This is a genomic window from uncultured Psychrobacter sp. (assembly GCF_947500265.1).
Classification (GTDB): domain Bacteria; phylum Pseudomonadota; class Gammaproteobacteria; order Pseudomonadales; family Moraxellaceae; genus Psychrobacter.
On sequence record NZ_CANMRN010000005.1, the window covers coordinates 1 to 57,671 of the forward strand.

34 protein-coding genes and 1 pseudogene (1 of these 35 running past the window's edge) are annotated in these 57,671 nt (G+C 44.3%); 18 read left to right on the forward strand and 17 right to left on the reverse strand.

From position 1 onward, the window contains the following. A pseudogene (locus tag Q0788_RS08535) lies at nucleotides 1-553 on the forward strand (DNA polymerase III subunit gamma/tau); the annotation flags it as partial. A 232-nt stretch (nucleotides 554-785) separates the two neighbouring features. Next, on the forward strand, nucleotides 786-1,685 hold the full coding sequence (locus Q0788_RS08540; protein WP_057760292.1) for a LysR family transcriptional regulator: 900 nt from the start codon (nucleotides 786-788) through the stop codon (nucleotides 1,683-1,685). Nucleotides 1,686-1,805: 120 nt separating this feature from the next. On the opposite strand, the gene Q0788_RS08545 is transcribed toward Q0788_RS08540, so the two are convergent. Then, a complete protein-coding gene (locus Q0788_RS08545) occupies nucleotides 1,806-2,987 on the reverse strand; it encodes an aspartate aminotransferase family protein (protein WP_298809621.1) in 1,182 nt (393 codons plus the stop codon). A gap of 40 nt (nucleotides 2,988-3,027) precedes the next feature. Further along, a complete protein-coding gene (locus Q0788_RS08550; RefSeq protein WP_057760289.1) occupies nucleotides 3,028-3,219 on the reverse strand; it encodes a DNA gyrase inhibitor YacG in 192 nt (63 codons plus the stop codon). Between the two features lie 189 nt (nucleotides 3,220-3,408). Between Q0788_RS08550 and Q0788_RS08555 the strand changes: the two genes are divergently transcribed. Further along, nucleotides 3,409-4,083, forward strand: a complete 675-nt coding sequence (locus tag Q0788_RS08555; protein ID WP_298809625.1) for a DUF938 domain-containing protein — start codon at nucleotides 3,409-3,411, stop codon at nucleotides 4,081-4,083. Between the two features lie 136 nt (nucleotides 4,084-4,219). On the opposite strand, the gene Q0788_RS08560 is transcribed toward Q0788_RS08555, so the two are convergent. Both Q0788_RS08560 and purD read right to left on the reverse strand, forming a co-directional pair. Then, nucleotides 4,220-5,614 carry an AarF/ABC1/UbiB kinase family protein gene (locus tag Q0788_RS08560; protein ID WP_298809628.1) on the reverse strand — a complete coding sequence of 465 codons (1,395 nt, stop codon included), beginning with the start codon at nucleotides 5,612-5,614 and terminating at the stop codon, nucleotides 4,220-4,222. 410 nt (nucleotides 5,615-6,024) lie between these two features. After that, on the reverse strand, nucleotides 6,025-7,341 hold the full coding sequence (gene purD, locus Q0788_RS08565) for a phosphoribosylamine--glycine ligase (protein ID WP_298810073.1): 1,317 nt from the start codon (nucleotides 7,339-7,341) through the stop codon (nucleotides 6,025-6,027). Between the two features lie 458 nt (nucleotides 7,342-7,799). On the opposite strand from purD, the gene Q0788_RS08570 reads away from it, so the two are divergent. Then, nucleotides 7,800-12,647, forward strand: a complete 4,848-nt coding sequence (locus Q0788_RS08570) for an NAD-glutamate dehydrogenase (protein ID WP_298809630.1) — start codon at nucleotides 7,800-7,802, stop codon at nucleotides 12,645-12,647. A 113-nt stretch (nucleotides 12,648-12,760) separates the two neighbouring features. Here the strand turns inward: Q0788_RS08570 and Q0788_RS08575 are convergent, their stop codons facing one another. The 6 genes from Q0788_RS08575 to Q0788_RS08600 form a co-directional block, all read right to left on the reverse strand. Continuing rightward, nucleotides 12,761-16,651 carry an AAA family ATPase gene (locus Q0788_RS08575; RefSeq protein WP_298809632.1) on the reverse strand — a complete coding sequence of 1,297 codons (3,891 nt, stop codon included), beginning with the start codon at nucleotides 16,649-16,651 and terminating at the stop codon, nucleotides 12,761-12,763. An 83-nt stretch (nucleotides 16,652-16,734) separates the two neighbouring features. After that, nucleotides 16,735-18,351, reverse strand: a complete 1,617-nt coding sequence (locus Q0788_RS08580) for an exonuclease SbcCD subunit D C-terminal domain-containing protein (RefSeq protein ID WP_298809634.1) — start codon at nucleotides 18,349-18,351, stop codon at nucleotides 16,735-16,737. A gap of 152 nt (nucleotides 18,352-18,503) precedes the next feature. After that, nucleotides 18,504-20,144: a siroheme synthase CysG gene (gene cysG, locus Q0788_RS08585; RefSeq protein ID WP_298809637.1), complete on the reverse strand. Its 1,641-nt coding sequence runs from the start codon at nucleotides 20,142-20,144 to the stop codon at nucleotides 18,504-18,506. Nucleotides 20,145-20,538: 394 nt separating this feature from the next. Then, nucleotides 20,539-21,177, reverse strand: a complete 639-nt coding sequence (locus Q0788_RS08590) for a phosphoadenosine phosphosulfate reductase family protein (protein ID WP_114700031.1) — start codon at nucleotides 21,175-21,177, stop codon at nucleotides 20,539-20,541. An 84-nt stretch (nucleotides 21,178-21,261) separates the two neighbouring features. Next, the gene (locus Q0788_RS08595) at nucleotides 21,262-21,882 is read right to left on the reverse strand and encodes a DUF934 domain-containing protein (protein WP_114700030.1); all 621 of its coding nucleotides are present in this window, start codon (nucleotides 21,880-21,882) and stop codon (nucleotides 21,262-21,264) included. Beyond that, nucleotides 21,875-23,566, reverse strand: a complete 1,692-nt coding sequence (locus tag Q0788_RS08600) for a nitrite/sulfite reductase (protein WP_298809647.1) — start codon at nucleotides 23,564-23,566, stop codon at nucleotides 21,875-21,877. The genes Q0788_RS08595 and Q0788_RS08600 overlap by 8 nt, the downstream gene beginning before the upstream one ends. A gap of 343 nt (nucleotides 23,567-23,909) precedes the next feature. Here Q0788_RS08600 and sat point away from each other — a divergent pair, with 343 nt between their 5' ends. Further along, the gene (sat, locus tag Q0788_RS08605) at nucleotides 23,910-25,172 is read left to right on the forward strand and encodes a sulfate adenylyltransferase (RefSeq protein ID WP_298809650.1); all 1,263 of its coding nucleotides are present in this window, start codon (nucleotides 23,910-23,912) and stop codon (nucleotides 25,170-25,172) included. Between the two features lie 135 nt (nucleotides 25,173-25,307). Here sat and Q0788_RS08610 read toward each other — a convergent pair whose 3' ends face one another. Further along, nucleotides 25,308-25,802, reverse strand: a complete 495-nt coding sequence (locus Q0788_RS08610; protein ID WP_298809653.1) for a hypothetical protein — start codon at nucleotides 25,800-25,802, stop codon at nucleotides 25,308-25,310. 425 nt (nucleotides 25,803-26,227) lie between these two features. Between Q0788_RS08610 and Q0788_RS08615 the strand changes: the two genes are divergently transcribed. From Q0788_RS08615 to Q0788_RS08635, 5 genes are all read left to right on the forward strand, one after another. Beyond that, nucleotides 26,228-27,355 carry a sulfate ABC transporter substrate-binding protein gene (locus Q0788_RS08615; protein WP_298809655.1) on the forward strand — a complete coding sequence of 376 codons (1,128 nt, stop codon included), beginning with the start codon at nucleotides 26,228-26,230 and terminating at the stop codon, nucleotides 27,353-27,355. Between the two features lie 268 nt (nucleotides 27,356-27,623). Next, nucleotides 27,624-28,715, forward strand: a complete 1,092-nt coding sequence (locus tag Q0788_RS08620; protein ID WP_298809657.1) for a sulfate ABC transporter substrate-binding protein — start codon at nucleotides 27,624-27,626, stop codon at nucleotides 28,713-28,715. 223 nt (nucleotides 28,716-28,938) lie between these two features. Then, nucleotides 28,939-29,823 (forward strand): sulfate ABC transporter permease subunit CysT, encoded by an 885-nt coding sequence (gene cysT / locus Q0788_RS08625; protein ID WP_057760265.1) that lies wholly within the window; start codon nucleotides 28,939-28,941, stop codon nucleotides 29,821-29,823. Nucleotide 29,824: 1 nt separating this feature from the next. Further along, on the forward strand, nucleotides 29,825-30,775 hold the full coding sequence (gene cysW, locus Q0788_RS08630) for a sulfate ABC transporter permease subunit CysW (protein ID WP_298809659.1): 951 nt from the start codon (nucleotides 29,825-29,827) through the stop codon (nucleotides 30,773-30,775). Between the two features lie 96 nt (nucleotides 30,776-30,871). After that, on the forward strand, nucleotides 30,872-31,594 hold the full coding sequence (locus tag Q0788_RS08635; RefSeq protein WP_367179720.1) for a sulfate/molybdate ABC transporter ATP-binding protein: 723 nt from the start codon (nucleotides 30,872-30,874) through the stop codon (nucleotides 31,592-31,594). A gap of 158 nt (nucleotides 31,595-31,752) precedes the next feature. Here Q0788_RS08635 and Q0788_RS08640 read toward each other — a convergent pair whose 3' ends face one another. After that, on the reverse strand, nucleotides 31,753-32,082 hold the full coding sequence (locus Q0788_RS08640) for a helix-turn-helix transcriptional regulator (RefSeq protein ID WP_057760261.1): 330 nt from the start codon (nucleotides 32,080-32,082) through the stop codon (nucleotides 31,753-31,755). A 388-nt stretch (nucleotides 32,083-32,470) separates the two neighbouring features. On the opposite strand from Q0788_RS08640, the gene Q0788_RS08645 reads away from it, so the two are divergent. From Q0788_RS08645 to bfr (Q0788_RS08655), 3 genes are all read left to right on the forward strand, one after another. Continuing rightward, nucleotides 32,471-32,662: a (2Fe-2S)-binding protein gene (locus Q0788_RS08645; RefSeq protein ID WP_101205900.1), complete on the forward strand. Its 192-nt coding sequence runs from the start codon at nucleotides 32,471-32,473 to the stop codon at nucleotides 32,660-32,662. A 360-nt stretch (nucleotides 32,663-33,022) separates the two neighbouring features. Then, the gene (bfr, locus tag Q0788_RS08650) at nucleotides 33,023-33,511 is read left to right on the forward strand and encodes a bacterioferritin (RefSeq protein ID WP_057760257.1); all 489 of its coding nucleotides are present in this window, start codon (nucleotides 33,023-33,025) and stop codon (nucleotides 33,509-33,511) included. A gap of 68 nt (nucleotides 33,512-33,579) precedes the next feature. After that, nucleotides 33,580-34,059 carry a bacterioferritin gene (gene bfr / locus Q0788_RS08655; RefSeq protein ID WP_057760255.1) on the forward strand — a complete coding sequence of 160 codons (480 nt, stop codon included), beginning with the start codon at nucleotides 33,580-33,582 and terminating at the stop codon, nucleotides 34,057-34,059. Nucleotides 34,060-34,240: 181 nt separating this feature from the next. Here bfr (Q0788_RS08655) and Q0788_RS08660 read toward each other — a convergent pair whose 3' ends face one another. After that, the gene (locus tag Q0788_RS08660; protein WP_298809661.1) at nucleotides 34,241-35,617 is read right to left on the reverse strand and encodes a DHA2 family efflux MFS transporter permease subunit; all 1,377 of its coding nucleotides are present in this window, start codon (nucleotides 35,615-35,617) and stop codon (nucleotides 34,241-34,243) included. A 342-nt stretch (nucleotides 35,618-35,959) separates the two neighbouring features. Between Q0788_RS08660 and yghU the strand changes: the two genes are divergently transcribed. The 5 genes from yghU (at nucleotide 35,960) to uvrA (ending at nucleotide 44,943) form a co-directional block, all read left to right on the forward strand. Continuing rightward, nucleotides 35,960-36,781: a glutathione-dependent disulfide-bond oxidoreductase gene (gene yghU / locus Q0788_RS08665; protein ID WP_298809662.1), complete on the forward strand. Its 822-nt coding sequence runs from the start codon at nucleotides 35,960-35,962 to the stop codon at nucleotides 36,779-36,781. A 261-nt stretch (nucleotides 36,782-37,042) separates the two neighbouring features. Next, nucleotides 37,043-38,335 (forward strand): DUF1176 domain-containing protein, encoded by a 1,293-nt coding sequence (locus Q0788_RS08670; RefSeq protein ID WP_298809664.1) that lies wholly within the window; start codon nucleotides 37,043-37,045, stop codon nucleotides 38,333-38,335. 600 nt (nucleotides 38,336-38,935) lie between these two features. Further along, nucleotides 38,936-40,606: a DEAD/DEAH box helicase gene (locus tag Q0788_RS08675; protein WP_179799169.1), complete on the forward strand. Its 1,671-nt coding sequence runs from the start codon at nucleotides 38,936-38,938 to the stop codon at nucleotides 40,604-40,606. Between the two features lie 277 nt (nucleotides 40,607-40,883). Then, nucleotides 40,884-42,128, forward strand: a complete 1,245-nt coding sequence (locus Q0788_RS08680; RefSeq protein ID WP_298809668.1) for a DUF819 family protein — start codon at nucleotides 40,884-40,886, stop codon at nucleotides 42,126-42,128. Between the two features lie 247 nt (nucleotides 42,129-42,375). Next, nucleotides 42,376-44,943, forward strand: a complete 2,568-nt coding sequence (gene uvrA, locus Q0788_RS08685; RefSeq protein WP_298809673.1) for an excinuclease ABC subunit UvrA — start codon at nucleotides 42,376-42,378, stop codon at nucleotides 44,941-44,943. A gap of 98 nt (nucleotides 44,944-45,041) precedes the next feature. Here uvrA and Q0788_RS08690 read toward each other — a convergent pair whose 3' ends face one another. From Q0788_RS08690 to Q0788_RS08705, 4 genes are all read right to left on the reverse strand, one after another. Further along, nucleotides 45,042-46,481, reverse strand: coding sequence for a reverse transcriptase family protein (locus tag Q0788_RS08690; RefSeq protein ID WP_298809675.1), 1,440 nt, complete (start codon nucleotides 46,479-46,481; stop codon nucleotides 45,042-45,044). Between the two features lie 3 nt (nucleotides 46,482-46,484). Further along, nucleotides 46,485-48,728 (reverse strand): hypothetical protein, encoded by a 2,244-nt coding sequence (locus tag Q0788_RS08695; RefSeq protein ID WP_298809678.1) that lies wholly within the window; start codon nucleotides 48,726-48,728, stop codon nucleotides 46,485-46,487. Continuing rightward, nucleotides 48,725-56,491, reverse strand: a complete 7,767-nt coding sequence (locus Q0788_RS08700; protein WP_298809680.1) for a HEAT repeat domain-containing protein — start codon at nucleotides 56,489-56,491, stop codon at nucleotides 48,725-48,727. Before Q0788_RS08700 ends, Q0788_RS08695 begins: the two co-directional genes overlap by 4 nt. 68 nt (nucleotides 56,492-56,559) lie before the next feature. After that, nucleotides 56,560-57,671 carry the end of a BRCT domain-containing protein gene (locus tag Q0788_RS08705; protein ID WP_298809682.1) on the reverse strand. 2,320 nt of this gene lie beyond the right edge of the window, so the window shows 1,112 of its 3,432 coding nt (coding positions 2,321-3,432); the start codon falls outside the window, past its right edge; the stop codon is at nucleotides 56,560-56,562.

The window sequence follows — 57,671 nt, forward strand, 5'->3', positions numbered from 1 at the left end:
GCCTGAACCTGTTGTTGAGCCTGAACCTGTTGTTGAGCCTGAACCTGTTGTTGAGCCTGAACCTGTTGTTGAGCCTGGCGCAAATGATTCTCAATTAACAGCCCACTCTGATGAAGATCCACGTACGTTGCTGCGTTGTCCACCTCAAGAGCTGACAGGTGAGTGGAACCCAGAAAAGTGGGACTACTGGTTACAAGCTGCTCGTGAAAGCGAGGTATTAGCACAAGATGAGCTAGCACTAGCACGACAAGGTACAATGACTGGTCAATGCAATGGCAAAGCCACGTTTTTGACCAGTGTTGATAGTAAGCATTTGCAGGTCACTTTTCAGCAATTAGCAGCTAAGCTACAACAGCAATTTACACAAGCTGACATTGACTTGAAAATTGATAGTAGTATCATGCAGACCGAAGATAAAACCCCAGAGCGCCGACAGAAAAAACGTTTAGAGCAAGCGAAAACCGTTGCTGAAACGAAATTGCTAAAAACCCCAGTAATGCAGTATTTAACTGAACGCGGTGAGGGGAAAATGGGTAAAGTACAGCTGTATTAAGATTTGGAGCAGTGTTTGCTCAAAATATCTAAAAGTATATTTATATATTGAACGTAGTTTTATATTAAATATCAAGGTGATAGCAATATATCACCTTGATATTTTTGTTTTTATTACGGGTCAAAATATATTTATCAAACAAGAGAGAACCATTTGATAACGATAAGATGAATGCAAAGTCGTTATAATGGTTAAGTTATATTAAAAACTGAAATGACGTTTAGGTGAGAATATGTTGGATAATTTACGCGGTATGGCTGTGTTCGCCAGTGTGGTCGGACATGGCTCTTTTAGTGGCTCAGCACGTGAGCTAGGTATTACAACCAGTGCAGTCAGTCAGCAAATTCGTTCGCTAGAGAACGAGCTTGGGGTGGTGTTGCTACATCGCTCAACTCGTAAGCTAAGCTTAACAGAAGCTGGCGAGAGCTTTTATGAAGCGGCAAAAGATGTTGTCAGTGCAGCGGAGCAAGGGCGTATCAAAGTTAATCAATTGCGTGATGAGCTAGCAGGTAGCTTGCGTGTATCGACGACTCCTGAGCTTGGTGTTAATCACATACTGCCGGCACTCTCTACGTGGATGGCGGCACATGATGATTTAAGTGTCACTTATCTAGCTGACAATCATTATATTGATATGATTGACGAGCGTATTGATATTGCTATTCGCATGAGTCCATCGATTAATGATTCTAGTCTGAGCAGTCATCCATTGACTGATGTGCGCCAATTACTGGTTGCTTCACCTCAGTATCTACGTCAGCACAGTAAGCTAAATACGCCTAAAGACTTGGCTGAGCATCAGTTGATCTGTATTGAGATCATGAAAGATGCCAATCAGATCGATATGATTCAGACTGAAACTGGTAAAAAAACGCGTGTCAAAATGAACTCACGTATCTATACCAACAACGTATTTATGGCAACGACGTTGGCTAAAGAAGGTCACGGTTTGGTTAGAATGCTAGAGATGGACGTCAAAAAAGAGCTTGAAAGTGGAGAGCTGGTAGAAGTATTGACTGGCTATCAACTACCAAGCTTTGTGCTATATGCGGTCACTTTAAATCGAGACCAACAGCCAGCTAAAATCACTCGTTGCCTAGAAGTACTGAAAAAATACTTCCATGCAAATTAAGTGTTGTTCTCACTACGCACGAAACGTTTTTAGTTAGCAATAAGCAGTTAGCAAAAAGCCTATAGATAATGAATCATCTATAGGCTTTTTTATTGTCTATTATTAACGTTGAAGCATATTTTAAAATGATGGCTTTAGTAGATTGATTAAACGCTCAGCGACTTGTGTGCTTTCATCACGGTTCATGTTAAGTGGTGGCAGCAAACGCACAACATGACCACCCGTCACATTGATGATCAGCTTTTGCTCATCACGGGCACGATCCACCAGTTGGCTACAGTCCATGTCTTCAGGTAGCGCGATACCAATCATCATACCTGCACCGCGACTGCTAATGCCATGTTGACCAAATGTATCAACGATACTTTCTCTGATGAATAAACCCTCAGTCACTGCGTTTTCCATGATATTACTATTTGCTAATACGTCATACACGCTATGTACCACACGGCTGGCCAATGGCGTGCCACCATAAGTAGAGCCATGGCTACCAGCACCAAACAAACCATTGGCACGGTCACGTACCATGCACGCACCGACTGGGAAACCATTACCTAGACCTTTGGCTGTCGTCAATACATCAGGACGAGCGTTGCTGTGTTGATAAGCAAAGTATTTACCCGTACGGCCATTACCTGTTTGCACTTCATCTAGCATAAATAGCCAGTTATGAGCGTCACATTCTGCTTGCAGCTCTTCAAGATAGGTGAAGCCATTGGCTGCAGTATTCAGGCCGCCTTCACCTTGGATAGGCTCTACAAAAATAGCGCAGATATCATCATGTTCTTGAGCAGCTTGTTTGACAGCAGCTATATCGCCAAATGGTACACGAATAAAGTCTTCATCTAGCGTATAAAATCCTTCGCGCGCTTTTGGATTTGCAGTAGCTGACAAAGATAATAACGTACGACCATGGAACGATTGCTCCATTACGATAACTTTTGGACGTTTAAAACCTTGCTTGTAGGCGTATAAACGTGCCAGTTTTAATGCAGCTTCATTGGCTTCGGCGCCGCTATTGGCAAAAAACACACTGTCCATTTGGGCTGCGGTACATAGTATCTCTCCAGCACGCTCTTGCCAATCAATGCCGAACAAGTTGCTCGTATGAATTAACGTACCTGCTTGCTGCTGAATCGCGTCAGTGACTTGTGGATGACAGTGTCCTAAGCCGCATACCGCGATACCAGTTAAGGCATCTAAGTAAGGCGTGTCATCTTTGGTATAGAGCCAACTGCCTGCACCGCGTGTAAAGCTGATTGGTTGACGATTATAAGTGGGCATCAGGTAAGTAGCAGACATATAAAGCATCCTTGGTATAATAATTGAGTAAAAGTGTGGGTTATAGCTCGTCAGAAAAAGGCGTGGTTTCTGCAGGTAAGGTGTAGTCTTCGTTTGCCCAAGCACCTAAGTCGATCAGCTTGCAGCGACTACTACAAAACGGCTTATATTTATTGTCTTGCCAGGCCGTCTGGGTACCGCAACGTGGGCAAGGGTAGGTCTTTGGGGGCGTATTTGCAGTAGAGTCAGTCATAAGAAAAGAGCAATGTCCTAAATGTTATTAGTATTGGTTGCATACGACACAAGCATAAAACGCATCCGTCATTTAAATTACGACGAAACGAGGCGTACTTGCTGTCGCTGTATTACTATTCAATTGGATTGACTATATAATAGCATGGGGCCGAATAATGACAAAAGACAAATGCTTTAAGGATAGTAGATGACCGATAATATTGATCTCACGCATCAGCAAGAGCGTGCCTTTCAACCACAAAAACTGTCAGCACCGCGTGACTTTATTATTCCAAATATCATCAATGACAATAAAAATGAAAAACCGTTGATGCTAGAGATTGGGGCAGGGAAGGGTAAGCATGCACTTAGCTTTGCCGCACAAAATCCTGACAAGCATCTGATAGCCATTGAACGCACGCGTAATAAATTTGAAGCATTCTCAAAATTAGCTACTCTACACAATTTATCAAACCTAGATGCGATTCATGCGGATGCGATTGCATGGACAGTGCATGCCATTAAACCAAACAGCTTGGCTAAAATCTTCATTCTTTATCCCAATCCTGAACAGCACAATCCAAATCAGCAATGGCTGAACATGCCTTTTTTTGAGTTTCTCTTATCACGCTTGCAGGTGGGCGGAGAAGTGATATTAGTCACTAATATTGAATCCTATATGGACAATGCAGAACACCAAGCAACCAAAGTATGGTGTCTACCATCAACACGTTCTCGAGTACCAGCGACTAGCCAGCGGACTCATTTCGAAGTGAAATACCTTGCCCGACAAGAAGTGTGTTGGGAGCTAAGTATTCGTAAGCCGAAGTGGTATAAAACAAGATTTGATGATTGGCAGGTAAATGCTATGAACGAAAAATAATAGCCTAAGTAAAAATATAAAGCTTATATCAATGATATACAATAAATGTAGTAGAATTAAGTACAAAATAGCCTAAGCAAATAAAGTTAAAACAATAAAAAGCCGTCACTAAAGAACGGCTCAAAATTTGCACAGCTTATAAATAAGGTTTTACGAGGCTGTTAGAGTTAGTATGCGCATCTAAAACAGTTAAAAAGGTATATGCACCAATAAACTTGCGGCTAATAAACATGAATTCTTTTGGTGGCAGATTAAATTCAAAGGACTGCATTGCACGTGTGGCCGTAGTAGATAAGCGTGAATGTAGCTTACTGTTGGCCCAAATATAGCGATCCTGCTCATCTAAACATTCGCTAGGGATATTGGTGTTTTTCTCAGGGTCACTAAAAGGCTCGGTAGCAAGCAAAAATAACGAAGCAATATCTGAACGTACTTTATTACTCATGCTATCGAAAAAGTCGTATCCTTTCATAGCAATGCTCATTGCTTGCTGATCATGGCGATATCCTGCGCGTAGTAAACCACGGGCAATCGTTAATAAGTTACCATCAAACTGACGAATCGCCCCAAAATCTAGCAAAACCAATCTATCGATATCTTCTTCGTTTTCGCTCACACGCACTAAGTAATTACCAAAGTTGGGATCGGTCTGCATCTCACCCCATACAAAAATCTCTTGCATCATGATTTCAATGGCCGCTTGACCAATGGCATTTCGGCGTTCATGAGGTAGTAATTGCAATGCTTCCGAGACCACAGTGATACCTGGCTCGTATGACATACATAGCAGGCGTTTTTTAGAATAAGTGCGATTAATCTTAGGCACGATATAGCGCGGATCATTAATTAAACGCTCATAAAAACGCTCTGTCGTAGCCGCTTCCGCTTCATAATCGACTTCGTGATGGAGTAGGTCACGTATTTCCTCAAACCAAGCATCGAGTGCGCGTGTTTGAGGAACGATATTACTTACTTTTAACAATCGTTTGAACAAGGCAAGATCAGAGTTGATAGCATCTGCCACACCTGGATACTGAATTTTTAACACAACTTGTTCGCCAGTGGCGAGCACGGTCGCACGGTGAACTTGAGCAAGAGAAGCGGTTCCGATGGGAACAGGATCAATGTCTAGCTCGTTTAGTTTGTTGCCCAGTAACTGGCGTAATGTTTGCTCAATCGTCGGCCAAGTCAATGTCGCCGTGTCATCATTAAGGGTTTGCAAAGCGCGTGTGATCTCTGGCGGCAGTATATGCTCACCATAAATCGCTAGCATTTGACCAATCTTAACGACTGAACCCTTTAGTTTACCAAGCTCTGATGCCAGATAGTTTGCCTGAGTTTCCATAAACGCCTGATTGCGTGCAGTACGTGCTTCTTTATTTAAGAACATACCAGACACGCTATTACCCGCCCAACGACGACCAATATTCAAAGAAGTTTTTGCAATCGACATACGACGATCAAACCCTGAGGTTTTTAGGCTATCGATTGATTGCTTGTTGCTAAAAGGTTTAGACGTATCATTTGCCATAAGTATAATCATTCATCCAATTGGTATTGATTTGCGGGTTCGAAACCTACAATACAAGGGAGACGTGATGCACAGGTACAAAATTGTATCATATAAAGCGCGTTGGTTTTATGAGCCTGAGCTGGCCATTGATAGTTACTTTGTAAGCCAATATCTAGCGGTAACTATTGATAAACAGGTGCTTACTAGTTTGAGTATGATTAATAAATAGCTAGGATTTTCTAGCAAGTTCACTGGTTATTAAAACTTAACACTAAAAAATAAGACCTAGCATCATGCTAGGTCAAATAATGATAGGGAGCTATAAAATACAGAAATATTATTAATCAAACATATTGAGCAAAACCTTCGCATTCTCTAAAATATTGACTAAGACGTTACCCAATATGTTTCTTGGGATGCCTTAGCTGCTAAGCATTTTCGCGAGTGATGGCATGATGACCAATATCACGGCGGTACTGCGAACCATCGAAGCTAATAGCAGCGGTAACTGCTAATGCGGCTTGCTGAGCATCAGAAATACTATCTGCTAACGCAGTCACACATAAGACGCGCCCGCCGTTTGTGACGACTTCTTTATCATTATCGTTAGAAAATGCCGTACCAGCATGGAAAACTTTAACAGCATTGTCATTATTAGGATCTAGTTCTGGCAAGCCAGCAATCACATCGCCTTTAGACGAAGTTTCAGGGTAGCCTTTTGATGCGACAACGATACCTAGAGCAGGGCGCGCATCCCATTTGGCTTCACTAGGTAATTGACCTGCCAAACCTTGTGCGACCAAATCGACCATTGATGACTGCAAACGCATTAAGATAGGCTGCGTTTCTGGATCACCAAAACGGCAGTTAAATTCGATGACATACGGATCGCCTGCCTTATCAATCATAAGACCAGCGTATAAGAAGCCAGTATAAGGATGGCCTGCGTTTTTCATGGCATCGACTACTGGTTGTATCACTTGCTGCATGACTTTGTTATGAACATCGCCGGTAACAACTGGAGCAGGGGAGTAGGCACCCATACCACCAGTGTTTGGACCGGTATCACCTTCAAAAGCACGTTTGTGATCTTGGCTGGTTGCCATTGGCAAGATGTTATCACCATCAATCATACAGATAAAGCTGGCTTCTTCACCCTGTAAGAACTGCTCGATAACCACACGGCTACCAGCATCACCGAACTTATTATCCGCTAGCATATCGTCGATAGCTTCATGTGCTTGTTCGATCGTTTCAGCAACGATCACGCCTTTACCTGCAGCAAGGCCGTCTGCTTTGATAACGATAGGCGCGCCTTGCTCATCGACATAGGCTTTTGCAGCGACTGCGTCGGTAAAACCTTGATAAGCAGCGGTTGGGATATTGTTTTGCACCATGAACTCTTTAGCAAAAGTTTTTGAGCCTTCTAACTGTGCACAGTATGCTGTTGGGCCCCATGCTTTGATACCTGCTTCACGACAAGCATCAACAATACCCGTGACCAAAGGCGCTTCTGGACCAACAATTACCATGTCGATATCATTATTTTGACAAAACGCGATAACAGTACTATGCTCGCCTGCGTCAGCGTCGGTAGACTCTAGCGTAACGTTTTGGCATTTAGGCTCAAGGGCGGTGCCAGCATTGCCAGGAGCGATGTAGACATTTTTTACATTGTCATCTTTTGCACATTGCCATGCCAATGCGTGTTCGCGACCACCTGAGCCAACCACCAAAATATTCATCATACCTTTTGCCCTTAGCATTAAAGTTAATAGTGAGCGAGTCGTACGCTCTTAAATATGTTGGCATATTCTAACAAAAAAACGACTTCAATTACCATGAGTATCCGCCTGCAAGCACCGAATCATTCATATCGACGTCCAAAACCGCATTGTCTCATTAGTAAAGGTTATCGACACACCGCTGATTCATGAAATGATGTTGTACACTTTAGCTCGCGCCTTATGTGCGTTACACTTCACTATATTGGTAGTATTAAATTCTGATGGCTACATATTAATAAAAAATAAGAGCAAAAAAGGAGAAAATTTCTAACTGTTATAAAAATAAAATAAGTCGCGTGAATGGAAATACTGCACCGTTGCACCAATGATGAATATGCAGTAACAGTAGTCAATCTAAATCGATAAACTTAAATAAATAAATGTTAAACCAAATCTATAAAAAAAGGACGCAGGAAATGCCAAACTCCCTCAGTATCGCAAAAGAGCGCATTAGCCAGATAAGCGATATTGCTACCAGTTATGTACAAAAAGACAAATCGCTATTTGATCATTTTATTCATAGCTATTATCAGCCGCTGCATCAAGAAACTGCAGAGGCGATTAGTAATGCTGACTTGGCGGGCATGGCGCTACATCACTTTACACTACTCAAAGCTTACGACGGCAGCAAGCCGCAGCTGACAGTATTAAACCCAGCGGCAGAAGAGCAGCACTTTCACAGCTCGCACACTGTCATTCAAATCGCAGCTTATGATAGACCATTCTTAGTTGATACGATTTTGATGAGCCTAGAAGCTGAAGGTATTGACGTTCATCGTACTTACAACATTATTATCAGTGTTGAGCGTGATGACAATGGTACTATTACGCATATCGAAGGCGCACATGAAAGTGCCACTTCACATATGTCATTGATTCATTGTGAAATTGCTTACCAAGACAACGAAGACTTGGAAGCACTGCAACAAATGCTGATGTCAAAAATTGACACGCTTGATACGGTCGTTGGCGACTGGAAACAGATGCGTGCGCAGTTGAATGATATCAAAACTGAGCTTTCGAATAAGCCGCTACCAGAAGTATTCTATTCACAACAAGAAATCCAAGCATTTTTAGATTGGATCTTAGACGATCACTTTATATTCTTAGGATATCGTGAATACCGCTTAGAAGGTGGTCAGTCTATCGAAGTGACTTCTGAGCCGACCGATTTGGATTTATTTGCGATTGGTAACAGTGGTCTGGGTCTATTACGTGGTTCTGAAAAAGACAAGCTATCAGAAAGCTTCAGCCAATTGCCTAGAGGTTTAAAGCAACTGTTGACTGAGCCGCGCGTGTTGATGCTGTCTAAATCAAGCCGTGTATCACCTGTGCATCGTTCAGTATATATGGACTTTTTGGGCATTCATAAGTTCGATGATAACGGCAACCTAATTGGTGAATACCGCTTTATCGGTTTGCTTACATCACAAGCCTATCAGCTGACTGTACAGCAAATACCGCTATTGCGCGAAAAAGCCAATAAGATCATGGCGATGGCAGACTTGCCACGTGACGGTCATGCTCATCACAAGATGATGCATGTGATTAACACCTTACCACGTGATGATTTGTTCCAAGCCAGCGTCGAAGAGCTATACCCAATCGTTTCGGGCATTACTCAACTACAAGACAAGAAAAGTTTACGTCTATTTAGCCGTATCGATCATTATCAGCGTTTTGTTTCGTGCTTGGTCTATATCCCGCGTGATAAGTTCAATACCGAGCTACGTATTAAAGTACAAAATGTCCTAAAAGACGCCTATAACGGTATGTCTTCAGGGTTTACTACTGAATTCAATGAATCTGCGCATGCTCGTGTGCATGTCCACGTACGTACCGTGCCTGGCCAAGTAAACGACGTCAATATCGCCACACTTGAAGCCAAATTATCAGCACTCATGCAATCATGGGATGATAATTATCAAAAAATGCTCCTCGATAATGTAGGCGAGCAACAAGCCAATGCTTTAAATCGTCGTTTCTTAAACTATATTCCTGCTGCCTACCAAGAGCGTTTTGATGCTCGTACCGCAGTCGAAGACACGAAGCGTCTGGCGGGACTGACCGCAGAGCAACCGATGCTTTGGCATTTATATCAGTCGACAGGCGATGCACGTAATCAGCTTCACCTAAAACTATACGGTCGCGAACAACCGGTTATCTTATCAAAAGTATTACCAATACTTGAAAACTTTGGTGTGTCAGTTATCTCAGCACAGACTTATGAGTTTGACTTGCCAGAGCAGCCTATCTGGATGCAAGAGTATGAACTGACCCTAGAGCATGTCGATACGGTCAATATGCAAGTCGTACGTGGTCAGTTCGAAGACAGCCTAAAACAAATCTGGGCAGGTCGCGTTGAAAGCGATTCATTTAATGAGTTGGTACTAACGACCAAGCTCGATACTTATGATGTCGTCGTATTGCGTGCATTATCTCGCTATATGCTGCAAGCACGTGCGCCATTCTCTAGTGCTTATATTCAGCAAACTGTGGTCAAAAATAGCGATATCAGTGTCGCGTTAGGTAGTTTGTTTGATGCACGTATGAATCCTAAGTATAGCCTCGATACGCGTCAAGAAAAGGCTGCTACCATTCAAGAGCAAATCACAGCGGCGTTAGCAGATGTAGATAGCCTGGATGAAGATCGTATCTTGCGCTGGTATTTAGATTTGATCAATGCAATGGTGCGTACCAACTTCTATCAAGTCGATAGTGATGGTCAACGCAAAGATCGTCTGTCATTTAAGTTCTTGGCAGCAGACATTCCAAACTTGCCTAAACCAAAGCCAATGTTTGAGATATTTGTGTATTCACCACGCGTCGAAGCTGTACATTTACGTGGCGGCAAAGTCGCTCGTGGTGGTCTGCGCTGGTCCGATCGTATGGAAGATTTCCGTACCGAAGTACTTGGTCTTGTCAAAGCACAGATGGTCAAAAACGCAGTAATCGTCCCTGTAGGTTCTAAAGGCGGCTTTATTGTCAAAACCAAGAGCATGGCTGATGGTCGTGAGGCATTCCAAGCAGAAGGCATCGCTTGTTATCAGACATTCTTACGCGGCATGCTTGATGTCACAGACAATATTGTAGATGGCAACATCGTCCCGCCAGCCAACACGGTACGTCATGATGAAGACGACCCGTACTTGGTTGTTGCAGCAGACAAAGGTACAGCTACCTTCTCTGACATAGCCAACGCGTTAGCAGCAGAATACAACTTCTGGCTAGATGATGCCTTTGCATCAGGTGGCTCAGTAGGTTATGACCATAAAGCAATGGGCATCACAGCTCGCGGTGGTTGGGAGTCGGTCAAACGTCACTTCCGTATGCGCGGTATGGACATTCAAAACCGTGATGACTTCACCGTTGTCGGTATTGGTGACATGAGTGGGGATGTATTCGGTAATGGCATGCTGCTATCAACGCATACTAAGCTAGTTGCCGCCTTTAACCATTTGCATATCTTTATTGATCCTAATCCAGATACGGCGGCCTCATACGCTGAGCGCGCACGCTTGTTTGAATTACCACGCTCATCATGGGCAGATTATGAAGCATCATTGATCAGTCAAGGCGGCGGTATATTCTCACGTCAAGACAAAACCATCGCTATCAGTCCTGAAATGAAATCGCTCTTCGATATCAGTGAAGACAGCCTTGCACCGAATGATTTGATCAGTGCGTTACTACGTGCACCTGTCGATCTTATTTGGAATGGTGGTATCGGTACTTATGTCAAAAGTGCGAATGAGACGCATGCGGACGTTGGCGATCGTGCAAATGATTCGCTGCGTATCGATGGTAATGAGCTACGCGCAGCCGTCGTTGGTGAAGGTGGTAACTTAGGTCTAACCCAGCAAGGTCGTATCGAGTACGCTCAAACGGGCGGACGTATCTATACAGATGCAATCGACAACTCAGGCGGTGTTAACTGCTCGGATCATGAAGTCAATATCAAAATCCTACTTGGCAAAGTGGTCGAGCAAGGCGATATGACGCTGAAGCAACGTAATGAGCTGCTTGAGAGTATGACTGACACTGTAGCAGAATTGGTACTGCGTCAAAACTACTTGCAACCACAAGCGATCGAGCTGAGCCATATCCGTGCCGCAGCCAATCTGAGCGATCATCAGCGCTTTATTCAGATGCTAGAGAGTGAAGGGCGTCTGGATCGTGCGATTGAGTATCTACCATCAGACGAAGAGATTGCGAAGCGTCAAAAAGCGGATACTGGTCTGACCAATCCTGAGCTAGCAGTGGTCTTGGCTTATGGCAAAATGTGGGTCTATGACAATCTATTATTGTCTGATTTACCAGATGATCCATACTTTATCAATGAGCTACGTAAGTACTTCCCAGATGAGCTTGCGTCACGCTTCTTTGACGAGATGACTGAGCACCGTTTGCATCGCGAGATTATCAGTACTTACTTGACCAACAGTGTGGTAAACCGCTTAGGTATCGAAGCGCTGTTCCGTCTCTTTGAGGAAACCGATCAATCACTAGCTACTATCGTACGTGGTTATGCGATTAGCCGTGATGTATTCAATGTATCGCGCGCTTGGAAAGCCCTTGAAGCCCTAGACAATCAAGTTGAGGCGACGTTACTGCTGAACCTTGAGCTACGTCTACGTGACTCACTTGAGCGCGGTGTGGTCTGGTTCATCAATGCATTTGGTCAAAACCTGCAAGTCGCGGATATGATTAGCCGCTTTAGTGAAAGTGTAGAAAAACTGACTAAGCCAAGTGGCTTTATCGAGCAGCAGTTCGCACAATATCTGCAAGAAGATACCAAACGCTTGATGCAAAAAGAGCTGTCTGATAATGATGCTACGCTATTTGCGATGCTACCGTACCATGTCGATGCGCTCGATGCTGCATTGCTTGCTGAGCAATACGAGCGTCCTGTTGATGAGATTGCAACTTTATACTTTGAAGCTTATCAAGTATTGCAATTAGACTGGATGATGGAAAATATCGCCAGCCTACCACAGCAAGATTATTGGGATCGCCGTGCACGTCATGCGTTAGTGAACGAGCTGTCACGCAGCTTGCGCCTATTGATGGATGCGGTACTCTCAAAACCAGATGCTAAGCAAGCATTTAGTGAATGGAGAGCAAGACACGTCGATCAGCTTGCTGCAGTCACTACAGAGATGAATAAGTTGGATGAGCTGCACAGCAACGATGAAGAAGGTCAAATCGGTCTTTCAACGTTGTCCGTATTGATGAGTGAGCTTAGTGGCCTCGTCACTAAATAGCTAGCAATGACATAATTAATAGCCAACAAAAAACCACCGTCCTTAATGTTCGGTGGTTTTTTATTGTCTAAACGCCGTAGTTAAATGAAAAACAGCCCGCTGACTGGCTTAATTTATGACGCTTTTTCGCCTAGCACTCTTTGACATCCTTGACCACTGATTTGGCTAAATCCGCCAGAGAGTTTTTCAACCTTAATTTGGGTTAATATACGGTCTTTTAGTGCCTGCACATGGGATATCACCCCGATTAATTTACCTTCTTGCTGCAAATTGGTCAGCGTATCAAGCGCAATATCTAAAGATTCTTCATCCAATGTACCAAACCCTTCATCCAAAAATAGCGAATCTACGCGTATATTTTGACTGGCCATCTGTGAGAGACCTAATGCCAAGGCCAGACTAATGATAAACCCTTCACCACCTGAGAGATTTTTGGTGCTGCGAATTTCGCCACCTTGATAATTATCAATCACATTCAGCTCAAGTGGACTGTCGTCATCACGGGTGAGCAGATAGCGATCGCTCATTTTTTGCAATTTCGTATTGGCGTGAGTGACCATGAGGTCAAAGGTTAGTCCTTGAGCAAAGGTGCGGTACTTCTTGCCATCGGACGAGCCAATCAATTTGTGCAGCTGTTGCCACACTTGAAGCTTATCCTTTTGAGTATTGATGGCATCAATCTGTGCCTGTTGGGTATTTTTTTTGTCCTCATTGTCTTTTAGTCGCTGACTGATGGCACCAATCGATTCTATGCGTTTATTAGATGCTTCTTGGGCTTGCGACTGCTGTTGGGTAAGCGTTTCTTTATCATCTGTTGTCAGTGGATTGGCTTGTTTATCCGCCAGTGTTTTTTGTGTTGTATCCAATAAAGACTGCGCTTGCTTTAGCGCATAATCGATATGCTGTTGCTGCTGTTTAAGTGTGTTGCGTTCATCAATTGGCAGGCGCGCCGCCAAAAATTCTGCTTCCGTATCAAAGCTGGAGGTGGCAAGTGCGTTATGAAATGCGGTATGTTGCGTTTCCAAGGTTTGCGTCGCTGCTTCGATACGATTGGCTAAGTTTTCTTGCTGCTTTATGAGCTGTTGCAAATTATACGTCTCTTTATCCAGTTGTCGTTGGGCAACACTGTGCGCCTTTTGTACTCGCTCTAGCGTGTCTCTAAGCGTACGCTCAGCTGCTTCTAGGTCGGCCGCCTCAAAAACCTCTGCGCGTTCGTCTTGAAACTGGGTTAGTGCAGCTATTTGTTTATTCTTCGCTTGCATTAGACTGTTAAGCGAATCGGTATCTTTTTTGAGCTGTGCTTCTTTATTCTCAATATATGCTTTTATGCGTTCAAGGTCGCTCTGTATTGTCTGCTGTTTGTCCTTATCTTCAGCGAAAGCGTCTTTTAGCTGTACGAGGGCGCGGCGCTGCTGACGCAGTTCTTCAAGATAACTATCATAATCTGCATTGCTCAGAATTTTTTGCTGTTTAATGCTAGCCGATAACAACTGTAGGTTCTCGGGCGCACGTTGCAAGGTGCTCAGCGCCTCTGTCGGATAGCTACTGGCAGCATAAGGGTCAATACGCTGCAAAATGGCGGTAATGAGCGTTTGTAGTTCAGCAAAGTTCTCTGTGATTTTATTATCAATACCCGTTATATTACTTTCGGTAATGGTGATTTTGTATCTCTGCTCAGTGATATCATTTGCTAGTACTTGCTGGTCTTGTGACGCCGTCTCTAGCGTCTTACGCAAACGGCTCATATCTTCAAGAAGTCTGTCGTAGAGTGCTAACGAATCTTTGATACGGTCTTTATATGTCGCTAATTTGTTTTTGCTGGCGGTAAGCACTGGCACGATATCGTTATCACTACCCAACGCCAGTAACGGTTGTATCAAGTTGGCAATAGTACTGTCAGCTAAGTTTTCATCATTCATCTGCTGGCTGATGACATACAGCAGTTCTGTTATGGCGGTATCATGCTGCTGTATTTGCGCAGTGAGTTCGGCTTGCTGATTTTTTTTACTCGCAAGCGTACTTTGTTTACTTGCCTGCTCAATCTGCTGGGCAGTGATGCTTTTATTCAGCTCGGTAATTTGTTCATCTAAAACACTAATATACTGCGCTAATTGGGAGTTTTCGTCATCGGGTAAAAGGTGCGGGTGATTTTGAGCGTAAGGGTGCTCAAGCGCGCCGCATAGAGGACAAGGTGTACCGTCTTGTAAATCGGCAATATAGTTCTCTAGCGCCGTAACCTTTTGTTGTAGTTGTAGCTGATTCAATTTGTCTTGGCGCTTTTCTTGCGTATTTTTGAGGCTTGCTTTTTTCGTTGTAATCAACTTTTCATAGCCATTGATTTCACTCTCTAGCTGCTCGATGTGACTCATGATTTGTATCACTTGTGCGTTAAGGTCACGGCGCTGCTGGTCATGAAAGCGCAGCTGATCGAGCTGCTGGCTAGTGCTATCTATCTGCTCTTGTGTCTCACGCATCTGTGTGACCGATTGCGCTTGAATCAGCTCGCTTTGTGCTTTTTTTAGTGCGATTAATTGCTTTTGGGTGGCTTCATTTTTATCACTTTGTGCTTGTTGGCGTTGCTGTTGTACTACCAATGCGGTTTTGTATTCTTCTAATTCATGTGTTTGGCGTATCTTATCTTGCGAAAGCACTGAATTTTGATGTATTACCGCTTTTAGGCGACTGCACTTTTCATCAAAAATGGCAATATCGCCGTCTAAATAGCTTAAATTATCCGTACCGGTAAGTTTTTCGGTCAATTGCGCGCTTTGGTTTTCTTTATCTATAGCAATGCTTTTTTGCGCGGCAATATTTTCAAGCAGTTGCTCAGTGTCTGCCTGCAGTGTGTCATGTCTGACACGTGTATCGTTTAAAGCGAAACGCTGCTGGGTAATCTCGTTGTCGAGATCACGTGCTTTCTGAATTTTCGGCCGTGTGACTTGTATTGCGTTTTCTGCATCTTGGCGCTGTGTTAGTTGCTTCTCTAGCTGTGTGCGAGCGCTTTGTGTGAGTGCTTGCTGCTTAGGTAAGTCATATTCGAGCTGCGCTTTTTCTCGGTTTAATTCGTTAACGTGCTTGCGGGTAGATGATAACTCACCAAACTGACTGTCAATTTCCAACGCTTTATTAGCAGCGATTAAGCGTTTGGCACTAGGGATAAAGTCTTGCTGAGCCTGCTGAGCCTGATCTAGAACATTTTGATAAGTATTCAGCTTTTCTTTTGACTCTGTCACGCTATCTAGCCACTTTATCTTTTCGGACAAATCTTGAATGGTTTGCTGCTGCTCACTTTGGGCACTTTGATACGACTGCAAGACAGCTTTTAACTGATTTTCTTCATCGGTATCTAAAAGCATCAAACCGTCTAAACCGTATTGTAGCTTATTAAGAATTTCTTCCTCGGTACGTTTCTTATCATGAACCTGTGTTGAGATAGTCGCGTAAATATCAGTGCCCGTGATTTTTTCTAAAATATCTGCGCGTTCATCAGCCTTTGCCTTTAGAAATGCTGAAAAGCTACCCTGAGCCAGCAATATAGAGCGAGTAAATTGCTGAAAATCCATCCGAGTCAGTTCAATGATTTTATTTTTGGTATGCTTTAAGGTGCTCTCTAACAGCTCATCCTCTTTTGACGAGCCATCAACGTTTATCTTAGCGATTTCATGAGTCGCATCTTGCAGATTGCCATCTGCTTTGTTATAAGCACGGCGCTGTCCCCAGCGGCAGCGATATTGCTCGCCATTCAAATCAATCACTACTTCAGCGAAACACTCTGCCGTCTGCCGCGTCATCACCTCATTGCTGCTTTTACTGATACTATTAATCCTTGGCGTCTCACCATATAGTGCTAAGCAAATAGCATCCAATATGGTGGTCTTGCCAGCGCCTGTTTGCCCAGTGATAGCAAAGATGCCTTCATTGGTAAAGGCAGTATCAGCAAAATCAATATGCCATTCGCCTTTTAGGGAGTTGAGGTTTTTTAGTCTGAGTTCGATTAGGCGCATGGATAAGTCTTAATATTAGTAATAGCCGCAACTGCGAAAAATTTAGGAAGATAAGGAAGTGTAGTCATGATATGTCACTTATATCATTCCGCCTGTTTGTCTTCATGACGTAAGTTATAAAGTATCTGGCCATAAGCATCGCGCAATGAGTCTTTTTGAGAATCAGCCACATCATTTATCGTCAAGCAGCGCTCAAACACTTCCATCTCATTTAAGTCCTGCAAGCTCTCTGAGGTTTGCTGCTGATTAAGGACTTTGTTGTAAGTACGAGTGTTTTTTATCTTAAGCACTTCGCATGGCAACCCTCCTACCATTGCTTGCACTTGCTCACGCAAATCACTGACAATCTCATCGCCTGTATAGACAATCTCTAGCCAAATAGAGTCCGATTGCGTAAGCGTTATAATGGTTTGTTCAATTGTGGTTAAGTCACCAGATATTTGCGCCAGTTGTTGGAACTTTGGAATGGGCAGGGACACTACTTGCATTTGATTAGCGTCATCGCGATGTAGGATTTTATTGCTAGTCACGGCGTCAGTCGAGGTTGGTTGATTGTTTATATCTTGCTCAACAGAAGTATTTTCTATGGCAGTAGACTGTGCCATTTCTTCATCTTCTAATGGCTCATCAAAGCCAAACAAGTCATCCATGAAAGGCAGTTCTTGAGTCGCCACTTTTTTAGCGGTTTTTTCTGTCAGTTTTTCTACTGATTTTTTAACTTGGGCGACTTCAATGTCAGCAGCTGTATTGATGGCATAAGGAGTAATACTATCAGGTGCGACGTTCAGCTCTGAGTTGCCATTATTAAAATGTTCTGCAGCACCAAACTGTACCAGCAATACTTGCTTTTGCTGTTTAGCTTCCCCAAAACCCATCGCGATAGGTGAGCCTGAATAGCGAATACTCTCACGACCGCCAACACGCTGCGGCACGTGCAAATGCCCAAGTGCCACATAATCAAAGCCATCATTGAACATATCGGCAGAGATTTTACCTAGTGAGCCGACATAGAGCTCGCGTACACCATCATCTTCGGTTGTTTTACCACCAGACGCGAATAGATGTCCTGTGGCAACGATAGGAATATATCGCTGATGCGTTTTGATTAAGTCGGCTTGCTTAGCCTTCGCAATGTCTGCAACATTGTCATAATGCTCGCAAATACCAGCGATAACGTTGGCGTCTTTGCTATCTGCGGACTCGCCAGCGCTACTGCTACGCACATCCCGATCGCGCAGATAGGGCACAGCGGCAATAATACAATGAGGGTTGTTGTCGTCATCACCTAAGACCAATACTTCGTCGTCCAAGTCATCACAAGCAGTACCAATCACATGGACATTCAAAAACTTAAGCACATTGCTTGGCGCGTCTAAAAATGTCGGTGAGTCATGATTACCTGCGACAATAACCACATGCTGACAGCAGGAGCGTGAGACCTTACCCAAAAATTCATAATATAGCGCTTGGGCTTTATTGCTTGGGGTCATGGTATCGAAGATATCACCCGCAACAATTAGTATGTCTACTTTTTGCGCGCTGATGGTGTCTTGTAGCCAATGCAGGAATGACTCAAACTCTTCATAACGAAGACGCCCATACAGACGTCGCCCCAAATGCCAGTCTGAGGTATGCAGTATGGTCAAAGGTTTCATTTGCGTGGTTAAAGAGGAAGACAAGCTAGCATCAGGTATGGGCATAAGTAGACTATAAGTATGGGCAGTAGAAAGTCTTCATTCTAGCAAGAATCGTTGAGATTTGCGCTGTTGCCAAAAGAAAACCCTACCAATAATATACTGGTAGGGTTTTCTTTTTATTTAAGACTAAGCGTTTTGCAGATTAAATGTAAGCGCTAGTCAATAATCAGTTGCTCCAGACCATCTCCTTGCTGCGTTGCAAGATTGGCGACCATCGATAGGGCATGCGCTTGTTGATCTATTGGTTGTTTTACTGCTTCACCTCTCGACCCTTCACGCAACCAATTTTTAGCGATTTCATCGCTGTTTTGACTGTGCTGCTGATTTTGCAAATTATACCAAGCCAAATCATGATGCAAGCTGACCACGTCGCCCATAATTAGGAGGGCAGGCGTTGGCAATTGTGCTTGCTCTTGTTTGGCAACAATCGTTGCAAGCGTACCTGTCAATACCTGCTGATTAGGCATACTCGCATTAGAGACGATAGCAATGGGCGTTTCGCTACTACGACCAGCGTCAACCAAGCCTTCAGTCAAACGTGCCAGCGAGTGCAGACCCATATAAAATACGACTGTCTCATCAGTATTTAAAAAGTTCTCAAAATTACTGTTGGGTGCACCAGCCTTCAAAAATCCCGTCACAAAACGTACTGATTGTGAATGGTCACGGTGAGTCAAAGGGATACCTGCATAGCTAGCAGCGGCATTGGCAGCAGTAATGCCTGGTACGACTTGGTAAGGTACATTATGCGCTCGTAGGCTTTCGATTTCTTCGCCGCCACGTCCAAAGATAAACGGATCACCACCTTTTAAACGCACGACACGGCGACCTTGTTTTGCATGGTTGACGAGTAGCTCATTGATACCCAACTGCGCAACTGTATGATTGCTGCGTTTTTTACCGACAAACACTTTATCAGCATCACGGCGACATAAGTCCAACACCTGCGGTGAGACCAGTGCATCATAAAACACCACATCTGCTTGCTGCATTAGACGCAAGGCTTTGAAGGTCAACAGCTCCGGATCACCAGGGCCTGCGCCCACGATATAGACTTCGCCAACGGCTGGTAAGTTTTTTTCTGACTCATCGGATAGAGTAGCAGCAATCGTGTCTGTCTCTCTAACCGCATTTGCATCGTCGCTTTTCTTACTGATAGCAGCAGCAGTACTGTCCAAATCGGCTTGCAGTTGTGCAGTCGCTTCAGTTTCATTGCCTGCAAACATGAGCTGGCTAACTTGACCTTCAAATGCGCGCTCCCAAAACTGACGACGGCCAGTAAGCGTTGGTATCTTGGCTTTTACCTCACTGCGGAATTCACCTGCCAGCTTGGCCAATTTACCATAGCCTTGCGGAATTAACGTCTCAAGGCGTGCCCGTAATAGACGTGCCAATACTGGCGCTTTACCATTTGATGAGATACCAATCACAATGGGATTGCGATCGATAATCGCTGGAAAGATAAAGTCACATAAATGCGGCGTGTCGACCACATTGACTGGAATGTTTAGCTCAGTTGCGTCTGCATGGACTTGATGATTCAGCGTCTCATCGTCAGTCGCGGCAATGATCACCCGTGCGCCTGACATATAGGTTTTATTATAGTCCTCATAGATAAACTGGTGCTTATCGTCCGTTAGCAAGGCTTGTAGTTCGTGACTGATATCTGGTGCAAGTATAGTGATACAGGCGCCTGCACGACTGAGCAAGTCCGCTTTACGCAGTGCCACTTCGCCGCCGCCCACGATGAGCACTTTACGGTCTTCTAATTTAAAAAATAGCGGGAAGGTGTTCATAATGTCACCATATATTTAATTGTTTATTATAAAAGGTAGAAAAGATATAAGGAATGCCGCCATTATGAGGTATCACAAGCACACTCTCACCTAGTGAATTGGCATTAACATATTCGTTTTTGAGATATTAATTCCTGTTTTCGCTAATAATAGGAATAGCAGTAAATTTTCGATATATAGTCAGAGAACTAGTAAAAGGCTACGGCGTTACTCTCCCTAGAGGTACTATTTGTACAATCTGCAGTCGACTGCCTTGTACCCATTTTAGATTTTTTTGACTTATAGATAGAACAAGCACAAAAAAATCCCGCTTAACGACTCTATTAAGAGCCAAGCGGGATTTTTTATTTATATAGCTAGTGCTCAGAAAGTAGTAGCTACAGTCAGTGCCTTACTATAGCTGAGTATGCAAGCCACACTCACGGCTTTCTTCTACTTTAGTTGGATCAAAGTAGTCATGCTCGTTCGGTAAGTTATGCTCTTCTAGATATACGTCTAAATCAGCATCTGTTTTTTCAAACAATGGCGCTACTTTTAGCACGCCATCTTTTGATAAGCTAAGTACGTCAAGACCTTGGCGGAATTCAGTTTGGTCTTTACGAATAGCGTTGAACCACACATCTGGTTTTAACTCATCTAACGCACGGCGGAACGGCTCAAGTTTAACTTGCTCAGTGAACTCGTCATGCTGTGGGTTATCGATACCTGGGATACCATTCATCGTCGCGTCACGGTGTGCAGCGGTTTGCTTAGGAATATAAGTAACGACATTTAGATTCAAGTCATGGATAAGCTTGTTGGCAAATTGATAAGTAGCATCAGTGTTGTAACCTGAGTCTACCCACAATACCGTGATGTCAGGGCGCTGTTTAGCAACCAAATGCAAAATCGCTGATTCATACGGACGGAAGTTGGTCGTGATGATTGGGTTTTTTGCTTGAGTCAGTGCCCACTCAACGATTTGCTCAGGTGACTTACCTTGTAGGTCTTGGTTGGCTTGGTCAAGGTCTAGGTTTGGGTGTAATTGGCTCATAATACGTTCCTTAATTGTTGTTAATATAAAAGGGTTTATTAAAAATATTGGGTATTACTATAGAATTAATGGTCAGTGCTACAGCTATGCGACTGAAGGCTCTGACGATTGTGCAAACATCGGTAAATCTGAAGCGCTTCGGCCATCATAGCTACTGGCAAGGGCAGTAAATGCTTGCTCAATGCCAAACTTAGAGTCAGCTTCTAAGTCATGCTCGCTCAATACAAAGCTATCAACGCCCGTGCGTAGCATATAAGCAATTTGATCGCGGCCAAACGCGCCAGCAACCCGAATCTCGCCTGTATAACCGATCTGGCGCAGCGTACGTGCAAAGCTAAAGTGACGACCATCAGCGAACTTAGGCACATCAATCACGATAAGCGCGTGCGTTGATAAGAACTCACTAAGTCCTTCTAGTGCATCAGCGTCAGTATCGGCAGTAACCCACAATCCAAGTCGGCTACTGTGCTGTACGATCAGCTCGTAGACTTCTTTGATCAGACCACCAGCCTGTGCGCCTGTCGTATCTAATAGATCAACAAGTGGCACGATGACGTCCGGCTTCTCTTGTTTTTGTAGTAGCTCAAGCAACGTGATGTTAGTCGATACAATGCTTTCTGGCAGTGCATCAGTAGTAAGTACATGCCATGTATCTTGACTGCCGATATCTACGCCATGACTGTCCAAAATATGGTGATTAGCCATAGACCTTCTCCTTAAATGGATCAATACCAACGCGCTCAACCAATTGACCAAAGCTTTCTACATCATTGTCAGTGCTGGCACGTAAGTCCACATAGACATCAACAATCTGCTGTATGGTATTGGCAACCTCAAGAGCAGGCACAGATTTGCCTAAGATTTTGCCAAGTTTGGCGTCGTCGCTAGAGTTGCCACCAAGGCTAATCTGATACCAATGTTCGCCTTTTTTATCGACACCCAAGATACCAATATCGCCTGTATGATGGTGCGCACAAGCATTGATACAGCCAGACATGTTCAGGCGAATCTCACCCAAATCGTATAGATAGTCTAGGTCATCGAACTGTTTTTCGATTTGCTCAGCGATGTTGTGCGTCGTTGCATTAGCAAGCGAGCAGTAATCCCAACCTGGGCAGACAATCATATCTGTTAGGGTGTTGATGTTTGCGCGCGCTAAATGTAATTCTGATAGCTGCTGCCATAACTCATAAAGTTTATTGGTCTGCACATCAGCGAATACTAGATTCTGCTGATAAGTACCACGCAACTCACCAAAGCTATATTTGTCAGAAAGGTCAGCCAGCGCATCCATTTGTGATTCACTAACATCACCAGATGGCACATATTTACCATCGACCAAGCCTGCCTTGAGAGAAATAACCACGGCACGATAGCCAGCTACTTTATGCGCAACGGTATTTTGGTTATACCAATTGGCAAAATCTTTATCAGCGTTTAATTGCTGTTGTAGCTCAGACTGTACTTGTAGTGCGTCGAACGGTGCATAGTCAGGTTCACTAAAGAAGCCAGTTGCCGTTGCAAAATTCTCATCAGTCAAAGTAAGCGGGCCATCTTTGGTATGAGCTTCCCACTCGGCATTGACCAATTTAGCAAAGGCTGGACCACCCATGCTTTCGACCAAAATTTTGATACGTGATCTGTATTTGCTACCTTTATCACGGCGACCGTGCAAGTTGTAGACACGCAAGATGGCGTCTAAATAACTCAGCAAATGCTGACGTGGCAAGAATTTATTGATGACTTTACCAAGGACAGGGATACGTCCAAGACCGCCACCAACCAATACTTCAAAACCGATCTCACCTTCATCATTAGTTTTTACGTGTAGACCGACATCATGTACTTGGGTTGCTGCACGGTCATCATTGGTGCCGATGACAGCAATCTTAAATTTACGCGGCAAAAAAGCAAACTCAGGGTGGAAGGTTGACCACTGACGAATAATTTCACAATAAGGACGTGGATCAGCGATTTCTTCTTTATGGATACCAGCATATGGATCGGTGGTGGTATTACGAATACAGTTACCTGAGGTTTGGATGGCATGCATCTGTACTGAGGCTAGTTCAGCCAAAATATCTGGCACATCTTCTAGCTTTGGCCAGTTCAGCTGGATATTGGTACGCGTCGTGAAGTGGCCATAGCCTTTATCATACTTGCGAGTAATCTCGGCCAATTTGCGCAACTGGTAGCTGGCAAGTAAACCGTAAGGAATGGCGATACGCAACATCGGCGCATAACGCTGGATGTATAGGCCGTTTTGCAACCGTAATGGCAAAAACTGCTCTTCTGGCAGCTCACCTGCCAAAAACCGCTCGGTTTGGTCGCGAAATTGGGCAACTCGTTCCTCTACCAAAGTCTGGTCAGCGTAATTATATTGATACATGACGTAATCTCAGTTTTGTTTTTAATCTTAAAATCAGCGACGAAAATGATTTGCGTGTGTAATAGGTTTTATTGCCGTTCGCAATGTAAATAATTCAGCTATACATGATATAAGCTTGTACCCAGAAACATAAATTCCTTTCAGACATATCCATATCCAAACACAGCATAAATTTTCATAACGAAAGTTAGGTAGCCTATGCGTATCAAATTTAATGCCCAATCGCTAGTACGCTACTTATTATCTATCGACGGCCTTCTTCTTAGTTTTGTACATTTAATCGCTTTTGCATTTTTGCTCATCTCTTCCAACCATTCTTTTTATAAGAGGTTTTAATAACTATATGTCTCAGACTCAAAGCCCAACTCAATCCCAATCCAAATCAAAGCTGGTTCCACCACATGGCAGTGCCGAGCTTAAACCACTGTTGTTAGAAGACGAAGCACGTGAGCAAGCATTAGAACTTGCCAGCACATTACCAACCATCACTTTAAGCTCACGTGAGCGCGGTGATTTAATCATGTTCGGTATCGGCGGCTTTACTCCGTTAAATGGCTTTATGAATCAAGCGGACTGGCAGGGCGTAGTTGATAATATGCGTCTGCAAAGCGGCGAAAACGCGGGTTTGTTTTGGCCAATTCCTATCACTTTGTCTGCGCCAAAAGAAACTGCAGATAATTTGAGCCAAGGCGACAAAGTAGCCTTGGTTGCTCAAGATGGCGAAGTCATGGGTATCTTGACGGTAGAAGAAACTTATACCATCGATAAAGAACATGAGTGTCAACAAGTATTTACGACCACGGATTCGGAGCATCCAGGCGTACAGCAAGTATTGAACCAAGAAGCCGTCAATATTGCCGGTAGTGTTGAAGTACTTAGCGAAGGTGAGTTCCCAACGTTATATCCAGAAATCTACAAAACGCCAGCAGAAACGCGCGCAATTTTAGATGCTAAAGGCTGGAAAACAGTAGCGGCATTCCAAACGCGCAACCCAATGCACCGTTCACATGAGTATTTGGCCAAGATTGCGATTGAGATCTGTGATGGTGTATTGATTCATTCATTATTAGGCGCATTGAAACCTGGCGACATACCAGCAGAAGTTCGTCAAGAAGCCATCAAAACGCTAATTGATAACTACTTTAGACAAGATACTGTTATCCAAGCAGGCTATCCGTTGGATATGCGTTATGCTGGCCCACGTGAGGCATTGTTACATGCGCTATTCCGTCAAAACTACGGCTGTAGTCATCTGATTGTTGGTCGTGACCATGCGGGTGTCGGCGATTACTATGGTGCGTTTGATGCGCAAACTATTTTTGAACATGTTGGTAAAGACGACCTTATCACCCAACCGCTCAAAATTGGCTGGACGTTCTGGTGTAACGCTTGTAACGCGATGGCATCAGACAAAACTTGCCCGCATGACGCCTCTGAGCACGTTAAAGTGTCAGGTACTAAGCTGCGTAAAGCGCTATCAGAAGACGAAGATGTACCAGATAACTTTAGCCGTCCAGAAGTACTACAAATTTTGCGTGACTACTATGCCGGCATTGCAAAAGAAGAGCGTGCTGAAGTTAAATTAACGGGTGCATCTGCGGTATAAGGGCAGATCATCAGTATAAATAACTCGTATTAAGCCAGTTATAAAAAAGGTGTCAGACTTATTGTCTGGCACCTTTTTGTTTTTATCACTATTTTTGAAATGAAAACACGTCCTAACGCATGTTAGCGCTGTCTCTCAAATCTCTAAACCTACTGCCAGCTTTTTATACTTTCCAGCAAGCGAGCCTCCACCTGAGCAAAAATAGTTCAGTGCATACTTGTCTGGGCTGTCGATGATGAGGGTGTCATCCTTAAATTGAAAAAAAGCCGTGCTGTCATTTACCTTTGACTGAAAAATCATACCATGAGCAGTATCTTGCCCCATGAATGTCGCTTTACCATCGAAGTGACAAGTAGGTTTTTTGATATCGCTGCGTGAGCGAACTCTAATGTCAATCTGTCGATCACCATCTGCTCGTACCATCACGCCAACCCAATCATAGCCTTGTGCTCGTTTGTCGTAGTCGGCAGTAGCGTAATCCGCTGAAACCTTGTCTCCAAGAATATTGTTGTTACTCACTGGCATGGCTAGTGTTTCACTAGTGGCTATTTTAACAGCGCTGTGGCTATTGCTATCCACAGTGGGCGACATACTATTACAGCCTGTTAAAGCAGCTAGGGTAGAGGTCATTATTAGCCCTACAATAGAACGAAATTGATGGTATGAAGTATTCATATAAGGGCCTTTGGTCAATTAGAAAAGTAAGGTTCGCATAGTATCGGGATAATGAAAGTATCATTAATACAGCAGACTTTATGACGTACAAATAATGGTACAGCCTACCCAAATCATAGTCTACTTAATAAACCTGCCAGCAACTACTCAACTCATTTTATTCTTAACGATGCAAAATGATGCAAAATGATGCAAAACGATTGCTCCTATCACTTATGCCAACTTCACTAGTCGATAAGCTAATTCGTCACTAAGCGTTTGCTATTTATGCTGCTAGCATAGCTTGCATCATCCCGACAACCGAACTCAAAAGATTGTAGGCTCTGTGATGATGGTCAAGATTTTGACAAAACGCTTCTAATACTTTTATCGAGAGCATCATGCAAAAAAAATTCCAACAAATCAGCATTGCTAGCATTCAATCAACTAATAATAAGCCTGTAAAAGCACGTGTACTTGCCACCAGCGGCATGCTCGCAGCAGCGATGATAATGACAGGCTGCAGTCCAACCGAAGCGACGCAAGATGACGCGGCAAATAATGCCAGTGGCGGGACACAGGATATTAATCTACTCAACGTCTCCTATGATGTGTCTCGCGACTTTTATAAAGACTACAACACCTTATTTAGTACCGACTATCAGAAGACACACCCAAATAGCAAAGTAAATATCAATCAGTCACATGGCGGCTCTAGTAAGCAGGCACTCTCTGTCGCTAATGGTCTGCAAGCGGATGTGGTGACCTTTAACCAAGAGAGCGACATGAATCTATTGGTGGAAAAAGGCTTAGTCGCTGCTGACTGGCAGCAAGCACTTCCAAATAATGCCGTGCCGTACACCAGCACCATGGTATTACTGGTTCGCGCTGGTAATCCAAAAAATATCAAAGACTGGTCAGATTTGGCCCGTAATGATATCGATGTGGTCATCCCGAACCCGAAAACCAGTGGCACGGCGCGTTATGCCTTCTTAGGCGCCTATGGTTATGGCTTGCATCAATTCAAAGAAAGCAGTAATGAAAACCCTGTAAAAACCAATGACTTTATCAAAAAACTGCTGGCCAACGTCGTCACTTATGATAATGGTGCACGCGCTGCAACGACCAGTTTTACTCAGCGTGGTTTGGGTGATGTGTTGATCACGACCGAAAACGAAGCACATTTGACTGCACAGCAATTTGCAAAGGGTAACGTTGATATCGTATATCCGAGCTATTCGATTACGATTGCCAACCCAGTAGCAGTCGTAACGGCAGTGACTGAAAAATCTGGTAAGACAGAAGCAGCTAATGCTTATCTAAAAGGCTTATGGGACAAACCTGCCCAAGAGCTCATGGCAAAAATGTACATGCGTCCAAGTGATGAGCAAATTTTAGCTGCTCATAAAGATACTTTGCCTGATATTGAGACGTTTGAACCTGTGGCTGTGTTTGGCTCATGGGCAGAGATTATGGATGCTTTCTTTGTAGATGGTGGCCGTTTTGATCAGCTGGCAACTACGAATTAGTCGTTCATTCTTAGTTTATATAACTATCTATCTTAACTGCTTTCAGTAAAACGCGGACAAGATAGATAGGGCGCATGCCAGTACTAAAACCATCAATAAACAAACAGTCAGTTATACATACAGATTCTTTTAACAACTTATTGATATATCTGGCTTTGTTTACTGGTTATTCCCTTTTGGCAATAACATACGCATATTCATCATTAAACATAATAAGATGGCGCTGTTAGCATACTTGCATTACACAACAGACATCTTTGAGGTATTTATGACAGACGTAGCTCGTTATCAACAGAAAAGTAAAACTCTTAGTGCCTTGAGTATTGCTGGCGTTGCTTTGACTCTTGGTCTAGCTGGCTGTAGCAACAGTGAGACTACTGAGGCCGCAGCTGATGGTTCAGCGACGACAGAAGGGCAAAATATCGAGCTACTTAATGTCTCATACGATGTGGCACGTGACTTCTATAAAGACTATAACCCGTTGTTTGTTGAGCACTACAAAGCTGAAAACCCAGACAGCAATATCCTAATCAAACAGTCACATGGCGGCTCAAGTAAGCAAGCACTGTCTGTTGCCAACGGTCTACAAGCCGATGTTGCCACCATGAACCAAGGGTCTGATATTGAGCTGCTTGAGAAAAAAGGCTTGGTTGAGTCAGATTGGGAAAGCAAATTCCCAGACAACGCGGTTCCTTTTACCAGTACGATCGTATTTTTGGTACGTAAAGATAATCCAAAAAATATCAAAGACTGGGAAGACTTGACCAAAGACGGTGTTGAGATTGTCATGGCCAATCCAAAGGTGACGGGTAACGGTCGTTATGCATTCTTGGGTGCATACGGTTATGGTCTACATGCTTTTAATCAAGATGAATCAAAAGCTAAAGGCTACGTAAAAGACATGCTAAAAAATGTCAAAGTCTATGAAAACGGCGGACGTGCCGCGACAACGACTTTCGTACAGCGCGGTATTGGTGATGTGTTGGTTACTTTTGAAAACGAAGCCAACCTTGCAGCGACTGATTTTGGCGCAGGTCAAGTAGACATCGTTTATCCAAAATACTCAATTAAATCAGAAAGCCCTGTAGCAGTTGTGAAGACGGTAACAGATAAAAAAGGCACTACAGACGCTGCCAAAGCGTACCTTGATTACTTATGGAGTGAGCCTGCTCAGCAGCTAGCGGCCAATCTATATCTACGTCCTAGCGTTAAGAGCGTGCTTGACAAAAACGGTGACAAATTACCGCCAGTTGAGACTTTCCGCCCGAACGATGCCTTTGGTACATGGGATGAGATCATGAGCACTTACTTCAGTGATGGCGGTGTTTTTGACCAATTAGCAATTAACGCGCCTCAGTAATCACTTGCTGAGTAGTTAGGGCAGCTACTGCGCTAAACGCTGAAACGGATTAACTCGATTAATCGTACAGTCAGTCATGAAGCACCCCATAAAGGACATGGTCGTACGCACTATGTCCTTTATATTATAAGCCGACCAATAATAATTTTGATAACAATGGTAATAATGGTCTTGCAGTGAGCACCCTCGCTAAGTACCATCAGTTAGGCAATAGGACATCACTATGAGTGCAACATCTTCTTCTGCCAGTAAGCCCGGCAACAAAAAAGGTTGGCTGACCCGTTTGCGTCAGCGCAATGTGCTACCTGGGTTCGGTCTGAGCATGGGTATTACTGTCTTTAGCTTGTCGTTATTGGTGGTGCTACCGTTTGCCATGATGGCCTATACCACGACGCAGATGGGTTGGACGGGCTTTTGGGAAACCATTACCCAGCCGCAAGTCACTGCCGCTATCAAGCTAAGCTTATGGATGTCGTTTTTGGCGATGTTGACCAATATGGTATTTGGTACGTTGGTCGCATGGGTACTTGTCCGCTATGAGTTTTGGGGTAAGTCACTGATTAATGCCTTGGTTGATTTACCATTTGCACTACCAACGGCCGTTACAGGTATCTCGCTTGCCACTTTATATGCGCCTAATGGCTTGATCGGTCAATGGTTTGCCAAGTTCGATATTCAGGTGGCCTTTACGCCGATAGGTATTTGGCTGGCTTTAGTTGTGGTTAGTTTCCCCTTTATTGTCCGTGCGGTACAGCCTGTACTTGCTGAGCTGTCGGTTGAGTTTGAAGAAGCGGCTGCGGTATTGGGCGCCAATCGTTTGACGACTTTTCGCAAAGTAATTTTGCCAGAGCTATTGCCAGCCTTGTTAATGGGTGCAGGTATGATGTTTGCTCGTGCCACTGGTGAGTATGGCTCAGTTATCTTTATCGCGGGCAATATTCCGATGCAGTCTGAGATTTTGCCGCTGATTATTATCAGTAAGCTTGAGCAGTTTGATATTCAAGGGGCTTCTGCGGTTGCACTATTTATGCTACTCATATCATTTGTTATCTTGCTGACCATTAATATCATGCAGTGGAAACTGTCGCGCCGCGTAGGAGCTCGCTAATATGCAAATATCTAATAGCTACGACTACCAAAGCAACGCTGCGACCAAAGATACCCCATGGATACGCCGTACCTTTATTGCCATTGCGGTATTATTCATGATTGTCATGTTGGTCATTCCATTGCTAGCAGTATTTTACGAAGCCTTTAAAAATGGTTGGCAGTTATATATTGCTTCATTAGTAGACCCTGAAGCTTTGCAAGCCATCAAGCTGACGCTTATTACGGCAGGCATTGTCTTACCAATTAATATGGTAATGGGCATCGCGATTGCATGGTTGGTCACGCGCTATCAGTTTAAAGGTAAGCAGCTGGTCACCACGTTGCTTGATTTACCATTTTCGGTATCACCAGTGGTTGCAGGTTTGATGTTTGTGCTGCTGTTTGGACTGAACTCTACTATTGGCGGTTGGCTTGAGAGTATGGGTTTTCAGGTCATATATGCAGTACCTGGTATCATTTTGGCGACATTATTTGTGACCTTTCCGTTTGTTGCACGTGAGCTGATCCCATTGATGCAGACTCAAGGCGACTCTGAAGAGCAGGCAGCGCTAACATTAGGCGCGACTGGTTGGCAGACTTTCTGGCATGTGACACTGCCTAATATCAAATGGGCACTGCTATATGGTTTGATTCTGACCAATGCCCGTGCGATGGGTGAGTTTGGTGCGGTCAGCGTGGTATCTGGTCACATTCGTGGCGAGACCAACACCATGCCGCTATTGGTTGAGATTGCCTATAACGATTATAACTTTACCGCTGCGTTTGCCTTATCGAGCATATTGGCTGCACTTGCCTTAGTGACGCTACTGATTCAGCAAGTCATGACTAAGATACAAGAGCGTAAATTTGCTAAATCTGAGCGGCTTGCCAGCGCACCTGAGCTGCCAGTAAGTGCTAACGCCACTACCGTCACTGAATCGACGAGTGCGGACAGTACTGGCAAGGTATAACTGCCATTATCTGATGAATGATGTTAATACTACGGATGCAGTCGCTACTCAGCTACTTGCCAAGATACGACAAAAGATATAATAAGAGATACGATTATGAGCATTGAGATTCGCAACGTTAATAAAAAATTCGGCAATTTTACGGCTTTAGACAATATCAATATCACCGTGCCAACTGGCAAATTGACGACGTTACTAGGTCCATCAGGCTGCGGTAAGACCACTTTGCTACGTATTATTGCGGGTCTGGAATATGCCGACTCGGGGCAGGTATTGTTTGATGAGCTAGACGTGACCGATACCCCAGTCCAAAAGCGCCATATTGGCTTTATGTTTCAGCATTATGCGCTGTTTCGCCATAAGAACATCGCAGATAATGTGGCATTTGGCTTGACCTTGTTGCCAAAAAACGAACGCCCGAGCAAAGCTGATATCAATAAGCGCGTAGCAGAGCTCTTAGACCTCGTACAGCTACCACAAGTTGCCAATGCTTATCCACATCAGCTATCAGGTGGTCAGCGCCAGCGCATAGCACTAGCAAGGGCACTTGCTGTTAAACCAAAGCTACTGCTGCTAGATGAGCCGTTTGGTGCACTAGATGCCAAAGTCCGTAAAGAGCTGCGCACATGGCTAAAAAACATCCATCACGAGCTTGGTATCACTAGTATCATGGTAACGCATGATCAAGAAGAAGCACGTGCGGTATCAGATGAGATCGTCGTAATGAATCAAGGCCGAGTAGAGCAGGTGGGCACGTCAGAGGAGCTGATACACCAGCCAGCCAATGCCTTTATTAGTGACTTCTTAGATCTTGTATAAGTATTTGACCTAGAGAGGTTTAAATATCAATAGTTGAGCAAAAAAAAGACCTACGAAAGTAGGTCTTTTTTAGTCTGCGCATTGCCGCAGATTTATTGTCTTAAACGCTTTTTATAAAGCACAGTCAAAGAGCTAAAAATCTAAGCAGACAATAGCATCTACGCAAGATCCGATACATCTCTACTAGTGCCTCTAGGAGTGATTTGCTCGTAGGTGATGTCTAAGATATCTTGACACCAATCTGGTAAATCATCAGCGACCTCATACCACATCCAAGTACCATCACGTACACAGCTCAAAATACCCAATTTTTTCAAATGGTTTAGGTGGCGTGATATCGTTGGTTGTGGCTGGTCAAGCATATCTACCAAATCACCCACGCAACGTGCTTCTTTTTTAAAAAGAATTTGAAATATTTTTAGACGTGTCGGATCAGATAGGACTTTGAATAAATCGATAGGTCGTATCGTAAAGTTATTATCAGACATAGGTGAATTCCAATGGGCTTCGTTAATAGGGGTTCAATATAACAGCAGTTATCTACAAAATCGATTAAAAAATAAGCAAATTTACAGTTCATCGTCAATTCACTACCTTTGACAATATTCGGTTACATGCACACTTATATCCACTTACATAAATGAACTGCCTGTAATACAAGGATACTGTCTCGACGAATAAATATATCGAATGTGATTGAAAATGATAATAATTATCGTTATTATACTGCAAGCGATAAACGTGATTTCAACGACTAAGTTTTCATTGCTAGAAAACAGTAAATTATCCGTTTATCAATGACACTTATCACAAAGGTTTTTATATAAGTGTCGTATGCCGTCATTATCGAATAGTGGTATTCCGAGGAGCCAATCCATGTACGTATGTATCTGCAACAACGTAAAAGAAAAGCAAATCAAAGCAGCTATTGCTGCAGGTGTTGATACGCTCGATGGTCTAAAAGATACGCTCGATGTAGCAACGTGCTGTGGCTGTTGTGAGCCGATGGTCAATGACTACCTAGACGAACACCATGCAAAACTCGATAATCTAGCATACGCCGTTTAAATATTATCAATCATATACCTTGTAATATAATACGATAAAATATATTCAATATTCTGCATCTAACTTTATTATACATAAAGGGTCGGGTGCAAGCGTCCATATAACCTCACTCAAACGCCAGCATGTTACATAACACATATCAATACTAGTTGTAGCTAATTATGATTCTCAATTAGCATCTTATTCTTAGTTCATAACGTTACACCCTATACTGCGCCTGTATGCTACTATATTTACCTGAGATTAGAAGCCATTTTATTGATTTTGATTTTTACTGATCAGTTCGCCAATTATGCTATCCTTATATAATAAATTGTGGATTTATGGTGATCGGTAAAAATAAATAGGGGAGTACGCGTTATGATAGGTAGCCAGAAAGTCATTGATTATTTGAATTTCTTACTAGGTGGTGAGCTTGCCGCTCGTGACCAATATTTTATCCATTCAGAGATGTATGCTGAGTGGCACTATGGCAAGTTATACGACCGTATCCATCATGAAATGGAAGACGAAACGCTACACGCACAGAACATCATTCGCCGTATCTTGATGTTGAGTGGCACGCCAAAGATGTCGGTCGACGCTATCCATATCGGTGCGACTGTCCCTGAGATGCTGCAGTTTGACCTAGATTTAGAGTATCAAGTACAAAAGCATCTAAAAGAAGGTATCGCACTTTGCGAAGCAGAGCATGACTATGTCACGCGTGAGATGCTTGTTGAGCAGTTGAAAGACACCGAAGAAGATCATGCGCATTGGCTTGAGCAGCAGCTCCGTCTCATCGACATGATTGGTCTACCGAATTACCTACAAAGCCAAATGGCTGAAGTCACTCCTAATATTGTCTGATATCATCGTACGTATGAATAGCATTCACAGTATTTAGCATAAATAATAGAGATTAAGGGAGAAAGGTAATGACAGGGGATAAAGAAGTTATTCGCGCGTTAAACAAAGTACTTGGGCAGTCATTGATTGCCATCAACCAGTATTTTTTGCATGCACGTATTGCACGCCATTGGGGGCTAGAAGCGCTTAATGACTCATTATATAAGCAATCTATTGCTGAGATGAAATGGTCAGACGACCTAATCGCTCGTATTTTATTGTTAGGCGGTTTGCCAAACTTGCAGGAACTGGGCAAGGTATTGGTCGGTGAAGATGTACCAGAAATTATTGAGTGCAACCTACGTCTTGAGAGACAAAAGTTCGATATTATTACTGATGCCGTCACCTTATGTGAGACAAAGTCTGACTATGTTTCTCGCCAGCTATTAGTCACGCTAAAAGATGGCAATGAAGAGTATGAAGACTGGTTAGAGACGCAGCAGGACTTGATAGAAAGTATTGGTGTAGAGCGCTACATCCAATCACAAATGAGTGATGATGACGCATAATAATATTTGCTATTAATGTCAGTCATAAGAAAAAGCCAGTATGAGATTGATAATCCAATCGCATACTGGCTTTTTTCTGTCTATAGATAAGCTATTTTTAACGTTTCGGATATACAGAATAGAGACTTGTCGTACGTAAAATCTCACTCAATAGAAAACTTATCTCGATTGAAGACACACCCTAGTATAAACCGCGGCCGTCTTCAGGTTTCAGACGTAAGAAATACAGCCCCGAGAGAATGGTCAAAATACCCAGTATCCAATAAGTTATTTGGAATGCTACCAGTGTATCCATCTGCAGACGCTCACGTAATAGATTCAATACAGCGGCACCGAACGCAATACCAAAGCTAATCGCCAACTGCTGATTGACCGCCATTAAGCTATTACCGCTACTGGTCTGTGTGCCCTGTAAATCGCCAATAGTAATCGTATTCATCGCACTGAACTGCATAGAGTTGCAGGCACCCATGATGGTCAGGATAGGTATAAACCATAGCCACTGCGACGCATCATTAAACTGCGCTAGTACAATGATAAGCGAACCCATAAACAAGGTATTGTAGACCAGTACTTTGCGATAGCTAAACCGCTGAATAATTTTGCTAACCCAAGGTTTGATACCGATAGCACCAACCGCAATCGGGGCAAGTAGCCAACCTGCCTGCGAAGGTGAGTACTCAAATACCACCTGAAGTAATAAAGGCAATAAAAAGGGCACGGCACTGATACCAAGCCGCGTAAACAAATTGCCTGTAATACCAATTCGAAAAGTGCGAATATCAAACAAGCTCAGTGGAAATAATGGTGCCGCTCGCCGTTTGGCATGCCAGACATATGCGCCGATCAATAGACTTGCGCCTAACCCGAGTAATAACCCATAGACTCCGCGACCTGTCTGTGAACCAAACTCGACAGCCAGTGTGAATCCGCAAGCAGCTGCGGCAAACAATACAAACCCTGTCCAGTCAAGACGCTTGGTATCTTCATATAGCGCTGGCACCAGTTTTTTGCCCATGATAAAACCTGCCACACCCATCGGTATATTGATCAAAAATATCCAATGCCAGCTGGCATATTGCACAATATAGCCACCCAATACTGGACCGACTAGTGGTGCAACCAAAGCAGGTATTACAGCGAAATTCATCACAGTGAGCAGCTTATTGCGCGGATAAGACTTGACCAATATTAAACGAGCGACAGGCGTCATCATGGCACCGCCAATACCCTGTACCACACGTGAGGCAACCAAAAAATCTAATGTTTGCGACGCCGCACACAGTAATGAGCCAACACAAAAAATAATGACCGCTGATAAAAATACGCGGCGTGTGCCATATTTATCCGCTAAAAAACCACTGATAGGGATAAAAATCGCCAAGGTTAATGCATAGCTGATGACAGCCCACTGCATCTTTAGTGGTGACTCACCGAGTGCCTGCGCCATTTGTGGCAACGAGGTGTTCAAAATAGTAGCGTCTAAAATTTGCATAAATAGCGCTACCGCTAGTACATAAGGCAGGTATTTCTCTTGAGTTGGGGTGAGCGTTACCATGTGAGTCCCATTGAACGTCTCGTTATGGAATAAGAAAATAGCGGATTTGCGAGCAGATCACTATGCAAGCTGAGTAGTATAGGAAAGCCTGGCTCATAATAAAAGTGACTCAAAGTAACTGATATAAGATAACTTATATAAGAGCAACGATGCGAAGGGTAGCTAATAAAAAGGCAAAGAGGCGAAACAAGACAAAAAAGCTGCTCAGTGCTAATAGCTCGTCTCTATTTACTTTGGCAGTAGAAACACAACATTGATTACAAGAGAGGACTTTAATATCGTTACGAGTTCTCGTTATAGTAAACCTTCGCGGCAGTCATAAATACAAACCGAGGATAAATTATGAGTCAGGATAATAATAAATACGTACCACCAAAAGTTTGGACGCAAGATAAAGATAATGGCGGCAAATTTGCTAGTATTAATAGTCCAACGTCTGGAGCTCGCTATGATAAAGAGTTGCCTGTTGGCGATGCTCCGTTACAGCTGTACTCGTTAAATACGCCAAATGGTGTCAAGGTAAACATACTATTAGAAGAGCTGGCCGAACTTGGTATTGATGGGGCAGCATATGATGCATACAAAATCGACATTTCTAAAGGTGAGCAGTTTGGCTCAGGGTTTGTAAAGATAAACCCCAATTCAAAGATTCCAGCTTTGGTCGATCATTCTACTGATACAGCAGGCGAGCCGATAGCACTGTTTGAGTCGGGCGCTATCTTAATGTATCTAGCAGAAAAGTTTGATAAGTTCCTGCCACTGGCTACTGGCAAAGCGCGAGCAGATTGTCTGTCTTGGATTATGTGGCAAATGGGTAGCGCGCCTTTCTTAGGTGGCGGCTTTGGGCACTTTTATGCGTATGCGCCTGAACCTTTAGAGTATCCAATCAACCGCTATACGATGGAAACCAAGCGTCAGCTTGATGTATTAGATACGCATCTAAAAGATAATGAGTACCTATGCGGCAATGATGAATCTGATTACAATATTGCGGATATGATTGTCTGGTCTTGGTATGGCCAGTTGGCACTAGGTAAGCTCTATGACGCAGCAGAGTTTTTGCAAGTAGAAGACTACAAACACTTGCAGCGTTGGGCTAAGAAAATCGCTGAACGTCCTGCGGTTAAACGTGCAGTAGCGCTAGAGCTAAAACCAATCGACTAAACCAAGCACTCAATACAGTTTAGATCTAGCAGTACAGTTTAAATATAAATAAACCTTAAACACAGCAGCAAGGCTGATAAGCAAATAGCTTATCAGCCTTTTTTTATATTCATTTTTATGAATATAATGATGCTAGGTCTTCCCTTTGTTTTTACACAATGATACATTAGTACAACAGATAGAAACACTAGTGCGTTAAGATAGCCGAGCACCATTACAATAGACAGGTGTTTATACTTCTTCTACTGAAAGGTGATGATTATGAAAGACAATAATTATATAAACGATATGTCGCTATCAAAAGGTGCTGATTTAACTGGTGTTAGTAGGTCAGGCATTACCTATGACGATGATAAGTATAATGACAATAGCTATAAAGACAGTGCCCAGTCTAATAAAAATCCCAAAAACATCACTGTAGAGTACTATTCAGAAAACATACCTAAAAAAATAAAAGAACAATCCACCTATATGATAAAAAATAAAATATTACTGCCTGTACTTGCAGTGCTTAGCACAGCTTTATTTAGTACCACCAGTATGGCCAGTACATCGACTGAGTTTACCAGTCAAGACTGGCAAGTCGCCTGTGATAATACGCGTACGTGCCGGCTAGCAGGTTATCAAGCAGAGAATAACAGTGAGTTTCCGGTTTCTATATTGCTCGTACGCCGCGCAGGTGCGAATGCTGGCGTGGATGGTAAAGTAAAGCTTGGCGGGGCAAAGGACAGCTCGTCTAAAGCCCTAATGCAGCTCGGCAACCGTCATCGCATCTCGTTGTTTATTAATGACAAGGATTATGGCGAGACGAAGCCATATTCAGCCGCTGCAGGTAACGCTGAGCTTACTCAAGCGCAGGTAACTGTATTGTTAGAGGCGTTGACTAAATCTAGCAAAATTACGTTGGCCTTACGCAATTCACGTTGGCAGCTCTCTGACAAAGGTGCCAGTGCTGCCATGCTAAAAGCCGATGAGTTCCAAGGTCGCGTTGGTACATCCAGTGCTTTTATCAAAAATGACGATGCTGTTAAATCTAGTGGCGGTATATTACCTCCCAAAGCCGCGCCAGTACTGCGGTTTGTCGTACCAAGTGCCAAAGCGGACGATGGTAATGACAAAAAGTTTGTGATGAGGTCCTCTCAGTTGGCATCGTTAGTAAAAGGCACAATGAAAGATGCAGACAGCGTTTGTCCCAATCTCTCAGACAAATCACCTTGGCGTATCAGTCGTCTAAATGGCTCGCAGCTGTTGGCACAGCATGAGTGCTGGACAGGCGCTTATAACGCTGGAGCAGGGGTTTGGGTAATCAATGATAGTAAACCTTATAAGCCAACGTTGGTGACGACCAATGCTACTGGCTACGATAAAGGCAAGCTTACCTCTGTACAAAAAGGTCGCGGCATCGGTGATTGCATGAGCAAAACCGATTGGCTATGGACGGGCCGTGCATTTGAAAAAAGCCATGAAAGCACCACAGGACTTTGCCGTTTAATCGAGGCGGGCGGGGCATGGCAGCTACCTACTTATGTAACAGAAGTCAAAGTAGTACGATAGATAGTGAGTAGCTCATTTGCTTTAGCTATTAAATTTTGCTTTAGTCATTAAATAAGACATCTAAACTTGTTTATTATCAACACTGTTAATGCTTATTTACTCAGTAATTGAAGAAATAGGTACATATATTTTTTTATTGTGCTATACTGCGTCGCCACGTTAGCTTAGGCTTTCGTGAATTATGAGATTGATAACATCGCCTGCGATTTTGGGTCTAGGATGACCATAAGTAATTGTTGCCGATGATTTTGTGTACTTAAATAACCTTTAAAAATATCCGTTATTTTTGACTCATATCTTATCTACTGGCCTATAACTAGGGTCTAGATTGGTTGCTGTTTGCCTTTATCTGCTTTGGACAAAGCATTGATAATGAGCGTATATCAAGCAAGGATAAGACACTCGGCACTACCACCAAAATACGTCAGACAGCACGAACGCATTTATTATAAAGACGCTAAGCTCTATTGGCTTGGTTTCTAATTATCGACAATTTTATATTGCTCGGTAATGCTAATAAGAGCAGCGTGGTGAACGGTTATCAGTGGTATGCATCAAGTTTGCTGAATTTACAGCAACTTATACTTACCAAGGATTCTTATGACTGACATCTTATCTGCAATCGCCGCTGAAAACGGCATCATCGAAAGCACTGACACTCCAAATACTGATAACAATACTCAAGCGGCTGCTACTGACGCCACTGAAGAAAATAAAATCACCTTTACTGATCTTGGCATTGCTAAGCCAATTCTTACTGCGCTTGATCGCAGTGGCTATACCAATCCAACCCCTATTCAAGAACAAGCCATTCCTTTTGCTCTAGCCGGTCGTGACCTTTTATTGTCAGCGCAAACGGGTAGTGGTAAAACAGCGGCTTTCGTTATCCCTGTACTTGACCGTTTGAGCCGTGCCACTAGCTTTGACAAACTAACCAAAGCACTTATCCTAACGCCAACGCGTGAACTTGCTCAGCAAGTACATGACAGCGTTCGCACTTATTCTAAAGACATGCGCGGTCTATTTTGTGTGCCACTAGTTGGCGGCGCACCATACAACGGTCAGATCACTGCTTTGAAAAAGGGCGTTCAAGTAATCGTTGCAACTCCTGGTCGTCTACTTGACCATATCAATGCAGGTCGCGTTGATTTGTCAAACCTAGAAGTATTGGTACTTGACGAAGCTGACCGTATGCTAGACATGGGTTTTGCTGATGATATTAGTGACATCCTTCGTGCAGCGCCAATCGATCGTCAAACGATCATGTGTTCAGCAACTTGGGATGGCCCAGTCGGTAAAATCGCTGCCAGCTTCACTAAGAACCCTGAGCGCGTATCAATCAAAGTAGAATCTGCACACATCGAAGAAAAAGTGTACTACTGTGATGATTTTGATCACAAAAACCGTCTACTTGACAAAATCGTTTGCCAACAAGATATGGAGCAGATCATTATCTTTGCTGCTACCAAACGTAGCACTGAAAAACTGGCTAAGCAGTTACAAGAAGCAGGCCATAAAGCAAGTTTCCTACATGGTGACTTGCCACAGAGCAAGCGTAACCGTATCGTTCAAGACTTGCGTAATGGTAAAGTAAAAATCCTAGTAGCGACTGACGTTGCTGCACGTGGTCTAGATATCCCAGCTATCTCGCACGTTATCAACTATGACTTGCCGCGTCAGACTGAAGATTACGTCCATCGTATCGGTCGTTGTGGTCGTGCTGGTCGTACTGGTGTTGCTATCAGCCTATGTAGCATGGATGATCGTCCACAGCTTAACGCTATCAACCGTTATTTAGATCGCAAAATGGAAGTATGTGTTATCGAAGGTATGGAGCCTAAGAAAACTTACGTACCTAGCGAAAACAAAGGTAATGGTCGTGGCCGTGGTCGTGGTCGTTCTAACGGCGGTGGCGGTCAAGGCCGTGGTCGTTCAGGCGGTGGCTATGCTGGTAAATCTAGCGGTGGTGGTCAAGGCCGCGGACGTTCAAGCGACAGCGCTCCAACTGGTCAACGCGCTAGCAACGACAGCGGTTATCAAGGTAAGCCACGTGACACGTCAGGCAAACCAAATGAGCGTTCAGGTGGCAAGCCGTATCAAGGCAAGCGCACTGGTGGCCCAAGCCGCGGTGATAGCAATGGCGTTCCACGTGGTGAGCGTGCTGCAACTGGTCGCGGTCGTCCAAGCGGCAGCCAAGGTCGTCCAGCTGGTCGTTCTGACAGCCGTGGCCAAGGTCGTCCAAACGGCGGCAACCGTGGTAACAACTCGTAATACAGCTATATTTGACGATTAAAATCATTGATTCATTAATCGTCTAAAGATAGCATTGAAGAAGCCAGATACTTGTTATCTGGCTTTTTTGCGTTTACCTGTTTTATATTGCTCAATAACGGGCGTATGACGTTACGTGTCTAGCCGTTATCTTGCTATTCATCCTGTCAAATACTACTCGGCAAATCCTAGCTAATAGTCGATGGCTGCTTGCAGGAGTTTTTTGCCTTGTCTATACTGATTTACTTTTGCCCGTTGTAACACTTGGAGCACCTTGATGTCTGCCACCTCAAATTTAGCAATTGATAATTTGCCATTAGCTTTTGGCATCATCATGGCCATTATTGGTCTGGTTTTTTATACCCAAGGCTTACCGGGTAAGTTTTGGCGACGGTTTTATGCGGTACTACCAGGTATTGTGTTGTGCTGCTTTATACCAGCCACTCTGAATAGCTTAGGCGTGTTTGCCGATGGTATTGGTTCGCAGATATATGGCTTTACTGCAACTTACTTACTGCCAGCAAGTTTGCTATTGATGACCTTATCCATGGATGTGCCTAAGATACTGGGCTTAGGCTGGAAAGCAATCGCTATGTTTTTTGCTGCCAGTATCGCTATCGTCATCAGTGGCCCGATTAGTTTGGGAGTCGCTAAATGGGTATCGCCTGCGATGTTTACCGATGATACGTTATGGCGTGGGTTCTCGGCCGTAGCGGGCAGCTGGATAGGCGGCGCGGCCAACCAAGCAGCGATGAAAGAGCTGTTTGGGGTCAGTGATGATTTGTTTGGTATGATGATTTTGGTCGATACCACCAATGCATCACTGTGGCTGCTAGCTATCTTAGTGATGGCTAAACACAGCGATAAGATAGACCGTTTTTTGCGCGCTGATACCAGTAGTATTGATAAAGTAGTCAAAGCAGTTGAAAGCTATGAGCGTGATCATGCCCGCCCAGCAACCATCAATGATTTGATGGTGATGTTTGGTTTATGTTTTGCGATGGTCGGAGTGGCGCATTTCGTCGGAGGACAGATTGCAGGGTTTTTTGCCCCATACAAATGGGCAGTACAGTATAGCTTTGCCAGCTCGTTCTTTTGGATGGTGGTGATTATCACTTTAATAGGCGTCATCTTTTCATTTACTAAGATTCGCAGGCTTGATCATGTTGGTGCGTCAAAAATCGGTACGGTATTTATCTTCGTATTAATCGCCGCGATCGGTATGCAGATTAATTTGGCTGGTATTGTCTCGCAATGGCGGTTACTACTAATTGGCTTCTTATGGATGAGCATCCATGTCGTGATTATTTTTGCTGTCGCCAGACTCATTCGTGCGCCATTTTTCTTTTTGGCGGTTGGCTCCAATGCTAATACTGGCGGTGCATCTTCCGCCCCGATTGTCGCAACAGCGTTTCACCCATCACTGGCTCCTGTCGGGGTATTTTTGGGTATTTTAGGTTATGCGGTAGGGACGTTTGGCGGTTATATCAGCACCCAATTGATGCGTTTGGTGGTGTCTTAATCTCTAATTTATCATTTTACTAATAGCGTTTCTTGCTAAACAAAACCCGCGTTGATGCGGGTTTTTTATTATTAATGATTGGGTGACTTGAGTTATCGTTTTGTCTATCTATGCTATTGATACGTAAGCCTAGCCATGGCCACGTATGAGTACGTGTTAACCTTTCTGTTAATTAAATAAAGACAACTGATTAAATAAAACTAGGCCCGTTAGGAATAAACAACGATTAGATAGGAACAATAACGCTATGGCGAACTCAAAAAAACTAGAAGAAAAAACAAGTAAAACAAACACAGTGAGAAATGCCATTTATAACCCTGACCAAGAAAATATTCAGGTCAGAGGCGCACGCGTACACAATTTGAAGAACGTTGATGTTGATTTGCCTCGCAATGCACTAGTGGTCTTTACTGGTATCTCCGGCTCAGGCAAGTCATCATTAGCATTTGGTACGTTGTTTGCCGAGTCACAACGCCGCTATCTTGACTCTGTATCGCCTTATGCTAGACGACTGATCGATCAGGTTGATGAGCCAGATGTTGATTCTATAGAAGGGTTACCACCAGCAGTCGCCTTGCAGCAGAAGCGAGGTACGCCATCAGTGCGCTCGTCCGTGGGTAGCGTGACGACGATATCCAATGGCCTGCGTATGCTGTACTCACGCGCAGGGGAGTATCCTGCCGATCAAGAGATTCTATACGCCGATGCATTCTCTCCCAATACGCCAGATGGTGCTTGCCCGACTTGTTCAGGTATCGGCCGCGTATTTGAGGTCACTGAAGAGCTGCTGGTCCCAGACAATACCAAGACCATACGCGAGCGTGCGATTGCAGCATGGCCACCAGCGTGGCAAGGTCAAAACCTCAGTCGTATATTGACCACATTGGGCTATGATATTGATAAACCATGGCACACACTGCCGAAAAAAACACGCGACTGGATTTTGTTTACGGATGATACGCCGACAGTGCCTGTCTATCCTGAATACAACATTGAGCAAACGCGTGACGCGATTGAAAAGGGTGAAAAGCCAAATTATATGGGTACTTTCACCAGTGCCAAAAACTTCATTTTGCACTCTTTTGCCACCACTCAAAGCCCGCGTACTAAAAAACGTGTCTCGCAATTTATGCAGATATCTGAGTGTCCAGAATGTCATGGTAAAAAACTAAAGAAAGAATCGCTATCGGTTAAGTTTGCAGGACTCGATATCGGAGAGCTATCACAACTAACGCTAACTGAAATGGCACAAAAACTGGAAAAAACCGCTCGTACCAAGGTAGCCGATAACACACCAAACCGCGAAAAAGCCATCGTCGCCCAGCGTATCGCCAGTGATATCCTCTCTCGTGCTGAGGCGCTGACAAGGTTAGGGTTAGGCTATCTATCGCTTGAGCGTACCACACCGACACTCTCTCCTGGCGAGCTACAGCGATTACGATTAGCCACTCAAATTCGCTCGCAGTTGTTTGGCGTGGTCTATGTTCTTGATGAGCCATCGGCAGGTCTGCATCCTGCTGATACTCAAGCATTGCTAGGTGCACTGGATGAGCTAATCACGGCTGGTAACTCGGTGTTTGTCGTTGAGCATGACGTTAGTGTTATTAGACATGCTGATTGGGTAGTCGATGTCGGGCCAAAGGCGGGTACGCATGGTGGCGAGATTGTCTATAGTGGGCCTATAGAAGGCCTTCGTGAGATTGAACAGTCGCATACTGGTCAATATCTATTTGCCAATGCTACGTCTAACGCACAGTCAAAATCTAGCACAAGGCGGCCAGCAGCCTGGCTCAAGCTTGCCAACATTGAGCGAAATAACATAACAGGATTAGACGTTGAGTTTCCGCTTGGGGTCATGACCAGCGTCACAGGGGTCTCGGGCTCAGGCAAATCAAGCCTTGTCAGTCAAGCGTTGGTAGAGCTTATCAATGAAGCATTGGGACAAAAGACAGTTACAGAAGCGCCTATTGGTGAAGCGGATTTGTTAGAGCAGGAGCTTGCGTCAGTAACTGTCGGTGAAATCGTTGCTGGCATGGAGCACGTCCGCCGTCTTATTAATATCAATCAAAAAGCGATTGGTCGTACACCGCGCTCTAACTTGGCAACCTATACGGGTTTGTTTGACGATGTACGCAAGCTGTTTGCAGCCACCAAGCAAGCAAAATCTCATGGCTATGATGCTGGCAGGTTCTCCTTTAACACCACAAAAGGCCGCTGCCCAAATTGCGAAGGCTTAGGGTTTGTCAGTGTTGAGCTGTTATTTTTGCCAAGCGTCTATGCGCCTTGTCAGGTTTGTCATGGCCAACGCTATGACGAGGAAACGCTAGCAATCACTTATCGAGATAAAAACATCGCTGAAGTCTTGAACTTAACGGTTGAAGCGGCACATGAGTTTTTTGTTGATGAAGCGCCTATTTTGCGTACATTAGAGGCATTGCTACAAGTTGGACTTGGTTACTTACGTCTGGGTCAGCCTGCCACTGAGTTATCAGGCGGCGAAGCACAGCGTATTAAGCTTGCCACCGAGCTGCAGCGTGTGCAACGAGGCGACACGCTATACATCTTAGATGAACCAACCACAGGCCTACACCCTGCTGATGTATCCATGCTAATGACGCAGTTAAATGGTCTCGTCGATGCGGGCAATACCGTCATCATGGTTGAACACGATATGCAAGTGGCGAGCAATAGCGACTGGATTATAGATATCGGGCCAGAGGCTGGAGATGCGGGCGGGGTAATCGTCGCTCAAGGTACGCCATATGACGTTGCCCAATCAAAAGAAAGCCGTACTGCAGCGTTTTTATTGGTGTAATGGCGCTATATTTACATCAGTACATGTTACTGATGTAAAAACGAGTATTAGAAATGGAAGTTTTCTAATACTCATTTTTTGTAAATATAAATAAATATCTATGCAGGTGTCTCTTGCTGCACGTGTAAACGTTCAATTCTAGCTAGATAACTGTGTCCTAGCTCTGGCTCTGCCGAGGCTATCCAAGCGGCATATCCTGACAACGTATTTAAAGTCTCATCAGCGCGTAATGTGCCGCCTGACTCTAAGTTATGAACGGCTGCTCGTAACATGCGCTTAATCTGACGAGATACCCTTGGCACGCCGCTACCATTGACCACCATGCCAGTAACGTTATGCTGATTGCCTTTACGAATCACGCGCGTTTTATCATTATTCAACGCAAAACCTTCTTCACGTAATATCTTATGGACTGAACCGAGCAGTTGCCCGATCAGCTTGTTGTGCTGCGTATCGGCTTGTTTCTTTGCGATGCTGGTCGTGGCTTTAATCGTTGTTTTAGCCTTCGATTTGGGTTTGGTGTCTTCAATAGCGGGAACACTGAACGTCAAGTCATCGGCGTAACGGCTATAACGTAGGCCTAACTTTTCTGCCAACCCTGTCAAGCGGCGGTCCAGATTTAAGCAAATAATGTTCGTTAATGCAGGACTGGTAGGCGCACCTTGTGGCAAGGCTCTATCACCCAGTGCCACATAGTAGGTAACGCCATCTTGCTGCACCACTTGTCTAGGCGACTCTGTACAGAGTAATGCCAGTAATGTCGCAATTTGCTCTGGGTAGCCAGCATGACGAAAGACCCCTTTGACACGGCGCCAGCTCACGCTAGGAAAGAAATCTTTGACATCAAGCTTAATAAGGAGCTCGCTGTTGCTATGTACGGCTGCATTGGTCACGATAGATTTGCCGCGTACAAAGCCATGGGCGGCACCATGCGTCGTTAAGTTATTCAAAATATTGTGCAAAATCCAGCGTTGTACAAACTTCAAACGTGGTATCGGCGACCATATTTGACGTGCTGTCCCATTGCGCTTGGCAATAGTAAAATGCGAATAAGACAGATTGGTGGCGACCTCTCTTTGATAGCACAATCCTTTTAACTGCGGGATGGTGAGATTAACCGCTTCTGCTAACTCATTATGTTTACGCAGCAGTGGCAGTTTGTTTTCAATCAGCCGATTGGCCGCGTCTTTGATATCCCATTTATCGGTACTGGTATCGTCCGTCCAATATACATGACGACCAAGATAAACCATGTGATGCGCTTTGTATGCTTGCCAAGCAGCCTTTTTGAGGATTCTCTCTTCAGCTGCCTCTTTTTTTAAGGCTTTTTTATAGCGCTCCCGTTCTTTTGGGCTCATGTTATCGACAGGTTGACGATCGACCATAAAGCCTTGACTGACCAGCTGCTGCTGAACATATTGGTAACGTCCGCCTGCCAGCTCAATATCTTGCCATAGTTGCTGCCACTGACGCTCAAAAGGAGTGGGTACTGGCTCAGGGCTGATGTAATCGTTATGGTTGGCTGTTTGTGTGGTCATACCTTATATCCCTTGATTTTCGATAAAGCCTTTGGCTTCAAATCTGGCAATATGTTGTAAAAAAGCGGCTTTGGCTTGAGCAGGCTGATTGAACACCAACTGCTGGCGCGTATCCTTGTCACCTATTGTTTGTTCAATGGTAATCTTCTTATGGGCAATGGTGATGTAAACATAAGCAATAGCGGTCTCTTGTGCGGTTAACGCTTGTGTCTTATCACTTGTAGTCGCGTTTGACTGGGCAACTGGTTGAGCTAAGGCCGTTAAATCAAGTGTTGGTGCAGAAGATAATGTCATTAACGAGTTATAGCCTGCTACTTGTACGCTTTCTTTTTTATTCCTAGGCTGATTAAAGTGCTTACTCGGTACGCGTTTACTCAAGACACGAGTGTCATGCCAGCTATCATTGCCGGTGTTATTTGGGTCGTATTGATTATATCTAAGTCGTAGCGCAATAAGATGCGCGCACACGCCTTGTGTGAGTCGGTGCTGCAAGTACTGCGGACAGCTACATTCCGCCTTAGTGACTAGCCCTTCATCGCCTAATTGCAGCTGGCTGTGATAGGTTCGTCTGTCTTCTTCGACATGAATATCTGCACGAATGGTAATACCTTTGACGGCAACAGTCTCAACAGAGAATTTCTGCACGGCATCCGTACGGCCAATCAAATCAAAGGCATGTTTTTCTGCTTCATTGTGGTAAGCAAACTGCGCCATATCAAGTGGCACTTGGGTCAAAGGTCTGTAGTGATACAGCTGCCTCGCCATCTCATAGCGAATTAAGCCTTGCTGAGTACCTGACAGTAACCACTGTCGCACTTGTGCTTGCGTGATAGGTGCTGACTGTAATTCTGACTCTTGCGTTGATAGCTGCTGGGTCAATGATTCTACCGTACTTGGGCAGTGAGTAAGGATATCAACTACCTTTACTAACCCACTATCAGTACTTTCTGCTACTTGTTCACTTGCTTGCTTGCTGTCTGCGCTGAGTGTGTTCTGTTGTGGGCGCCTGGGTAACAGTAAGTCAAAGTTTAATGACTGTGACCAATTAGCTTGGCTAAAGCCTGTCATAGCAAAGGTAAAATGAAAGCCTTTGCCTTTTAGTGTCCAATAGCTTGGCATGCCTTGACCCAGTAGCGATACCGAAACGCTGTCAGTATGCGGCAACAGACGTTTTAATAGGCTGAGACGACGGCGACCCCATAAGCGAATGAGCTTTGCTTGTTGACCTTGATAGGGTTTTTGCTGTTGGCTAACTTGGCTGGTGACAGTAATATCAAAAGGCTCTAATATAATCACCGGCAGCTGCTGGGGTCTAAGCTCAATCAACAGTCCGCGACGCTTGCCTTTGATGTCAGCATGCATACGCAGCTCAAACAGCACGTTATAGAGCGCAATAGGATCAAGGTGAATGGTGTCTTGTGGCAATTGATGTGCAGATTGCACTTGTAGCAGCGCTCTGATCCAGCTTTTGGGTACATTGATGCGTTTTTCTATGATTTGTTTTTTTACGGTGGGTGCGGTGAATGCACTATCAGTACCTGTACTGTTTGCCTCGTCATTATCAGCCTCTGGCATGGTTTCGAGTAACTGTAAGCCGACCGCTTCATGACCAATGTCTAACATTGTTTGCTGATGATCGCGTATTTTTTCAATACCGTTAAACAAGGCCGCACTGTAATCAATACTTGTGGTACCAAGGGTAGGCTTGGTGCTTTGCTCAAAAATCTCATTGGTCAATGTCAATTGAGCATAGCAACCTTCATCACGGCTAAATACCTCAAAGCTAACACCTTGCTCATGCACCTGAATAATCGGGTCCAAAATACAAAAGGCCAGTGGGTCATTATTAAACAACCACGTAAAGTAATCACGCTGCGCAGTAAATAGGTTCTTATTGCTGCTGGCACGGCGCATCTGCATAAATACCGTATACGCTGAGCGGTCTTTTGGCACATAACGGTAATCGCTGCTGACCACATCAAATAAGGCTAGCAAACTGTCACGAAAGACAAGGGGAGACTTGACCTTACCATGGAAGTTAACCTCCGAACGATTCAGCTGAGCAAATAGTGCCACATGCTGAGTATGTTCGGTCGTTTGCGCCTCCGACAGTGAGTCTGACGATTCGCTAACTTGACTGATTTGGCTAGGTGCAGCGTAGTCTAACTGCATCATCAGGCCATCAGTGTTTGCTACTACTTCTGACTCTGTTTCTGATGCTTGGTCTAATTGATTATCTATAGTCATTGACTGTCTCCTTCACCCTGATTGCTTTTTTGACTGCTGTCCTGACTATTTTGTGCTGCGATGGTCGAGCTAGGTTGCGCCTCCATATTGACAGATGACAACGGACGCTTTTGCTGTGCTCGTATCATGGCACGTTGCCAGCGGCGTAGTACTTTATAAGCAAGCTTCTGAATGTCTGAATTTTCATGTGCCATGAGCGTCGTCAGCCATTGTTCAATATTTGGATCATGTAGCTGTCCAAGCGCTTCGATGGCACGGATGCGAACCGTCAGCTCCATGTTGTCATTACTTGCACAATGATAAAGTGCGTCAGCGTCTTTTGCTTTGATCCACTGTAGTAGCTGCTGATTGATTGGTATCTCGGTAGACGAGCCCTTATGTTTTAGCGCATTTTTTACTACCGTTATTATGGATTTTTGGGTAGATGTACCGCTTTGTTCAATACGAGTTAGTAGCGTTGATAGTAAGGCTTGGTTGTCATAAGTGAGCGGCGATTGAACCGTAGTTGATACGCTGCTCAATGTTGGCACTATATTTGATAACACCTTATCGTCAGCGACTGGTCTGGCCAGTAGTCCTAACAGCGCTTGCTGCCACCAACCGCTAACAGTCGTAGAGAGCAGTGGAATAGAGGTGATGGTCAATGGTTGACGAGCATCATTGAGCCAATCAAGCATTGCCACGATCTGCTTAGTAGCCGTTTTGTCGACAGCACCTTTGACAGCTGTAATGGACACATGACGCATGATTAGCCAAACCAGTTGTCTGATGGTGCCACCCACTTGCTCAACCATATCAATCCACTGACTATTATTGATGGTCGTTGGACTGCGGTTGATGGTGTCAATAAGCGTATGCCATTGCTCGCTTGCAGTGTCAAAACGCTGCTGCAACGTCGTAACCATCTCTTTATCAAGATAGTTGGTCGGGTATTGGGTCAGATAGCACAGTCCAATATGCTGTGTCAGTGTGTTACTACTGGTAATCAACGCGGTAAGCTGCGATGTTGGCATGTCTTGCTTGGCCATAATGGCATTTTGCAGTGCCATCAAGATGTTGACTGGTAAGTGCGCGCCATGCTGGGTGATAAATGCTGCCAGCTCATCGATGCTGCTATTATCAATGATACGCTTTAGACTCAAATGCTCAGTCTCTTCTACAAAGTCATCATTATGGCTTTGGATGGCTGCCCAATCATAAGGATAAATCTGCGTCGCAAGACTGCCCCAAGTTTTCTGTGCCGCCGTATAAGCCGCCATGAGCACAGCACGATCTAGGTTGTTTTGCTTTAAGATATCTAAAATTAATGCTTTATTGGCATCGCTATCATTCATCTGCAGTAGCCATACCGCATGCCTTTGTGGACGGAAGAATATGGCTTTATCGATATGAATGCGTATATAGCTGCGGATTTGTTCCCAAGCAGGCGTTGTATTCAGCCAGCGCAGTCCATTTAACCAATGGACAATGGCGGGATTGATGAAATGGATTGCGGGGTCTGACAAGTGCGATTTTAATAGCTCAAAAATATGCGGACTATGCTCAAAGTCACCACCTTGTGCAAGGCGACCTAAGGCTTCACTGGCCACGTCTTGTAAGTAGTGCTCGTCGTCCTCGGCCAGTTTGATTAACTTATCATAGGCTTTGTATAAGGTATGAACCTGTAAGTTTTTATCAGCGTTGTCCGCAGGCGAGCTAGCATTAGGCGATTCAGCATTTTGATTTTGGTTTTGATGGTCACTGCTGCCTAGTAGCTCGCCAATGGCTAACACACTGCAGCTGCGGAACTCAGCATCAGGGTTATAATCGATAGTGGCCATCAAGATATTGACCCCATCAGCATGACCGCATTTAGCGAGTCCTTCAGCCGCGGCAAATTGTACATCGGCGTCTTTATTGCGTAGAGCGTTTTGTAATGAAGCAATGCTGCCTTGCCGCCTTTTGGCTCGATATGCCAGTGCCTCGACCAATTTAAAAGTATGCTTAGCTGGCATTTGCTCGTAAGCGAGTGCTAAAGCGGTATCAATGCGTGAGGATAGATCGCTGTCGTCCGATTTCACCCATGCAAGTGACGGCAATAGCTGTGCGGCATGCGCATAATCACTATGACTCATAAGCGTAGTAAACAGTGACAACAAGACTTGCGAGTCTCTAGGGTGCTGACGTTGTAACCAGCGAGTGTCTTCACGCTCGTCCAAATAATCATCGATGTTTTGATCGTAACCACTGATTTTTACTAAGGTATCAAATAAATATTTACGCTCTTCTTTATTTTTTTGCGGCGTGTGCTCAAACAGATTCTCTAAACGCTGTAGTAATGGCGCAGCCAGATGCGTGTTACGTAGGTCAGCGATATCTGAGTAGATAACTTGTTTGGGTTTGTTGATATGTGGATCATCAAGTAAGGCTAATAATCGTAAGTGCGCCTCATTGGCGACCTGTTCAGCAGTAGCAATATCAAAGCTACTCTCTAAACCATTCTTTAAACGACCATCTAAAGTGTTCTTATTAATGAATTGGTACGACATAAGTGCATCGACAAGCAACTGCCAGCTACGGTATTTCTCATTATTGGCCTGAGCGTCTTCAGCAAAATCAAATAAGCTATCAAATAGCGTGCTGTCCGCAAAGAGTACGTCATAAAACTCAACCAGTTGACTAAGTGCTTGATATTTTGCATTCCAATCATCACTCTTCACAGCGTGCAGCAAAAACGTCAGTTTGTCTTGACGCTGCGATGACGGCGATTGACTGTTTGCAAAGGGCGTGACAATGACTTGTTTCCATTCAGCAACGATCTGAGGCAATAACGACTGACAATAAGACTGTAGCCCAAGTAAGCTAGCAGGCAGATGGCCTAGTCGGCCTTTTAACAGCTGATAGGTCTCTTCTGCTAAGGTGTGATTATTGGTTTTTAATAAATCAATGAGTTGTTGATCAGCGCTACTGCTGACAGTCGCTGTATCCGATGGTTTGCTCTGCTGCTGTACAGCATCGTTCTTTACGGTATCTAACAATAAATCCAAGCCGCGTTTGACCATATCACGGTAGGGCGTGCTCATGGCATAGTCAGCCAGCTTTTTGGCAGGCATGTTTAGCTTATACAAGCATGCCCAAGCTAACTCACGAGTGTCAAAACTACTGTGGTTGAGTAGTGGCAACAACACGCGACTGGTACTATCTCGCCAGCCCTCATCGTTATTAGTGTTGTTATTGGTGTTAAGCTGCGATGATTGAGCAGCAAGCCACATTAGCCCTCGAATGGCTTGGTCTGTGGTGCTGCTATTAGCATAATAATCATCGCCTGCGCGTATGACGCCAATCCAAGCACCAAAGGCAAGAGACTGGTATGGATAATGCACCTCAGAACTGTCTTGTTTATCAGTAGAAGAGCTATCGCCTGCCATATTAACGGTGGCCGTAACTGGGTGAGCACTTAACAAGGCTTGCAAACTGCGTTGCCATTTTTGTAATGTCTCAAAAACATCGTCCTCATCGTCATAATAGTCATGAGCGAGTAATTCAGATAAATTACAAATGACACTAATGGCTTGCGCGCGTACCAATGGCTGCTGATGGCGACTGAGGTTGGCGAGCTGTTGTAAGTTTTCGGTACTCACCGTCGTTAGAATACTTGCTCGGATAGAGGATGTATTATGCGACTGTCCTTTAACACCACCTTTATCTGCCGTGTTTGGCATGGCATCTATCGTCATCGTAATGACTTCAGAGTGAGCAGATAAAATACTGCCTAATTGACGTGACAAGTAATCACTCAAATACTGCCATGCTGACGATAGTGCTGACTGGTTATTAGGGTGTTGTACGTCATTCGGGTAACGAGCGAGTATGTTGGCGTAGACTACTGCCGTGTCATTATCGGCAAAGCTTAGGGCTTCTATCAGTCGGTTGGGTCGACCAGTGCTAGTAGCGGTCTTTTCAGGAGTTGGCCTGTTATCTTGCAAGCCACCTTGTAAGTGATTTTGTAAATCATTAAATATCAATAACAGTCTGGCTGCTACGGCATAGGACTCTGACTCAAACAAAGGCTGTAATTGCCGTGCATGTGTAATACCTAAACCGTGCTGCGCTTGTAGCCAATGCGTAGGCGTCATCGGTGCAACAAGCGTACTAAGATTGTCTGTATTGTCTCTCATGTTATGAGTAAGGAAGTACTGCCCGCGAGCATCACCCAAAATAGCCAAACACAAACTGGCTGATTGACTGATAATGTCGCGCTCATCTTTTTGCCATTTCACCAGTAGATCAATGTCCTCGAAAGAAACTATCTGCGTAATCTTTGGTGCAAGAGGTTTAAAATCAGCATCAGAGTGGTGTAGATATTTAGCATACCAACCTAACGCATCATGCTTTGATGGGTATGCCAGTTTAGACAAACCAAACAGTGCTTGGCTTACATGATTGTGCCACTGGGTATAGCTGTCACTTTTCTTGCCTTGAGAGGGCATAGGCAGTTCTAGATAGTGTTTAAAGACTTGATACGCTTGTTCATCACTCCGCTGTGCCTGTTCTTCGTCAGCATATAGGCGTGATTGACTGGCCAGTAGTTGCGCGACTGTTAGCTGAATATCAGGATAAGGGCTGTTGAGGGCTGCGGTAATCAATGCTTCGTGATGATTCGGTTGATCATCGGCGCTACTATCATCTAGGCTACTGTGATCCGCTAAAATAGTAGGCTGTAAGTCTGTCAGCGCCAAAGCAACAATTAATGCTTGTTTACGCAGCTCAATACTGTCATCAGCGAACATGGCCACGAGAGCTGGCATCAACTGTGTCAGCTGAGTCGTATTCGCTCTGGCTTGCACAGTCGTAAGGGCCAGTTGCTTGGTATCAGCATAAGGGCTGGCAAGCGCGCTCAACATGACGTCAGCAAACCCTAAGTGTTTGCTCTGTTTCAATGCGATGTCAAAGGCTTGCTTACGGATGGCGGCAAACGTATCCGCAAAGAACAGGGTCAGGACAGCTTGATTGGTCTTTTGGTGATTCGTTTCTTCAGTGTTATTGGCTTTATTTGTTTTATGCTTCGAGTTCATCGCTAGCAACAGTTGTTGCCATTCTTCTATAGCCACTTGATGCACGTCTTCAAAGAGGCTTTGCTGCAATAGCTCAATGATGTCAACGATGGCACTTTCAGATGACTGCTTAAATTGGCGGTTTAATAGAACTTTAACCACTTCTAACCGAATACTGGTAAAAGGGTTGTTCAATGCCTGTAGCAGTATGTCTGTCATCTCTGACGACATCTGAGCACTTTTACCACTGCTATCACCACTATTACCACTATTTGAGCTATCTGCTGCAACATGCTTTAAAAACAGTGCTAAAGACTGCTCATGAATATCTTGATGTTTAGAAGAAAAACCCGTCGCTGCCCAAGATAATGCATTGTCTGCCAACTTACCATAGGCTTGCATAGCCACTTGGCGCACGCCAGCGTCCTTATCGTCTAGTAATGTTGGTAGGACTGCTTTGGCATCTTCTATATTTAAATGACCAAGCGCGGTGGCGACACCAGCACGGATGATGGCACTGTCTTCATGGCTCATCAGACTAATCAGGGTGCCAAACGCACGTTTGTCTTGTAGGCAAGCCAGCGCATAAGCCGCTCGGAAACTGATATCTTCATGACTATTGCTTAAACTTTGTAATAAAGGCTCTAATGTGTCATTGCTTAGCTTTATAGATTCAGTAGCAGGCTTCTTGGATTTGGCCGTTTTAGCCTTACTCTTAGACTTAGATGCTTGGGTATTATCTGCTTGCGAGATAAAATCTTGCGTAGATAAGGTTAAACGGATCGCCTCATCGGATTCTGATTGTTTAACATTCTTATCATTTGCCGCTGTGCTGCTAGCATTATCTAGTAGCGTGCCGCGCAGTAAGCGAAAGTCATCAAAATCAGTCAGGGTACGCAATGTTTGCGTGTCACCTTGCTGTTTCAACGCCTCTATCAACTTAGGCTGAGACAGCAATGAGACATAAAACGCCGTTTGCCTAATCTCTGTATTACGATGATTCTGTAGCAGCATCAGCTGACGCGAGACTTCAAGGTGGTTTAGCATACCGCGCTGATACAGACGAATAAGCCCTGATTGGACAATGTCTGGCTGATTGCAGTCTAATGCCATCAAATCTGCTTGCGGACTGTTCTCTGGCAATAAGGTCTCAAGCGAGGCCAATGCTTGCTTGCGAATATTCGCAAAACTGTGTGACAACGCTTCTCTTAAAATAGGTAAGATGCGGCGCTGGCTGGTGGCATCCTTCATCGCGACTTTTAGGTAACCTTGTAACGCAGAAGCTACCACTTCTTCGTAGTAACGGTTTTTAAAGGCTTCTTCTAGATAATGCAGCGGGCGTTTTGCCGTACTTGCGCGGTCGGCCAAGGCATGAAAAGCAGCAAGACGTACTTTTGCACTGTGAGCCGAGCTTAGTTGCTGCTCTAAAACCTGTGCAGTTTTATCAAGATTAGTAGTAGCAAACCACTGTACCAATTGCAATGCTTGGTTGGCCGTGAGCGTGTCGCTATCAGCAAGTAATTTTTTAACCAGCTCTAATGTTTGGTTATCTGCTTGCGCCTGTAGCAGCGCCAATCCTTCTTTAAATGACACATCATTATTGTTCGACGTATCTGTCAGTAATTGGCCGATTCTTTGATAGCCGTCTTTGATGATATAAGTGACTGGCAGCAGCTTGCTATTTTTTGCCGTACTGTTTTGTGAGGTGCTACTCTGTGACGTACTTTGAGTATGGTCAATAGGTATGAAACGGAGGCTCTGATCAGCACTGACTACGATGAGCGTTGGTTGTTCAGCATAAGAAGATAAGACGATCTGTCGAGCTTTGGTTAGATCCTCTTTACAGCTGTTTGGCTGACCTTTATCAAATGCCCACGATTTAACACTCTTGTCATCGGCGGCAGTGAACAACCGTGTGTCTGAGATACAAAGCGCCGTGATCATTTCACTGTGTTGGCTAGACTTGGCTCTATCAACAGGATGCAGATCGCCTTGGACATGGGTACGGTACAAGCACTTATCTACGCCTGCTGAGAAGAAGTACTGACCGACTGGCTCAAAACAAATCGCGTTTGCTTTACCTTGGTGGAGCTGTTTGCGGCTACTTAGAGTGAGCTGAGCTTTATCTGATACCCATTGGTAGCTACTAACATCTCCCGTTTTATCTGCCACGACTAACCACGAGCCATCACTTGAGGTTGCTAGCGCTGTTAATGCGGATTCTTTACTTGATGTTGCTATAGAAGACGAATAAGGCTCAATAATGACAGTATTGCTGGCTTGACTGTCCTGATAAGGCCATACCACGATGTGTTTCGGATATAAGATAGCCAATGCATCTTGTAGTGGTGCCATGGCTACAGCACGGCCTATAGCACTGTTGTTATCGTCAGGTGCATCGAGTAAGGATTGAGCACTGGTCTTCTTAACTTTCTTGGCTTGCCAATCCGTTTGATAAAGATGACCATCATCACCAATCATAATAATAGCGCTGTCATCTATTTTGGTGATGGCTTGCATCGCACAAGGCAGCGCTGTTGTCGATAAGCTAAATTGCTCACCTTGTTGATCAAGGACGTATAAGACCGTGGCAGCTGCTTGCTGCTGGCGAGTAATAAAAAGACTGCGCCCATCTTGCTTGGTTGTCTTTTGAGTTGCCGCTTGAGTACTGTTGGCCTTACTGACTAAGCCAATAATTTGACCCCAATAGGGGAGTGTTATTGTTTTCATGGTGTTATCTCAGTTGAGGTGACGTCATATTTTTTAAAGTATATATTTATCTATGTCGGCCAAAGCCGTTAAGCCGATGCCACTGGCTGCAGGTTTTTAGATAGCTCAGGATAGCGATGCAATAACCGTGTGACAGCAACCAAACACGCATGACGCTCCATCTTGCCTGCCGAGTGCGTAAAGGTGAACAGTGTGGGCATAATGAGCGCCGCAAAGGTGCTGTCAGCCAACGCCACATCACGAAACGTTTCAATCAACGCCAATTTGGCACGACTCGCGGATATAGGTTTTAGCGTGCTGTTGTTATCTGACTCAGTTTGCTCTGATGAGGTTTTATCTGAGTAGCGTTGTTGTTTATGCTTACTGCTGTCACTAACATTGGGCTCTTGCGAACCGCCTAGACGACCAGGTGGTAACTCGAATAGACCACGACGTAGTAGCATTAGTAGCTGATCGACCTCTGCAGGCAAGCTTGCCAAACGTTTATCTGACTGCTCTGTTATGACTGGTTGTGCGCGGCTGTCTTTGTCTCGTACAGCATCTTTATCTTTACTATCGCTACTGGTTGGTTGCCAGTTTGGGGATACGTGACGCGCCTTGTAGTGTTTCCATAGCATGGTCACGGCGGCATAACGTACTTCACGGTCTGTGCTTTGGGTCAATCGATATAAAGACTGCACATCTTGGAAATTGGCATGACGCTGCAGCAAGGTGATGCCGATTTGGCGAGCGACTCGCGCTTTGCTTTCAATCAAAGCGTTCAGCATGCCAGCATTCAATTGTGCTGACTGGATGTGATAACGTCGATTGGCAACGGATGGCTTGTCCAATAGCGCACGCTTTAGCAGTTGAGTGATATCCGTATAGGGAGATTCTGCCATCATCAGCCATAGGGCTGGCGTTGGTTGCCACGTCGCCATCTCATACTCACTCAGTAATAAGCCAAATTCTCGCAGCTGGCTGTTACGGTGTTGCAGTAAAGGAATGACGCGCTCCGCATCAAAGAATGAAGAAGGGATAATCGCATCGGGATCGACTGGTCTGTCTGTCAGTGCCATACAGATCTGTTCATGATGATGACTGAGGTAGCTGATCGCAAGCTCGCTGATAGGTGCAGTAGCGTCATCTGTTGCCATATGCCACAGTGCATTGGCACCTGCAAAAGTATCGTCTTCAGACA

Coding starts and splice junctions, on each gene's coding strand:
- Q0788_RS08540 (WP_057760292.1), top strand. CDS start 786: ATGTTGGATAATTTACGCGGTATGGCTGTGTTCGCCAGTGTGGTCGGA.
- Q0788_RS08545 (WP_298809621.1), bottom strand. CDS start 2,987: ATGTCTGCTACTTACCTGATGCCCACTTATAATCGTCAACCAATCAGC.
- Q0788_RS08550 (WP_057760289.1), bottom strand. CDS start 3,219: ATGACTGACTCTACTGCAAATACGCCCCCAAAGACCTACCCTTGCCCA.
- Q0788_RS08555 (WP_298809625.1), top strand. CDS start 3,409: ATGACCGATAATATTGATCTCACGCATCAGCAAGAGCGTGCCTTTCAA.
- Q0788_RS08560 (WP_298809628.1), bottom strand. CDS start 5,614: ATGGCAAATGATACGTCTAAACCTTTTAGCAACAAGCAATCAATCGAT.
- purD (WP_298810073.1), bottom strand. CDS start 7,341: ATGAATATTTTGGTGGTTGGCTCAGGTGGTCGCGAACACGCATTGGCA.
- Q0788_RS08570 (WP_298809630.1), top strand. CDS start 7,800: ATGCCAAACTCCCTCAGTATCGCAAAAGAGCGCATTAGCCAGATAAGC.
- Q0788_RS08575 (WP_298809632.1), bottom strand. CDS start 16,651: ATGCGCCTAATCGAACTCAGACTAAAAAACCTCAACTCCCTAAAAGGC.
- Q0788_RS08580 (WP_298809634.1), bottom strand. CDS start 18,351: ATGCCCATACCTGATGCTAGCTTGTCTTCCTCTTTAACCACGCAAATG.
- cysG (WP_298809637.1), bottom strand. CDS start 20,144: ATGAACACCTTCCCGCTATTTTTTAAATTAGAAGACCGTAAAGTGCTC.
- Q0788_RS08590 (WP_114700031.1), bottom strand. CDS start 21,177: ATGAGCCAATTACACCCAAACCTAGACCTTGACCAAGCCAACCAAGAC.
- Q0788_RS08595 (WP_114700030.1), bottom strand. CDS start 21,882: ATGGCTAATCACCATATTTTGGACAGTCATGGCGTAGATATCGGCAGT.
- Q0788_RS08600 (WP_298809647.1), bottom strand. CDS start 23,566: ATGTATCAATATAATTACGCTGACCAGACTTTGGTAGAGGAACGAGTT.
- sat (WP_298809650.1), top strand. CDS start 23,910: ATGTCTCAGACTCAAAGCCCAACTCAATCCCAATCCAAATCAAAGCTG.
- Q0788_RS08610 (WP_298809653.1), bottom strand. CDS start 25,802: ATGACCTCTACCCTAGCTGCTTTAACAGGCTGTAATAGTATGTCGCCC.
- Q0788_RS08615 (WP_298809655.1), top strand. CDS start 26,228: ATGCAAAAAAAATTCCAACAAATCAGCATTGCTAGCATTCAATCAACT.
- Q0788_RS08620 (WP_298809657.1), top strand. CDS start 27,624: ATGACAGACGTAGCTCGTTATCAACAGAAAAGTAAAACTCTTAGTGCC.
- cysT (WP_057760265.1), top strand. CDS start 28,939: ATGAGTGCAACATCTTCTTCTGCCAGTAAGCCCGGCAACAAAAAAGGT.
- cysW (WP_298809659.1), top strand. CDS start 29,825: ATGCAAATATCTAATAGCTACGACTACCAAAGCAACGCTGCGACCAAA.
- Q0788_RS08635 (WP_367179720.1), top strand. CDS start 30,872: ATGAGCATTGAGATTCGCAACGTTAATAAAAAATTCGGCAATTTTACG.
- Q0788_RS08640 (WP_057760261.1), bottom strand. CDS start 32,082: ATGTCTGATAATAACTTTACGATACGACCTATCGATTTATTCAAAGTC.
- Q0788_RS08645 (WP_101205900.1), top strand. CDS start 32,471: ATGTACGTATGTATCTGCAACAACGTAAAAGAAAAGCAAATCAAAGCA.
- bfr (WP_057760257.1), top strand. CDS start 33,023: ATGATAGGTAGCCAGAAAGTCATTGATTATTTGAATTTCTTACTAGGT.
- bfr (WP_057760255.1), top strand. CDS start 33,580: ATGACAGGGGATAAAGAAGTTATTCGCGCGTTAAACAAAGTACTTGGG.
- Q0788_RS08660 (WP_298809661.1), bottom strand. CDS start 35,617: ATGGTAACGCTCACCCCAACTCAAGAGAAATACCTGCCTTATGTACTA.
- yghU (WP_298809662.1), top strand. CDS start 35,960: ATGAGTCAGGATAATAATAAATACGTACCACCAAAAGTTTGGACGCAA.
- Q0788_RS08670 (WP_298809664.1), top strand. CDS start 37,043: ATGAAAGACAATAATTATATAAACGATATGTCGCTATCAAAAGGTGCT.
- Q0788_RS08675 (WP_179799169.1), top strand. CDS start 38,936: ATGACTGACATCTTATCTGCAATCGCCGCTGAAAACGGCATCATCGAA.
- Q0788_RS08680 (WP_298809668.1), top strand. CDS start 40,884: ATGTCTGCCACCTCAAATTTAGCAATTGATAATTTGCCATTAGCTTTT.
- uvrA (WP_298809673.1), top strand. CDS start 42,376: ATGGCGAACTCAAAAAAACTAGAAGAAAAAACAAGTAAAACAAACACA.
- Q0788_RS08690 (WP_298809675.1), bottom strand. CDS start 46,481: ATGACCACACAAACAGCCAACCATAACGATTACATCAGCCCTGAGCCA.
- Q0788_RS08695 (WP_298809678.1), bottom strand. CDS start 48,728: ATGACTATAGATAATCAATTAGACCAAGCATCAGAAACAGAGTCAGAA.
- Q0788_RS08700 (WP_298809680.1), bottom strand. CDS start 56,491: ATGAAAACAATAACACTCCCCTATTGGGGTCAAATTATTGGCTTAGTC.